Annotated in this window: 41 protein-coding genes (1 of these 41 running past the window's edge); 23 read left to right on the top strand and 18 right to left on the bottom strand. The window is 61.7% G+C overall.

The window, feature by feature from the left end; translation table 11 throughout:
• The 6 genes from aroB to ACF8GF_RS12405 form a co-directional block, all read left to right on the top strand.
• Positions 1-531: the 3' end of a 3-dehydroquinate synthase gene (aroB, locus tag ACF8GF_RS12430; protein ID WP_003249149.1), read on the top strand. The gene continues 567 nt to the left of window position 1, outside the view; the window shows 531 of its 1,098 coding nt (coding positions 568-1,098); its start codon lies off the left edge, out of view; its stop codon occupies positions 529-531.
• Between the two features lie 15 nt (positions 532-546).
• Complete coding sequence (locus tag ACF8GF_RS12425) at positions 547-2,121, top strand: SPOR domain-containing protein (protein ID WP_176684788.1); 1,575 nt, start codon at positions 547-549, stop codon at positions 2,119-2,121.
• 373 nt (positions 2,122-2,494) lie between these two features.
• Positions 2,495-6,940, top strand: a complete 4,446-nt coding sequence (gene gltB, locus ACF8GF_RS12420) for a glutamate synthase large subunit (RefSeq protein WP_176684789.1) — start codon at positions 2,495-2,497, stop codon at positions 6,938-6,940.
• Positions 6,941-7,064: 124 nt separating this feature from the next.
• Positions 7,065-8,483, top strand: a complete 1,419-nt coding sequence (locus ACF8GF_RS12415; protein WP_176684790.1) for an FAD-dependent oxidoreductase — start codon at positions 7,065-7,067, stop codon at positions 8,481-8,483.
• Between the two features lie 194 nt (positions 8,484-8,677).
• The gene (gene hemE, locus ACF8GF_RS12410) at positions 8,678-9,742 is read left to right on the top strand and encodes a uroporphyrinogen decarboxylase (RefSeq protein WP_014859121.1); all 1,065 of its coding nucleotides are present in this window, start codon (positions 8,678-8,680) and stop codon (positions 9,740-9,742) included.
• Positions 9,743-9,858: 116 nt separating this feature from the next.
• Complete coding sequence (locus ACF8GF_RS12405) at positions 9,859-10,206, top strand: YgiW/YdeI family stress tolerance OB fold protein (RefSeq protein ID WP_176684791.1); 348 nt, start codon at positions 9,859-9,861, stop codon at positions 10,204-10,206.
• Positions 10,207-10,273: 67 nt separating this feature from the next.
• Here the strand turns inward: ACF8GF_RS12405 and ACF8GF_RS12400 are convergent, their stop codons facing one another.
• The gene (locus tag ACF8GF_RS12400) at positions 10,274-11,461 is read right to left on the bottom strand and encodes an MFS transporter (RefSeq protein WP_245355316.1); all 1,188 of its coding nucleotides are present in this window, start codon (positions 11,459-11,461) and stop codon (positions 10,274-10,276) included.
• Between the two features lie 165 nt (positions 11,462-11,626).
• Here ACF8GF_RS12400 and ACF8GF_RS12395 point away from each other — a divergent pair, with 165 nt between their 5' ends.
• Both ACF8GF_RS12395 and ACF8GF_RS12390 read left to right on the top strand, forming a co-directional pair.
• Positions 11,627-12,526: a LysR family transcriptional regulator gene (locus ACF8GF_RS12395; RefSeq protein WP_176684793.1), complete on the top strand. Its 900-nt coding sequence runs from the start codon at positions 11,627-11,629 to the stop codon at positions 12,524-12,526.
• Positions 12,527-12,602: 76 nt separating this feature from the next.
• Positions 12,603-13,376: a ParA family protein gene (locus ACF8GF_RS12390; protein WP_176684794.1), complete on the top strand. Its 774-nt coding sequence runs from the start codon at positions 12,603-12,605 to the stop codon at positions 13,374-13,376.
• Here the strand turns inward: ACF8GF_RS12390 and trxC are convergent.
• The 7 genes from trxC to betI form a co-directional block, all read right to left on the bottom strand.
• A complete protein-coding gene (gene trxC / locus ACF8GF_RS12385; RefSeq protein WP_176684795.1) occupies positions 13,373-13,807 on the bottom strand; it encodes a thioredoxin TrxC in 435 nt (144 codons plus the stop codon). The two genes, ACF8GF_RS12390 and trxC, sit on opposite strands and share 4 nt — an antisense overlap.
• A gap of 48 nt (positions 13,808-13,855) precedes the next feature.
• Positions 13,856-15,316, bottom strand: coding sequence for a protein adenylyltransferase SelO (gene selO / locus ACF8GF_RS12380; protein ID WP_392487861.1), 1,461 nt, complete (start codon positions 15,314-15,316; stop codon positions 13,856-13,858).
• 179 nt (positions 15,317-15,495) lie between these two features.
• The gene (gene mscK / locus ACF8GF_RS12375) at positions 15,496-18,804 is read right to left on the bottom strand and encodes a mechanosensitive channel MscK (RefSeq protein WP_392487860.1); all 3,309 of its coding nucleotides are present in this window, start codon (positions 18,802-18,804) and stop codon (positions 15,496-15,498) included.
• A gap of 35 nt (positions 18,805-18,839) precedes the next feature.
• A complete protein-coding gene (locus ACF8GF_RS12370) occupies positions 18,840-20,582 on the bottom strand; it encodes a potassium/proton antiporter (RefSeq protein WP_021783701.1) in 1,743 nt (580 codons plus the stop codon).
• Between the two features lie 412 nt (positions 20,583-20,994).
• Positions 20,995-22,692, bottom strand: coding sequence for a choline dehydrogenase (betA, locus tag ACF8GF_RS12365; protein WP_176684798.1), 1,698 nt, complete (start codon positions 22,690-22,692; stop codon positions 20,995-20,997).
• Between the two features lie 77 nt (positions 22,693-22,769).
• On the bottom strand, positions 22,770-24,242 hold the full coding sequence (betB, locus tag ACF8GF_RS12360) for a betaine-aldehyde dehydrogenase (RefSeq protein ID WP_392487859.1): 1,473 nt from the start codon (positions 24,240-24,242) through the stop codon (positions 22,770-22,772).
• A 39-nt stretch (positions 24,243-24,281) separates the two neighbouring features.
• Positions 24,282-24,938 (bottom strand): transcriptional regulator BetI, encoded by a 657-nt coding sequence (gene betI, locus ACF8GF_RS12355; RefSeq protein WP_209969470.1) that lies wholly within the window; start codon positions 24,936-24,938, stop codon positions 24,282-24,284.
• 475 nt (positions 24,939-25,413) lie between these two features.
• On the opposite strand from betI, the gene ACF8GF_RS12350 reads away from it, so the two are divergent.
• Both ACF8GF_RS12350 and ACF8GF_RS12345 read left to right on the top strand, forming a co-directional pair.
• On the top strand, positions 25,414-27,417 hold the full coding sequence (locus tag ACF8GF_RS12350; protein ID WP_370844375.1) for a BCCT family transporter: 2,004 nt from the start codon (positions 25,414-25,416) through the stop codon (positions 27,415-27,417).
• A gap of 117 nt (positions 27,418-27,534) precedes the next feature.
• On the top strand, positions 27,535-32,220 hold the full coding sequence (locus ACF8GF_RS12345) for a dermonecrotic toxin domain-containing protein (protein WP_392487858.1): 4,686 nt from the start codon (positions 27,535-27,537) through the stop codon (positions 32,218-32,220).
• A gap of 44 nt (positions 32,221-32,264) precedes the next feature.
• Here ACF8GF_RS12345 and ACF8GF_RS12340 read toward each other — a convergent pair whose 3' ends face one another.
• The 4 genes from ACF8GF_RS12340 to gpmI form a co-directional block, all read right to left on the bottom strand.
• Complete coding sequence (locus ACF8GF_RS12340; RefSeq protein WP_176684803.1) at positions 32,265-33,032, bottom strand: divergent polysaccharide deacetylase family protein; 768 nt, start codon at positions 33,030-33,032, stop codon at positions 32,265-32,267.
• Between the two features lie 8 nt (positions 33,033-33,040).
• Complete coding sequence (locus tag ACF8GF_RS12335) at positions 33,041-34,357, bottom strand: S41 family peptidase (RefSeq protein ID WP_176684804.1); 1,317 nt, start codon at positions 34,355-34,357, stop codon at positions 33,041-33,043.
• A gap of 78 nt (positions 34,358-34,435) precedes the next feature.
• The gene (locus ACF8GF_RS12330; protein ID WP_392460887.1) at positions 34,436-35,743 is read right to left on the bottom strand and encodes a murein hydrolase activator EnvC family protein; all 1,308 of its coding nucleotides are present in this window, start codon (positions 35,741-35,743) and stop codon (positions 34,436-34,438) included.
• 141 nt (positions 35,744-35,884) lie between these two features.
• Complete coding sequence (gpmI, locus tag ACF8GF_RS12325; RefSeq protein WP_176684806.1) at positions 35,885-37,420, bottom strand: 2,3-bisphosphoglycerate-independent phosphoglycerate mutase; 1,536 nt, start codon at positions 37,418-37,420, stop codon at positions 35,885-35,887.
• A gap of 207 nt (positions 37,421-37,627) precedes the next feature.
• Between gpmI and ACF8GF_RS12320 the strand changes: the two genes are divergently transcribed.
• Genes ACF8GF_RS12320 through secB form a run of 3 tightly spaced genes read left to right on the top strand, consistent with a single transcriptional unit; the run spans position 37,628 to position 38,822 of the window.
• Positions 37,628-38,041, top strand: coding sequence for a rhodanese-like domain-containing protein (locus ACF8GF_RS12320; protein ID WP_176684807.1), 414 nt, complete (start codon positions 37,628-37,630; stop codon positions 38,039-38,041).
• A 1-nt stretch (position 38,042) separates the two neighbouring features.
• Positions 38,043-38,297 carry a glutaredoxin 3 gene (gene grxC / locus ACF8GF_RS12315; protein ID WP_003249204.1) on the top strand — a complete coding sequence of 85 codons (255 nt, stop codon included), beginning with the start codon at positions 38,043-38,045 and terminating at the stop codon, positions 38,295-38,297.
• Positions 38,298-38,336: 39 nt separating this feature from the next.
• Positions 38,337-38,822 (top strand): protein-export chaperone SecB, encoded by a 486-nt coding sequence (secB, locus tag ACF8GF_RS12310; protein WP_003249206.1) that lies wholly within the window; start codon positions 38,337-38,339, stop codon positions 38,820-38,822.
• A 154-nt stretch (positions 38,823-38,976) separates the two neighbouring features.
• Here the strand turns inward: secB and trmL are convergent, their stop codons facing one another.
• Entirely contained in the window at positions 38,977-39,438 is a 462-nt protein-coding gene (trmL, locus tag ACF8GF_RS12305; protein WP_003249209.1) for a tRNA (uridine(34)/cytosine(34)/5-carboxymethylaminomethyluridine(34)-2'-O)-methyltransferase TrmL, read from the bottom strand.
• Between trmL and ACF8GF_RS12300 the strand changes: the two genes are divergently transcribed.
• On the top strand, positions 39,437-39,874 hold the full coding sequence (locus tag ACF8GF_RS12300) for a hypothetical protein (protein ID WP_392487857.1): 438 nt from the start codon (positions 39,437-39,439) through the stop codon (positions 39,872-39,874). The two genes, trmL and ACF8GF_RS12300, sit on opposite strands and share 2 nt — an antisense overlap.
• A gap of 589 nt (positions 39,875-40,463) precedes the next feature.
• Here ACF8GF_RS12300 and ntrC read toward each other — a convergent pair.
• The 3 genes from ntrC to glnA form a co-directional block, all read right to left on the bottom strand.
• Positions 40,464-41,900 (bottom strand): nitrogen regulation protein NR(I), encoded by a 1,437-nt coding sequence (gene ntrC / locus ACF8GF_RS12295; protein WP_176684809.1) that lies wholly within the window; start codon positions 41,898-41,900, stop codon positions 40,464-40,466.
• Entirely contained in the window at positions 41,897-42,982 is a 1,086-nt protein-coding gene (gene glnL / locus ACF8GF_RS12290) for a nitrogen regulation protein NR(II) (protein ID WP_209969488.1), read from the bottom strand. The genes ntrC and glnL overlap by 4 nt, the downstream gene beginning before the upstream one ends.
• Before the next feature lie 365 nt (positions 42,983-43,347).
• Positions 43,348-44,754, bottom strand: a complete 1,407-nt coding sequence (gene glnA / locus ACF8GF_RS12285; RefSeq protein ID WP_021783715.1) for a type I glutamate--ammonia ligase — start codon at positions 44,752-44,754, stop codon at positions 43,348-43,350.
• 470 nt (positions 44,755-45,224) lie between these two features.
• On the opposite strand from glnA, the gene thiI reads away from it, so the two are divergent.
• Positions 45,225-46,679 carry a tRNA uracil 4-sulfurtransferase ThiI gene (gene thiI / locus ACF8GF_RS12280; protein ID WP_003249221.1) on the top strand — a complete coding sequence of 485 codons (1,455 nt, stop codon included), beginning with the start codon at positions 45,225-45,227 and terminating at the stop codon, positions 46,677-46,679.
• Between the two features lie 128 nt (positions 46,680-46,807).
• On the top strand, positions 46,808-48,628 hold the full coding sequence (gene typA, locus ACF8GF_RS12275) for a translational GTPase TypA (RefSeq protein WP_021783717.1): 1,821 nt from the start codon (positions 46,808-46,810) through the stop codon (positions 48,626-48,628).
• Between the two features lie 189 nt (positions 48,629-48,817).
• Here the strand turns inward: typA and ACF8GF_RS12270 are convergent, their stop codons facing one another.
• Positions 48,818-49,222 carry a YkgJ family cysteine cluster protein gene (locus tag ACF8GF_RS12270; RefSeq protein WP_049870388.1) on the bottom strand — a complete coding sequence of 135 codons (405 nt, stop codon included), beginning with the start codon at positions 49,220-49,222 and terminating at the stop codon, positions 48,818-48,820.
• A gap of 184 nt (positions 49,223-49,406) precedes the next feature.
• On the opposite strand from ACF8GF_RS12270, the gene ACF8GF_RS12265 reads away from it, so the two are divergent.
• The 5 genes from ACF8GF_RS12265 (at position 49,407) to ACF8GF_RS12245 (ending at position 54,755) form a co-directional block, all read left to right on the top strand.
• Positions 49,407-51,857, top strand: a complete 2,451-nt coding sequence (locus tag ACF8GF_RS12265; protein WP_176684812.1) for a glycogen/starch/alpha-glucan phosphorylase — start codon at positions 49,407-49,409, stop codon at positions 51,855-51,857.
• Positions 51,858-52,094: 237 nt separating this feature from the next.
• Positions 52,095-53,105, top strand: coding sequence for a class 1 fructose-bisphosphatase (locus ACF8GF_RS12260; RefSeq protein ID WP_176684813.1), 1,011 nt, complete (start codon positions 52,095-52,097; stop codon positions 53,103-53,105).
• Positions 53,106-53,108: 3 nt separating this feature from the next.
• A complete protein-coding gene (locus ACF8GF_RS12255; RefSeq protein ID WP_176684814.1) occupies positions 53,109-53,705 on the top strand; it encodes a DUF924 family protein in 597 nt (198 codons plus the stop codon).
• A gap of 226 nt (positions 53,706-53,931) precedes the next feature.
• Positions 53,932-54,186, top strand: a complete 255-nt coding sequence (gene bamE, locus ACF8GF_RS12250) for an outer membrane protein assembly factor BamE (protein ID WP_009681214.1) — start codon at positions 53,932-53,934, stop codon at positions 54,184-54,186.
• Positions 54,183-54,755 (top strand): lipocalin family protein, encoded by a 573-nt coding sequence (locus ACF8GF_RS12245; RefSeq protein WP_176684815.1) that lies wholly within the window; start codon positions 54,183-54,185, stop codon positions 54,753-54,755. Before bamE ends, ACF8GF_RS12245 begins: the two co-directional genes overlap by 4 nt.
• Positions 54,756-54,824: 69 nt before the next feature.
• Here the strand turns inward: ACF8GF_RS12245 and ACF8GF_RS12240 are convergent, their stop codons facing one another.
• Positions 54,825-56,189: a formimidoylglutamate deiminase gene (locus ACF8GF_RS12240; RefSeq protein WP_392487856.1), complete on the bottom strand. Its 1,365-nt coding sequence runs from the start codon at positions 56,187-56,189 to the stop codon at positions 54,825-54,827.
• A 144-nt stretch (positions 56,190-56,333) separates the two neighbouring features.
• Here ACF8GF_RS12240 and hutC point away from each other — a divergent pair, with 144 nt between their 5' ends.
• Both hutC and ACF8GF_RS12230 read left to right on the top strand, forming a co-directional pair.
• Positions 56,334-57,044 (top strand): histidine utilization repressor, encoded by a 711-nt coding sequence (gene hutC, locus ACF8GF_RS12235; protein WP_176684829.1) that lies wholly within the window; start codon positions 56,334-56,336, stop codon positions 57,042-57,044.
• The gene (locus tag ACF8GF_RS12230; RefSeq protein WP_176684817.1) at positions 57,041-57,613 is read left to right on the top strand and encodes a HutD family protein; all 573 of its coding nucleotides are present in this window, start codon (positions 57,041-57,043) and stop codon (positions 57,611-57,613) included. Before hutC ends, ACF8GF_RS12230 begins: the two co-directional genes overlap by 4 nt.
• Positions 57,614-57,671 lie beyond the last annotated feature (58 nt).

Raw genomic sequence — 57,671 nt, 5'->3', positions numbered from 1 at the left:
TGCGACAAGCCGTTCCTCGCCTGGCTCGAAGACAATATGCAGGCACTGCGTGCCCTCGATTCGGCAGCCCTGACCGAGGCCATCCGCCGTTCTTGCGCGGCCAAGGCTGCAGTGGTGGGGGCCGACGAGCGCGAGTCTGGCGTACGGGCCACGCTGAACCTGGGGCATACCTTTGGGCATGCTATCGAAACCCATATGGGCTATGGCGTGTGGCTGCACGGCGAAGCCGTGGCGGCGGGCACAGTGATGGCTCTGGAAATGTCCATGCGCCTTGGCTGGATCGATCAGGCTGAGCGCGATCGTGGGATCCGCCTGTTGCAGGACGCAGGTTTGCCGGTGGTGCCACCACAGGAAATGACCCCGGCGCATTTCATGGAGCACATGGCGGTCGACAAGAAGGTGCTCGACGGCCGTTTGCGTCTGGTGCTGCTGCGCCAGATGGGCGAGGCCGTGGTGACCGACGACTATTCGAAAGAGATTCTCCAGGCCACGCTGTCGGCGGATTACCGCGCGATCGTGGCCCAGCTTTGAGGTTGTGACAGCGCAATGACAAGTTTGCATGCCGATGAGGCCTTTCTCGACCATTACCAGTTGAGCCATGATCCGTTCGCGCCCCGCGTACCTGGCTTCAAGTTCTTCCCGGCCCAGCGCAAGCCCGTGCTTGGCCAACTGCACCACCTGGCGCGCTATAGCCAGTTGATGCTGGTGGTCAGTGGCCCATTGGGCAGCGGCAAGTCGCTGCTGCGCCAGGCCCTGGTGGCCAGTACCAACAAGCAGGCTGTGCAAAGTGTGGTGGTGTCAGCCCGCAGCGCCAGCGATGCCTCCAGTATGCTCGCGCAGGTCGCGCAGGAGTTGGGTGTCGCCCAGCCCGAGGTGCAGGCGATCCTGTCGAAGGTGGTGCAACTGGCACTGACCGGGCAGGAAGTGTATTTGCTGGTGGACGATGCGGAACAACTCGACGAGTCTGCACTCCAAGCGTTGCTGGAATTGGCGGCGGGGGTACCTGAAGGGCGTCCGCACGTGTTTCTGTTCGGTGAGCCATCGCTGATTGCCGGGCTGGACGAGCTCAATGTCGAGGAAGAGCGGTTCCACATCATCGAGCTTGCGCCCTACAGTGAAGAAGAAACCCGCGAGTATCTGGAGCAGCGCCTGGAAGGGGCAGGCCGGGGCATCGAGGTGTTCAGCCGTGAACAGATCGCCGATATCCATGAAAACTCCGACGGCTGGCCTGGCAACATCAATCAGGTCGCCCGTGACACTTTGATCGAAACCATGATCGCCAGCCGCTCGACGGCCAAGCGACCAACCATGGGGTTCAAGATGCCTACAAAACATGTACTCGCGTTGTCCGCTGTGGTCGTGGTTGCCGTTGCGGCCGCGGTATTGATGCCCAAGAAAGGCGACAAGGCCCCTGCCGAAGCGCCGGCCGCCCAAGCCCAGTTGCCGCTGGGCGATGGCAAGCAGGGCGCTGCCATCGAGTTCTCTGGCTCTTCCCAGCCAATGCCGCTGCCTCTGGTTGGCCAGTCGCAGCCGGTGATGCGCGAACCGCTGGCCCAAGCCGCAGGCATGGGCGAGGGTGAAGAGGGAAGCCCGGCTGGCGACACCGCGCTGCAGCCTGGCAACCCGCCACCTACCGTGACCACCATCGCCCCGCCACAAGGTGTGCCGGCTGGCCCGGCGCCTGCCCAGTCGGTTGCGCCTGCGCCGAAACCTGTCGCAACCCAGCCCGTCAAGCCGGTTGCACCTGTAAAGCCAGCACCAGCGCCGACCCAGGTCGCCGTGGCCAAGCCGGCCCCCAAAGCTGCCGAAAAACCAGCCGCCGCTAGCGCTGGTAATGGTGGCTGGTATGTCGGGCAGAAGCCTGGCAACTATGTGGTGCAGATCCTCGGAACCAGCTCCGAAGCGTCGGCCCAGGCTTACGTCAAGGCCCAGGGTGGCGACTATCGCTACTTCAAGAAAACCCTGCAGGGCAAGCCCCTGTACGTCGTGACTTACGGCAGTTTCGCCAACCGTGACGCAGCGGTTGCGGCAATCAAGAACTTGCCAGCGAAGGTCCAGGCTGGTAAACCTTGGCCACGTACCGTCGCCAGCGTCCAACAAGAGCTGGCCGCGGCCCGCTGATACCTTCCGGGCGGCATCACCCCGCCGCCCAGTAGCTAAGCGAATTCTAGCTTTCGACTAGCCTGCTGCGCCCGAGCGCGGCAGGCTTTTCTGTCCCGGACTGCCGGCCACAAGCCCCTAGTTGCAGTCATGGCTGAAACGCTTCAGACTCGAGTCAAGCCGCTATCACGGCGCATGGCGCAAAAACATTCAAAATTGCGACATAAATTTTCAATGCCGAGACATGAAAATTTGTGGGCATCGCTGTCGCTGTGCAACAATGGTTTTCCATGACCACCGCAAAAAAGCTGGCGTTTGATCGGCGTGGATGGTAAGTGGTTGTTAAAAAAGAGATTTACCTCCGTTGAGAGGTGAACCTGGTGAGAATGTGTCTATGAAAACAGGTCTGTACCATCCCGAAGAATTCAAGGACAACTGTGGTTTTGGCCTGATCGCCCATATGACGGGCGTGCCGAGCCACCACCTTCTGCAAACTGCCATGCAGGCGTTGACGTGCATGACCCACCGCGGCGGCATCAATGCCGACGGCAAGACCGGTGACGGTTGCGGTCTGCTCATGCAGAAGCCCGATCAGTTCCTGCGAGCCGTGGCCCAGGAGCACTTCGCTGTCGAGCTGCCCAAGCAGTACGCCGTCGGCATGGTGTTCTTCAACCAGGACCCGGTCAAAGCCGAAGCTGCCCGCGCCAACATGGACCGCGAGATCCTCGCCGCCGGCCTGAAACTGGTCGGCTGGCGCAAGGTGCCGATCGACACCAGCGTACTCGGCCGCCTGGCCCTGGAGCGCCTGCCGCAGATCGAGCAGGTGTTCATTGGCGGTGAAGGCCTGAGCGATCAGGAATTCGCCATCAAGCTGTTTAGCGCCCGTCGTCGTTCGTCGGTGGCCAACGCCCATGACGCCGACCACTACATCTGCAGCTTCTCGCACAAGACCATCATCTACAAAGGCCTGATGATGCCGCGCGATCTCGCGGCGTTTTACCCAGACCTGGGTGACGAGCGCCTGCAAACCGCGATCTGCGTGTTCCACCAGCGCTTCTCCACCAACACCCTGCCGAAATGGCCGCTGGCGCAGCCGTTCCGCTTCCTCGCCCACAACGGCGAGATCAACACCATCACCGGCAACCGTAACTGGGCCGTGGCTCGTCGCACCAAGTTCGCCAACGACCAGATCCCCGACCTCGAAGAGCTCGGCCCGCTGGTCAACCGCGTCGGTTCCGACTCGTCGAGCATGGACAACATGCTGGAGCTGATGGTTACCGGTGGCATCGACCTGTTCCGCGGCGTGCGCATGCTGGTACCGCCAGCATGGCAGAACGTCGAGACCATGGACGCCGACCTGCGCGCCTTCTACGAATACAACTCCATGCACATGGAGCCGTGGGATGGTCCGGCCGGTATCGTCATGACCGAAGGCCGCCACGCGGTGTGCCTGCTCGACCGTAACGGTCTGCGCCCGGCGCGCTGGGTGACCACCACCAATGGCTACATCACCATCGCCTCGGAAATCGGCGTATGGGGCTATCAGCCTGAGGAAGTGCTGGCCAAGGGCCGTGTCGGCCCGGGCCAGATCCTTGCCGTGGACACCGAAACCGGCCAGATTCTCGACACCGACGCCATCGACAACCGCCTGAAGTCGCGGCACCCATACAAGCGCTGGTTGCGTCAGCACGCTACGCGTATCCAGGCGACACTGACCGACGACCAGGGCGTGGCCAGCTACGACGCTGACCAGCTCAAGCAATACATGAAGATGTTCCAGGTTACCTTCGAAGAGCGTGACCAGGTGCTGCGCCCGTTGGGTGAGCAGGGCCAGGAAGCCGTTGGTTCGATGGGTGACGACACGCCGATGGCCGTGCTGTCGCAGCGCGTGCGTTCGCCGTACGACTTCTTCCGCCAGCAGTTCGCTCAGGTGACCAACCCGCCGATCGACCCGCTGCGCGAAGCGATCGTGATGTCGCTGGAAATCTGCCTGGGTGCCGAGCGCAACATCTTCCAGGAGTCCCCGGAGCACGCTTCGCGGGTAATCCTAAGCTCGCCGGTCATCTCGCCTGCCAAGTGGCGTTCGCTGATGAACCTGGAGCGCGAAGGCTTCGACCGCCAGCTGATCGACCTCAACTATGAGCAGAGCGTCGGCCTGGAAGCGGCCATCCGCAACATTGCCGACCAGGCCGAAGAAGCTGTGCGTGGGGGCAAGACCCAGCTGGTGCTGAGCGACCGTTATATCGCCCCGGGCAAGCTGCCGGTGCACGCGTCGCTGGCCGTTGGTGCCGTGCATCACCGCCTGACCGAACAGGGTCTGCGTTGCGACAGCAACATCCTGGTGGAAACCGCTACCGCCCGTGATCCGCATCACTTCGCCGTGCTGCTGGGCTTCGGTGCCTCGGCCGTTTACCCGTACCTGGCGTATGAAGTACTGGCTGACCTGATCCGTACCGGCGAAGTGCTGGGCGACCTGGACGAAGTGTTCAAGTACTACCGCAAGGGTATTTCCAAGGGCCTGCTGAAGATCCTGTCGAAGATGGGGATCTCCACCATCGCCTCGTACCGCGGTGCACAGCTGTTCGAAGCCATCGGCCTGGCCGAGGAAGTGGTGGGCCTGAGCTTCAAGGGCGTGTCCAGCCGCATCAAGGGTGCGCGCTTCGAAGACCTGGAAAACGACCAGAAGCTGCTGGCGGCCGAAGCCTGGAGCGCGCGCAAGCCGATCCAGCAAGGTGGCCTGCTGAAGTTCGTCCACGGTGGCGAATACCACGCCTACAACCCGGACGTGGTCAACACCCTGCAAGCGGCCGTGCAGCAGGGCGACTACGCCAAGTTCAAGGAATACACCACGCTGGTGGACCAGCGCCCGGTGTCGATGATCCGTGACTTGCTCAAAGTGAAGGTGGCCGACCAGCCGCTGGCGCTGGAGCAGATCGAGCCGCTGGAGGCGATTCTCAAGCGCTTTGACTCGGCGGGGATCTCGCTGGGTGCACTGTCGCCGGAAGCTCACGAAGCGCTGGCCGAGGCCATGAACCGCCTGGGCGCCCGCTCCAACTCTGGTGAAGGCGGCGAAGACCCGTCGCGCTATGGCACCATCAAGAGTTCGAAGATCAAGCAGGTGGCCACCGGCCGTTTTGGTGTGACTCCGGAGTACCTGGTCAACGCCGAAGTGCTGCAGATCAAGGTTGCCCAGGGCGCCAAGCCCGGTGAGGGCGGCCAGTTGCCGGGCGGAAAGGTCAACGGCCTGATCGCCAAGCTGCGTTATGCGGTGCCTGGCGTGACCCTGATCTCGCCACCTCCACACCACGACATCTACTCGATCGAAGATCTGGCCCAGCTAATCTACGACCTCAAACAGGTCAACCCGCAGGCGCTGGTATCGGTCAAGCTGGTAGCCGAAGCGGGCGTGGGCACCATCGCCGCTGGTGTGGCCAAGGCCTATGCCGACCTGATTACCATCTCCGGTTACGACGGTGGTACCGGTGCTTCGCCGCTGACCTCGATCAAGTATGCCGGCGCCCCTTGGGAGCTGGGCCTGGCGGAAACCCACCAGACCCTGCGCGGCAACGACCTGCGCGGCAAGGTGCGGGTGCAGACCGACGGCGGCCTGAAAACCGGCCTGGACGTGATCAAGGCGGCCATCCTCGGTGCCGAAAGCTTCGGCTTTGGTACCGCGCCAATGATTGCCCTGGGCTGCAAGTACCTGCGCATCTGCCACCTGAACAACTGCGCCACCGGCGTGGCCACCCAGAACGACAAGCTGCGCAAGGACCACTACATCGGCACCGTCGACATGGTGATCAATTTCTTCACCTTCGTCGCCGAAGAAACCCGCGAGTGGTTGGCCAAGCTGGGCGTGCGCAGCCTTGGCGAGCTGATCGGCCGTACCGACCTGCTCGATGTGCTGCCAGGTGACACCGAACGCCAGCAGTACCTGGACCTGTCGCCGCTGCTGGGCAGCTCGCACATTCCGGCGGACAAACCGCAGTTCTGCGAGGTCGACAAGAACCCGCCGTTCGACCTGGGCGAGTTGGCCGAGAAGATGGTTGATATGGCCATGCCGGCCATCCGAGACCAGGCGGGCGGCGAGTTCAGCCTCGACATCTGCAACTGCGACCGCTCCATTGGTGCGCGTGTGTCGGGCGAAATCGCCCGTCTGCACGGCAACCAGGGCATGGCCGCGGCGCCGATCACCTTCCGCTTCAAGGGTACTGCGGGCCAGAGCTTTGGCGTGTGGAACGCCGGTGGACTGAACCTGCACCTGGAAGGCGACGCCAACGATTACGTCGGCAAAGGCATGACCGGTGGCAAGGTCACCATCGTGCCGCCAGCCGGCAGCCCGTTCGAAACCCAGCACAGCGCCATCGTCGGCAACACCTGCCTGTACGGTGCCACTGGCGGCAAGTTGTTTGCCGCAGGTACTGCGGGCGAGCGCTTCGCTGTTCGTAACTCCGGCGCCCATGCTGTTGTCGAGGGCACTGGCGATCACTGCTGTGAATACATGACCGGTGGCTTTGTCTGCATTCTGGGCAAGACCGGTTACAACTTCGGTTCTGGCATGACTGGCGGCTTTGCCTACGTGCTCGACATGGACAATAGCTTCGTCGACAAGCTCAACCACGAGCTGGTGGAAATCCAGCGTATCAGTGGCGAAGCGATGGAGGCCTACCGTAGCCACCTGGCGCGTGTCCTTGCCGAGTATGTGGATGAGACCGGCAGCGAGTGGGGGCGTGAGCTCTCGGAGAACCTGGACGACTACGTGCGGCGCTTCTGGCTGGTCAAGCCGAAGGCAGCCAACCTGAAGCAACTGCTGTCCAGCACCCGTGCCAACCCGCAGTAAAAACAGCTGCAAGTGGCAAGCCCCGAGCTGCAAGTAAATGGCAGTTCGAGGTTTGCCCGGCTTAAGTGATCGTCTTGCGGCTTGCAGCTTGTAGCTTGCAGCTGCTGTAAAGAGGTTTTGAAAAATGGCTGAACGTCTGAACAACGACTTCCAGTTCATCGAAGTGGGCCGAAAGGACCCGAAAAAAAAGCTGCTGCGCCAGCGCAAGAAGGAGTTCGTGGAAATCTACGAACCGTTCAAGCCGCAGCAGTCCGTAGAGCAGGCGCACCGCTGCCTGGGCTGCGGTAATCCGTATTGCGAGTGGAAGTGCCCGGTACACAACTTCATCCCCAACTGGTTGAAGCTGGTCTCCGAAGGCAACATCCTGGCCGCGGCGGAGCTGTCGCACCAGACCAACACCCTGCCGGAAGTATGCGGCCGTGTTTGCCCGCAAGACCGCCTGTGCGAAGGGGCCTGTACCCTGAACGACGGCTTCGGCGCGGTGACCATCGGCTCGGTGGAGAAGTACATCACCGACACCGCCTTCGCCATGGGCTGGCGTCCGGACATGTCCAAGGTCAAGCCAACCGGCAAACGCGTCGCCATCATCGGCGCCGGCCCGGCGGGCCTGGGCTGCGCCGACGTGCTGGTGCGCGCTGGGGTAACCCCGGTGGTGTTCGACAAGAACCCGGAAATCGGCGGCCTGCTGACCTTTGGCATCCCCGAGTTCAAGCTGGAAAAGACCGTGCTCAGCAACCGCCGCGAAGTCTTCACCGGCATGGGCATCGAGTTCCGCCTGAACACCGAGGTGGGCAAGGACGTGACCATGGAACAGCTGCTCGCCGAGTACGATGCAGTGTTCATGGGCATGGGTACCTACACCTACATGAAGGGCGGCTTCCCGGGCGAGGACCTGCCGGGCGTGCATGACGCACTGGACTTCCTGATCGCCAACGTCAACCGCAACCTGGGCTTCGAGAAGTCGCCGGAAGACTTCGTCGACATGCAGGGTAAGAAAGTGGTGGTGCTGGGCGGTGGTGACACCGCGATGGACTGCAACCGTACCTCGATCCGTCAGGGCGCCAAGGCGGTGACCTGTGCTTATCGTCGTGACGAAGCCAACATGCCGGGTTCGCGCAAAGAGGTGAAGAACGCCAAGGAAGAGGGCGTGAAGTTCCTCTACAACCGCCAACCCATTGCCATTGTGGGTGAGGACAGGGTCGAAGGCGTCAAAGTGGTCGAGACCCGCCTGGGCGAGCCTGATGCCCGTGGCCGCCGCAGCCCTGAGCCCATTCCGGGCTCCGAAGAGATCCTGCCGGCAGATGCCGTGGTGATCGCTTTCGGCTTCCGCCCGAGCCCCGCGCCGTGGTTTGAGCAGCATGGTATTCAGTTGGACAGCCAGGGCCGTGTGGTTGCCCCGGAGAAGGGCCAGTTCAAGCATCAGACCAGCAACCCGAAAGTGTTTGCCGGTGGCGACATGGTGCGTGGTTCGGACCTGGTGGTGACTGCGATCTTCGAAGGGCGTACGGCCGCCGAGGGTATCCTCGACTACCTAGAAGTCTGATTGGCGACCTATTCGCGGGCATGCCCGCTCCCGCAGGTTTAAGCGCAGAACCTGTGGGAGCGGGCATGCCCGCGAAGCTTTTGTATACAAAAACGCTTGATCTGTGGCATCCAATAGACAAAACACATGGCCATGGCCGTGCCTTTTGCGCTGGTGTCTGAGAAAATGCCCGCACTATTTTTCCGGATGCCGACATGACTGCCCTGAAGAACGATCGTTTCCTGCGTGCTCTGCTCAAGCAACCCGTAGACGTCACCCCGGTGTGGATGATGCGCCAGGCCGGCCGCTACCTGCCGGAGTACCGCGCCAGCCGCGCCAAGGCCGGTGACTTCATGAGCCTGTGCATGAACCCGCAGTTCGCCTGCGAGGTCACCCTGCAGCCGCTGGACCGCTACCCGCTGGACGCGGCGATCCTGTTCTCGGACATCCTCACCATTCCCGATGCCATGGGCCTGGGTCTGTACTTCGAAACCGGCGAAGGCCCGCGTTTCAAGAAGGTCATCAGCACCCCCGCCGACATCGAAGCGCTGCCAGTCCCGGACCCACAGAAAGACCTTGGCTACGTGATGGACGCGGTCAGCACCATTCGCCGTGAGCTCAATGGTCGTGTGCCGCTGATCGGCTTCTCCGGCAGCCCGTGGACCCTGGCCACTTACATGGTCGAAGGCGGCTCGTCGAAAGACTTCCGCAAGACCAAGGCCATGGCCTACGACAACCCGCAAGCCCTGCACCTGCTGCTGGACAAGCTGGCCCAGTCGGTCACCAGCTACCTTAACGGCCAGATCCTGGCCGGCGCCCAGGCCGTGCAGATCTTCGACACCTGGGGCGGCAACCTGTCGGCGGCGGCCTACCAGGAGTTCTCACTGGCCTACATGCGCAAGATCGTCAGCGGTCTGATCCGCGAGCACGAGGGGCGCAAGGTGCCGGTGATCCTGTTCACCAAGAATGGCGGCTTGTGGCTGGAAAGCATCGCCGACGCAGGTGCCGACGCGCTGGGCCTGGACTGGACCTGCGAGATCGGCGATGCCCGTCGCCGCGTGGGTGACAAAGTAGCCTTGCAAGGCAACATGGACCCGACCGTGTTGTACGCCAAGCCCGAGGCCATCCGCAAGGAGGTGGCGCGCATCCTGGCCAGTTATGGCCACGGCACCGGCCATGTATTCAACCTCGGCCACGGCATCACACCGGAAGTTGACCCGGAACATGCGGGTGCATTCATCAACGCCGTGCACGAACTGTCTGCGCAGTACCACCAGTGACTTGATGCACTGCACAGTAAACCCGGCTTCGATGCCGGGTTTTTTGTACGTTAAGTTTGAATTCAGCGATCGTCTCTAATCTGGTCCCATCGAAACCGAAACAGGACCCGATTATCATGAAAATCCGTTATCTCGCCCTCATCTTCGCTCCCTTGTTCAGCACTGGCGCATTTGCCGCTGGCTACACCGGCCCTGGCGCCCAGTCGGTAACCACTGTTGCCGCCGCCAATGACGCTGCCGATGACACCCCGGTTGTACTGCAGGGGTTCGTGACCAAGAAGATCAACAACGACGACAAGTACGAGTTCAAGGACAACACCGGCACCATCACTGTCGAGATCGACGATGAGGACCTGCCGCCGACGCCGTTCAACGACAAGACCAAGGTGAAGCTGACCGGTGAGGTGGAAAAGCACCTGATGAGCCGGGAAGTGGATGTGGATATTGTCGAGATCATCAACTGATCTGATGGCCTCTTCGTGGGCACGCCCGCTCCCGCAGGTTGTGGGCGCGGGCGTGCCCACGAATGCATCACACCGTTTTGGGTGGTAGCTTGCTCAAGTGCAACGCCACCAGCAATGCCGCCGCCAGCAAGCTGCCAATGAACAGCCCGATCCCGTTCCAGCCCCACTGGTGCCAGAACACTCCGCCCGCCGTACCGGCCACGCTGGAGCCGGCGTAGTAGCAGAACAGGTATAGCGACGACGCCTGTCCCTTGGCCTTCAGCGCCCGGCGGCCGATCCAGCTGCTGGCCACCGAGTGCGCACCAAAGAAGCCGAAGGTGAACACCAGCATGCCCACGATCACCATCACCAGTGGACTGGCCAGTGTCATCAGCAAGCCACTCGCCATTACCACGATGCTGGCCCAGAACACCTTGCGCCGGCCCAGTTTGTCCGCCAGGGCGCCGACCTGTGCCGAACTGTAGATGCCTGACAGGTAGACCACCGACAGCAAGCCGACCAGTGCCTGGTTCATGTGGTAGGGCTCGGCCAGCAGGCGGTAGCCGATGTAGTTGAACAAGGTGACGAAGGCGCCCATCAGCAGAAAGGCTTCAAGGAACAGCCAGGGCAGGCCGGCGTCCTTGAAGTGCATGACAAAACCGTCCAGCAGGCTGCGCGGGTTCATCGTCTGTGCGCGAAAATTGCGTGACTCCGGCAGCACCTTCCAGAACACCAGCGCAGCCACCAGGGCCAGGCCGCCAATGGTCAGCATCGCCGTGTGCCAGCTGACGAAGTCGATCAATACGCCCGTGATGAGCCGCCCGCTCATGCCGCCAATCGCGTTGCCGCCGATGTACAGGCCCATGGCCAGGCCAATGTGCTGCGGGTGGATCTCTTCGCTCAGGTAGGTCATCGCCACTGCTGCCAGGCCGCTCAGCGACAGGCCGACCAAGGCGCGGGTGGCCAGTACCAGCTCCCAGCTGGGCATCACGGCGCTGGCCAAGGTGGACAGGGCGGCGCAGACCAGCGCGAACACCATCACGGGCTTGCGTCCGATGCGGTCAGAAATGGGGCCGGTGATCAGCAGGCCGAACGCCAGCATGGCGGTGGACACCGACAGCACCAGGCTGCTCTGTGCCGCGTTGATGGCAAACTCACTGGATAGCAGAGGCATCATCGGCTGTACGCAGTACAGCAAGGCGAAGGTGGCGAACCCGCCGCTGAACAAGGCCAGCACGGTTTTCATGAAGGCGGGTGTGCCTTTTTCGATCCACATTTCGCTCAGGATGGCAGGCTTTGGCTCAAGGAGGAGGGGGGCTACTGCAGTTTTCACGGGAGGGTACCTCTGGCGCAATGAAAAAAGCATATAGCTGCCTAACGATTAGATCCAATATATTGTTCGACCTATTTGAGACGTCTGGCGACTTATTTGGAGCGGATCATGGAACTGCGTCATCTGCGTTACTTCATTGCTGTGGCCGAAGAGCTGCACTTTGGCCGCGCCGCCCAGCAGTTGGGTATTTCCCAGCCGCCCTTGAGCCAGCAGATCCAGGCTCTGGAGCAGGAGCTAGGGGCCCGGCTGTTCGAGCGTACCAACCGTCGTGTCGAACTGAGCGAGGCCGGTCGATTGTTCCTCGAGGAAGCGCGCCAGGTATTGGCGCAGGTTGAGAAGGCTGCGGATGTAGCCCGGCGTGCGCAGTTGGGCGAGCTGGGGGAGATGAAAATCGGTTTCACCTCCTCGGCCCCGTTCACCTCGAAAATCCCCAAGGCCATTCATGCCTTCCGTCAGCGCTTTCCGGCGGTGCACTTGAACCTCAAGGAAATGAGCAGCCGTGACGTTGCCGAAGGGGTATTCGACGAGTCCATCGAGGTGGGGTTGATGCGGCCGATGCCGCTGCCGGAGGGGTTAGTGGCCACCGAGTTGTTCCGAGAACCGTTGGTGGCGGTGATCAATGCCTCGCATCCGCTGGCCGAAGGCACTGAGCAAGGCGTCTACATGGCGGCGTTGGCCCCTGAGCCCTTCGTGTTCTTCCCGCGCAGTTATGGCAGCGGTTTGCATGCACAATTGCTGAGCCTGGCGCGGCATGCGGGTTTCAGCCCCCATTTTGCGCAAGAGGCAGGTGAAGCGATGACCATCATCGGTCTGGTCTCGGCGGGGCTGGGGGTGTCGGTGTTGCCGGCTTCGTTCCAGCGCATGCGCATAGAAGGGGTGGTGTACCGTACCTTGCTCGATGAAGAGGCGATGACGGCGGTGTGGCTGGTGCAGCGCGAGCGCGGTCATTCGGTGATGGCCAAGGCATTTACCGAGTTGTTGACAGGACAGGTGGTCGGTCAGGCGTGATGCCGGTCAAATGGCACTGGTCATTGCCCCCATGCCGCCACATACTCGGGCATTCGTTGATACACGGAGGTCAAGCATGCGGCGCGTGGTGTTCAATCAAAAAGGTGGCGTAGGCAAGTCGAGCATTGCCTGCAACCTGGCGGCGGTCAGTGCCAATGAAGGTTACCGGACCTTGTTGATCGACCTGGATGCCCAGGCGAACTCGACCCAATACCTCACCGGCCTGACCGGCGAGGACATCCCCATGGGCATTGCCGATTTCTTCAAGCAAAGCCTTTCCAGCGGGCCGTTCAGCAAGAAGAACAAGGTCGATATCTACGAAACCCCGTTCGACAACCTGCATGTGGTCACCGCCACTGCCGAGCTGGCCGACCTGCAGCCGAAGCTGGAGGCCAAGCACAAGATCAACAAGCTGCGTAAGCTGCTCGACGCACTGGACGAGGATTACGAGCGGATCTATATCGATACCCCGCCGGCACTGAACTTCTACGCAGTTTCTGCGCTGATCGCTGCTGATCGCGTGCTGATCCCCTTTGACTGCGACAGCTTCTCTCGCCAGGCCTTGTATGGCCTGTTGGCCGAGATCGAAGACCTCAAGGAAGACCACAACGAAGACCTGATGGTCGAAGGCATCGTGGTCAACCAGTTCCAGTCACGTGCCAGCCTGCCACAGCAGATGCTCGACGAACTGCTGGCCGAAGGGTTGCCGGTGCTGCCGGTGTACTTGGGCAGTTCGGTGAAAATGCGCGAATCGCATCACGCCAGCCTGCCGCTGATTCACCTGGAACCGCGGCACAAGCTGACTCAGCAGTTTGTCGAGTTGCATTCGCTGCTTGAAGAGAACGCTTAAACCCCGTGGCTACGCAGCCACTCCAGCAATGACTGGAGTGGAAACGCCCCGGCTTGGCGGCTAATTTCGCGGCCGTTCTTGAACAGCAGCAGGCTGGGGATCGAGCGTATGCCCAGTTGCCCTGCGAGGTTACGGTTGGCTTCGCTGTCGAGCTTGGCCAGGCGGCAGCGGCCAGCAAGTTGCCGAGCGGTCTCTTCGAAGGTGGGGGCGAATGACTTGCACGGGCCGCACCAGTCGGCCCAGATGTCGACCAGCAGCGGCAGGTCGCCTTTGATCTGGCTGGCGTAGCTGGCTTCAGTCAGTTCGAAGGGGGTGCTCAACAGCACATCCTTTTTGCAGCGACCGCATTTCGGCGCATCGCCCAGGCGCTCGGCGGGCAGGCGGTTGAGGCCGTTGCAGTGGGGGCAGGGGATTACCAGTGGGTCGGTCATTTCATCTCCGGTGTTGGGTTCACGGTTTCCTTGTGGGAGCGGTGCTAATCAGGAAGAGCAGCTGATTTCCAGGTGTTTGCCCCACTCTGGCGGTCGCTCGGCGTAGGCCTGCATCCCGGGCTGCTCCTCAAAAGGTCTGGCCAGGACTTGGTGCAGCCGTCGAACTTCACTGTAATCCCCCGCCTCGGCCGCTTCGATGGCTTTCTGCGCCAGGTAGTTGCGCAGCACGTACAGCGGGTTCACCGCATGCATCCGCTCACGGCGGCCTTCGGCATTGCCGGGTTCACGCCCACAGCGGGCCAGGTAGTCTGCGCCCCAGGCATCGAAACCGGCCAGGTCGATAAAGTCATCACGCACTACCTGCAGTGCCTCAGCCACCGGCTGCTCACCCAGTTTGCGGAAGAACAGGTTGTAGTCCACGCCACCGCGTTGCATGCACTGCAGCAGGCGCTCGACCAGCCCCATGTCGTCATCTTCGGCCGTGGTCAGCCCCAGGCGCCGGCGCATCAGGTCCAGGTAATGGGCCTGGTACAGCGGCAGGAACAGGCCCAACGCTTCCTTCAGCGGCTCAACTTCGATCACGGTGGTCAGTGCCTGGGCCAGCGCGCTGAGGTTCCAGTGGGCGATGGGCACCTGGTTGGCGTAGCTGTAGCGGCCACGGTCGTCGGAGTGGTTGCAGATGAAGTTGGCATCGAAGTCGTCCAGAAACGCGTACGGGCCGAAGTCGAAGGTGATGCCGAGGATCGACATGTTGTCGGTGTTCATCACGCCGTGGCAGAAGCCATACGCCTGCCAGCGGGCGATCAGTTCGGCATTGCGCTCGACGATGGTGCGGAACATGGCCAGGTAGGGCTGCTCGGCGTCACTGCATTCGGGATAGTGTTGTTCGAGCACGTGGTCGATCAACACGCGCTGCTGCTCGGGCTGCTTGGTGTAGTAGAAGTACTCGAAATGGCCGAAACGCACATGGCTCTGCGCCAGACGCGTCAGCATGGCCGCGCTTTCACGGGTTTCGCGCCACACCGGGGTGCTGGAACCGATCACGCACAGCGCCCGGCTGGTGGCGATGCCCAGGGCGTGCAAGGCTTCGGAAGCGAGGAACTCGCGGATCGACGAGCGCAGCACAGCGCGCCCATCACCCATACGGGAGTAGGGGGTCTGGCCGGCGCCCTTGAGGTGCAGGTCCCAGTGTTCGCCAGCGTCGTTGAGCACTTCGGCCAGCAGCAGGCCACGGCCGTCGCCCAGACGTGGGTTGTACGAGCCGAACTGGTGGCCGGAATAAACCATCGCCCGAGGGTCGGCCTCTTCCCACAGCTTGTGGCCGCTGAACAGCTCGGCGAACACCGGCAGTTCGGCCTGGGCGGGGTCGAGGTCGAGCAAGGCCATGGCCGACTCGCTCGCTACCACCAGGCGCGGGTCTGCAATGGGTTCGGGCAGCACCTGGGTGGAGAACGCATCGCCCAGACGGGCGAAGCGGTTGTCGAAGGTGAGTTGGTCGAGGGCTTTCACGGGACTGCTCCTTGGAATCGGTGCCAATGGGGCCACTTGGCGGCCCTTCGCGGCTGCCCCCCTACAAAGAACATGCAGCGCCTGAAAGCAGTGCGGTCCCTGTGTAGGAGCGGGTTCACCCGCGAACGAGGGCGAAGCCCTCGCAGCCATTTTGCACACAATAAAGTATTCGAGCCTATTCAGGCCGAAGCAGTGCCATCCGATTTCGGCTGTTCCATCGGAATCAATTGCTGCTTGCCGCCCTTCGCGTCCATCAAGAATACCTCTACCTGGCGCACCGAGATCTTGATGTTGTGGACCTTGAACTCGCGGTTGATGTAGCGGTTGATCTCGTCCAGTGTCGGGTTGCGGTCGCCCAGGTCACGGACGTGCATGCGCAGTTCGTGGTCCAGCGAGCTTTCGCCGAAGTTGAGGAAGTACACGATCGGTTCCGGGTCCTTGAGCACGCGTGGGTTCTCATGCGCGCCTTTGAGCAGCAGGTCACGCACCAGGTCGAGGTCTGAGCCATAGTCGATGCCCAGCTTCAGTGTCACCCGGGTGACCGTATCGGTCAGCGACCAGTTGATCAGTTGGCCAGTGATGAAGGTCTTGTTGGGGACGATGATGTCCTTGCGGTCGAAGTCGGTGATGGTGGTGGCACGGATGCGGATCTTGCTTACCGTGCCCGACAGGTTGCCGATGGTGATGGTGTCGCCAATCCGTACCGGGCGCTCGAACAGGATCATGATGCCGGAGATGAAGTTGGCGAAGATTTCCTGCATGCCGAAGCCCAGGCCTACTGACAGCGCGGCCACCAGCCATTGCAGCTTGTCCCAGCTCACCCCGAGGGTCGACAGGGTACTGACGATGCCGATGCCGACGATGGTGTACGACAGCAACGTAGTAGTGGCGTAGGCACTGCCTTGGGCGAGGTTCAGGCGTGACAGCACCAGTACTTCCAGCAGGCCTGGCAAGTTGCCGGCCAGGGCGAAGGTGATGCCGACGATCACCAGTGCGCCGAGCAGGTCGCCGAGGCTGATCGGTACCATGCTGGCGGCGGCGCCGGTGCCGCTGGTGTATTCGTAGAGGACGAAGTTGTTGAGGTAGGCGAACACCGAGATCAGGTCGGCCCATACCCAGTACAGGCCGGCGATGAAGCCGCCGAGCAGGGCCAGGCGGATCAGGCGCAGCGACTGCTGGTTGACCTGTTCGATATCCAGTGTTGGCTCTTCGGTGATGACTTCGCCATCCAGGCCTTCCTTGGCCGCTGCACGCTTGGTCAACGCACGCTGGTAGGCCAGGCGTCGTGCAGCCACCGACAGGCCGCGCACGAAGGCGGCTTCGATCACCAACCAGAACAGCAGCAGGTACAGGGTGTAGATGAGTCGGTCGGTAAGCTTCAGTGCCGTGTAGTAGTAGCCGAAGCACACGGCGACGAACAGGGCGATGGGCAGGGCGGTGAATGCTACGCCCACGGCCCTGCGGAACAGCGAGGTGTCACGGTGTGCCGGGCTGCTGAGCAGCAGGCGACTGAGTAGCCAGGCCATCAGCGCATAGCAGGTCAGTACCACGCCGATGCCCAACACGTCGTCTGCCAGTGCCGAAGGCTGGTGCTCGGCCACCGCCACCACGCCGACCAGTGCCAGCACCACGGTGCCCAAGCGGCGAACCCAGCCGCGCAGGAACTCGACCTGTGGTTTGTGCCAGCGGAAGTGGACTTCCGCCACGCCACCGGGAGCGAGGATGCGATAGGCGGTGTAGAACACCAGCCAGGCCTGGGCCAGCTGCCAGAGTGCGGCGCCCAGGTTGGCGTTCTGCCCACGGGCGTCGATCTGCAGGGCATAGCTGCACAGCGCCAGGCCAAGGCTGACCGGCATCGCCAGCAGAATGTTGATAAGGATTGCCTGGGGCGTGTGCCATTGGCTGTCTCGGCGGAAGTGGCCGATATCCTGGTGCACTTTGCCTAACCGTTGGTAAAGGTATTTGCGCCGCCACAGCAGCGCACCGATCACCAGTAGCAGTGGCAGGAACAGCAGCGGGCGCTGGCTCAGGCCATCGGCCAGCTCTTTCAGGCCGGAACCCCACGGCAGTTTGGCGACTTGGTCGGCCAGGCGCTCTGGCACGTATTGCAGCCAGTCCCAGTCCAGCGGCTTGTTGCTGGGGATCCAGAACATTTGCTCGTCGAGGGTGGTGCGTAGGCTCTGCGCAGTGCCCAGCAGCTGCTTCTGGTTGAGTTGCAGGGTGATCGATTCGTTGAGCAGCGCCGACAGTTCGCGGCTCAGCCGCTCCAGCAGGTCGCTGCGGGTGATGGCTACATCCAGCAGGGCCTTGCGCAGCTGCGGGGTCACATCTTCCTGCGGTTGCGCCGCCAGCAGCTTGTCGACGTAGGTGACCGGGCTGCTCATCTGCTCGCGTTGCTGGTTGACTTCGAACTGGTACAGGCGGGTGTCGGCGATCTGGTCGGCCAGGTCGCGGTCGACCTTCAGGTGCGGCAAGGTCTGTTTCTGCTTATAAAGGATCTTCGACAGTAGCAGGCTTCCCTTGAGCACGTTGATCTGCTCGTCAAGCGCCTGGTCGGCCTGGGTCAGGCTGTCGAGCTGCTGCTTGGTGCGCAGGTTCTGCTGGGTCAATTCGTTGAGGCGATCGGTGCTTTTGAGCAGGTAGTCGGAAAGCTTGAGGTTGATCGCGCTCTCAGTGGCCAGCAGGCTGCTGCCGCCGGCCTTCTGAGCCTCGATCGACTGCTGGGTGACGGCTTCCTGGGACTGGGCCAGGCGTTTGTCGTTGATCAGCGTCTGCAGGTCCTGGATTTCCTGCTCCAGGCGCGCAGCACGCTCGACCAGCAGGTCATGACGCGCATTGCCGAGGTCTTGCAGCACGCTGTTGCCGGCCAGCTCCTGGCGGCGCAGCAGGGTCAACGCGTTGAGCGAGGCCAGCTCGGCGTTGAGCTGGTTGCGTTGGTCGGCATTGATGGATTTGCCGCCGTCCTTGCCGGTTTTGAGGATGTTGTTGATCTGCTGGCTGCGGGTCTGGCTGCTGCTGATCTCGGCCTGGGCGCGTTCGGGGCGGGTTTGCGAGTTGATGATCAGGCTGTTGGCTTCAGACAGCGCCTTTTGCAGTTCGCCCTGCTGCGTGTTGCGTTCGCTGAGCATCTGTTCAAGCTGTGGCACGGTGAGGTTGGCGTAGCGCTGGGCCACCGGTTGTGCCTTGGTTTCCTTGAGCCTGGCCAACTCCTTCTGGCTGTCACTGGTCTCTTTGGGGGCACTGCTCAACTGCTGCTTCAGTGCAGCAAGCTTCTTCTCGCTATCTTCCTTGGCAGCAAGCAGGCTCAACGTTTGTTCGAGCACCTGCTGCAGCGCCTTCTGGTCTGCCTCGGGCAGCTTGCGCTCGGCGATCTTGTCGAGGCTGTTCTGGATGCTGGCGGTGGTCGGGGCTTCTGCCGCAGTAGCCGCAAAAGAAAGGGACAGGCACAACCCGAGCAGGGCTGTGCGAAGGTACACGCGCAGGGACATAGGCAGGCTACTTGTGGATCCGGCTGAAACGAAGTTTAGAGGAACAATCCTGGTCCGGGTCGCGTTCCTTCGGGGAATCTGACGCCTACTTTCTGGATCTTGTTCCCGTCCATGGTTGCCACGGTCCAGATCGTGCCATGCCATTCGACCTGGTCCCCTACTACTGGAGCGCCTCCGACCTTCTGTCGGATGAACTGCGCCAGCGGCATTTTCGCGTCGAGGCCATCGAGTTTCAGGCCGTACAACGCCGCCACTGCACCCAGTTCGGCATCGCCTTCGAGCACGAAGTCGCCGAAGAAACGCAGGTCCAGGCCACGTTGCGGCGCCTGGCTGAACAGTTTGCCCAAGGCAGGCAGGTTGTGCTCGTGGCCGATCACGCAGAGCATGTCGCCAACTTCCAGCACGGTGCTGCCCGACGGGTGCAGCAGTTGCTCGCCACGGAACAGCGCGGCAATCCGCGTGCCTTCGGGCATTTTCAGTTCGCGCAGGGCGGCACCGATGCACCATTTTTCTGCGCCCAGACGGTAGACGAACATTTCCCACTCGCTGGTGATGTGCACCTCAAGGGCGGAACGGGAGATCGGCGCCGGGTCTGGCGGTACCGTCACCTTCAACAGCTTGGCCATCCACGGCAGGCTGGTGCCTTGCACCAGCAGCGATACCAGCACGATGAAGAAGGCCAGGTTGAAGAACAGTTGGGCGTCTGGCAGGCCCGCCATCAGCGGGAACACCGCCAGAATGATCGGTACCGCACCGCGCAGGCCGACCCACGAAATGAAGCCCTTTTCACGGCCGTGGAAAGCCTTGAACGGCAGCAGGGCAGCAACCACCGACAGTGGCCGCGCCACCAGGATCATCCACAGCGCCAGGCCCAGTGCTGGCAGGGCGATGGGCAGCAGGTCGTGCGGCGTGACCAGCAACCCCAGCACCAGGAACATGCCGATCTGGGCCAGCCAGGCCATGCCGTCGAGCATATGCAGGATGCCATGGCGGCTACGGATCGGCCTGTTGCCCAGCACCAGGCCGCACAGGTATACGGCGAGGAAGCCGCTACCATGCAGGGCGTTGGTCAGCGAAAACACCACGAGGCCGCCGGCCACTACCAGAATGGGGTACAGGCCGCCGGCCAGATTGATGCGGTTGACCAGTTGCAGCATCAGCCAGCCGCCGCCCAGGCCAACCAGCGCGCCGATACCGAACTCACGCAGCACGTGGCCCAGCAGGCTCCAATGCAGGCCGGTCTCGCCGCTGGCGATCATGTCGATCAAGGTGACCGTGAGAAACACCGCCATTGGGTCGTTGCTGCCCGACTCGATCTCGAGGGTAGCAGAAACCCGTTCGTTCAGGCCTTTGCCGCCGAGCAGCGAGAACACTGCAGCGGCGTCGGTGGAGCCGACGATGGCGCCGATCAGCAGGCCCTGGATCAGGCTGAGCTGGAACAGCCAGGCGGCAACCAGGCCGGTGAGGGCGGTGGTGATCATTACCCCGACCGTGGCCAGCGACAGCGCCGGCCAAAGCGCTACGCGAAAGCTTGCTACCCGCGTGCGCAGGCCGCCGTCAAGCAGGATGACGGCCAGTGCCAGGTTGCCCACCAGGTAGGCGGTTGGGTAATTGTTGAAGATGATGCCGCCACCATCGACACCGGCGAGCATGCCGACGGCGAGGATGATGACCAGAATAGGGATACCCAGGCGCGACGACAGCGAGCTGACCAGGATACTTGCACCCACCAGCAATGCGCCGATCAGGAACAGGCTGTTGATGGTGCTTGCATCCAAAGGCAGGTACTCCGAGACAGCGAGGGGGAGGGACTTGGTAGCGCATTTTTCAGCAAAAGCTAGCAGGTCGCGTGCCAATCGATTCTAACCTGAGGCCGACGCAGGCTGTAAAGCGCTACCGCATCGTCGTTGCGGCGTGCGGCTGTAATGTTCGCCCACTGTCAGGCAGCTGAGTAACATGAATGGCAAAGAAACCATTTTCCTCGCCTAGGTGGCTCAGTGCCTGCTCGGGCAATTTCCTGATTTGCACAATCTGGCGCGCCGGGCGGCGGGCCATGTGCTTCGCCACCATGCCACCGCGACAGCGGGGCGAGAGCGGCTGGTCAGGCAGATCAGTGGCAGGGAAGCTTTCTTTGCGCTGCCCGCCTGAGCAAACGTGAAAGGGGCCGCTGTGCGGCCCCTGATCAAGGCCTCAGCCCTGCTTCACTTCACGCATCGGCTTGCCTTTCACTGGTGCATCCCCTGCCACGTAGTACTTGGCGGTGCTGCGCGGCAGTGGCTTGCGACCACGGATCTTGTCCGAAATCTTCTCGGCAATCATGATCGTGGTGGCGTTGAGGTTACCGGTGATGATCAGTGGCATGATCGAGGCATCGACCACGCGCAGGCCCTGCATGCCATGCACGCGGCCTTCGCCATCGACCACGGCCATGTCGTCGGTGCCCATCTTGCACGAGCAGGATGGGTGGAAGGCGGTTTCGGCGTGCTCGCGGATGAACTTGTCCAGCTGCTCGTCGGTTTGCACGTCGGGGCCCGGGCTGATTTCGCGGCCACGGTATGGGTCCAGCGCTGGCTGGGCCATGATTTCACGGGTCAGGCGGATGCCGTCACGGAATTCCTGCCAGTCCTGCTCGGTGGACATGTAGTTGAACAGGATGCTCGGGTGCTGGCGTGGGTCTTTCGACTTGGCCTGGATGCGGCCACGGGCAGGCGAGCGCATGGAGCCCATGTGCGCCTGGAAGCCATGTTCCTTCACACCATTGGAGCCGTTGTAGTTAATCGCAACCGGCAGGAAGTGGTACTGGATGTTCGGCCACTTGAATTCAGGGCGGGTACGAATGAAACCACCGGCCTCGAACTGGTTGCTGGCGCCGATGCCGGTGCCATTGAACAACCACTCGGCACCGATGGCCGGCTGGTTCCACCACAGCAGCGATGGGTACAGCGATACCGGCTGGGTGCAGGCGTACTGCAGGTACAGTTCCAGGTGGTCCTGAAGGTTTTCACCAACGCCCGGCAGGTCGTGCACAACCGGGATGTCGAGGCTTTCCAGCAGGGCGCGCGGGCCGACGCCGGAGCGCTGCAGCAGCTGCGGCGAAGCGATGGCGCCAGAGCTGACGATCACTTCCTTGCGGGCGCGGGCTTCAACGCGCTCTTCGCTGTCGCCGACCAGGTAGGTCACGCCTACGGCGCGCTTGCCGTCGAACAGCACGCGGTCGCTCAGGGCGTGGGTGACGATGGTCAGGTTCGGGCGTTTCTTGGCTTGGTCAAGGTAGCCACGGGCGGTGCTGGAGCGGCGGCCATTCTTGGTCACCGAACGGTCCATCGGGCCGAAGCCTTCCTGCTGGTAGCCGTTGAGGTCTTCGGTGCGCGGGTAACCGGCTTGCACGCCAGCTTCAACCATGGCGTGGAACAGCGGGTTGTTGCCGGCCTTTGGCGTAGCAACGCTGACCGGGCCGTCACCGCCGTGGTAGTCGTTAGGGCCGATGTCACGGGTTTCGGCTTTGCGGAAGTACGGCAGGCAGTCGAGGTAGGTCCAGTCTTCCAGGCCTGGCAGTTCTGCCCAGCCGTCGAAGTCCATGGCGTTGCCGCGGATGTAGCACATGCCGTTGATCAGCGACGAGCCACCCAGGCCCTTGCCACGGCCACATTCCATGCGGCGGCCGTCCATGTGCGGCTCTGGGTCGGTCTCGTAAGCCCAGTTGTAGCGGCGGCCTTGCAGCGGGAAGGCCAGGGCGGCTGGCATCTGGGTGCGGAAGTCGAAGCGGTAGTCGGGGCCACCGGCTTCCAGCAGCAAGACGGTGACGCCGGCGTCTTCGGTCAGGCGGGTCGCCAGGGTGTTACCGGCCGAGCCGGCACCGACGATGATGTAATCGAATTCTTGGGACATGAAAGTACCCTCGTGTTGGCGGTGATCGGGGAGCGGGTACGCCCGTGCGCGGTGGCACGGGCGTGGCTAGACAGGGTTCAGAAAACCGAGGTGTAGCCGCCCAACTCGACCTGGACCGACTTGATGCGAGTGTATTGAGCCAGCGAGCTGACGCCGTTTTCACGGCCGACGCCCGACTGCTTGTAGCCACCTACCGGCATTTCGGCCGGCGATTCACCCCAGGCGTTGATCCAGCAGATACCGGCTTCGAGCTTGTGGATGATGCGGTGGGCGCGGGTGATGTCGTTGGTGCAGACGCCGGCGGCCAGGCCGTAGTCGGTGTCGTTGGCACGGCGGATCACTTCTTCTTCGGTTTCGTAGGTGAGAATGCTCATCACCGGGCCGAAGATCTCTTCCTTGACGATGGTCATGTCGTCGGTGCAGTCGGTGAACACGGTCGGGGCAACGAAGGCACCTTTGGCGAAGTCACCGGCAGTCAGACGCTCGCCGCCGCACAGGACGCGGGCACCTTCTTCCTTGCCTTTGGCGATGTAGCCCAGCACGCTTTCCATGTGCTGGAAGCTGACCAGCGGGCCGAAGTTGGTGTTTTCGTCTTCCGGGTTGCCAGCGCGGATGCGGGCAACGCGCTCGGCGATCTTGGCTTCGAAGGCCGCCTTCATTTCAGCTGGGATGAATACGCGGGTACCGTTGGTGCACACCTGGCCCGAGCTGTAGAAGTTGGCCATCATGGCGATGTCAGCGGCCTTGTCCAGATCGGCGTCGGCACAGATGATCAGTGGCGATTTGCCGCCCAGTTCCATGGTCACTTCCTTCAGCGAAGAGCTGGAGGCGCTGGCCATGACTTTCTTGCCGGTGGTGGTGCCGCCGGTGAACGACACTTTTTCGATGCGCGGGTGCTCGGTCAGCCAGGTGCCGACTTCGCGGCCGCTACCGGTCAGAACGTTGAACACGCCGTTTGGCAGGCCGGCTTCGGTGTAGATCTCGGCCAGTTTCAGAGTGGTCAGCGAGGTGACTTCCGACGGTTTGAAGATCATCGCGTTACCAGCGGCCAGGGCCGGGGCAGATTTCCACAGGGCGATCTGGATCGGGTAGTTCCAGGCACCGATGCCCACAGTCACGCCCAGCGGCTCGCGGCGGGTGTAGACGAAGGACGATTCGCGCAGCGGAATCTGCTCGCCCTCGATGGCCGGGACCAGGCCTGCGTAGTATTCCAGCACGTCGGCGCCGGTGACGATGTCGACGTAGCGGGTTTCGGAGTAAGACTTGCCGGTGTCCAGGGTTTCCAGCATGGCCAGCTCGTCGTTGCGCTCGCGCAGGATGTCGACGGCGCGGCGCAGGATGCGCGAACGCTGCATGGCGGTCATCGCGGCCCAGATCTTCTGGCCACGCTCGGCGCTTTCCACGGCCTTCTCGACGTCTGCCTCGGTAGCACGCTGTACGTGGGCGAGGACTTCGCCAGTGGCCGGGTTGATGGCTTCGAAAGTGGCATCGCTGCCAGCGTCGACGTAAGCGCCATCAATGTAGAGTTTTTGCGTTCCGAAACGGGCCATAGTGTCCTCGCAAGTGCAGTGTGTGGTTTGGCTTGCGCGTCATGCTCCTGCCGGGTTGGCAAGGGCCCTGCGCGCATGGTCAGCAGCCTGGTCGTTTGTGCCCAGGGTGTGCTGCTTGGCCAGTTGTAGTTCCATGTATTCGTAAGCAATCCGTACCGCCTGGTCGGTGTCGAATGCATCACCCGACAGGGCGCCACGCAGCCACAAACCGTCGATCAGGGCTGCCAGACCGCGGGCTGCCTTGCGCGCATGGTAGAGCGGCAGGACGCGGCGGAACTGGCAGCACAGGTTGGAATACAAGCGGTGGTCGTTGATCCGCTGCAACCTGTGCAAATCGGGCTGGTGCATGCTGGAAGCCCAGAAGGCCAACCAGGTTTTCATTGCCGGGCCGTTTACCTGGCTGGCATCGAAGTTGCCCTCGATGATCACTTTCAGGTGAGCGCGCGGGCTGTCGTCTTTCAGGGCCTGGCGACGTGCTCTGACGCCTTCGTTGAGCATGCTCATGATGTAACCCATCGTCGCTGCGATCAGGCCGTTCTTGTCCCGAAAGTAGTGACTGATGATGCCGTTCGACACACCGGCCAAACGGGCAATCAGCGCAATGCTGGCGTCCCCCAGTCCGACCTGATCGACCGCCTGCAAGGTGGCTTCGATCAACTGCTGGCGCCGGATGGGTTGCATACCGACCTTGGGCATCTTGCTATCTCCTCAGGCCTGCGAGCAGACGACAGGCGGCTGACTCGGCGAAGGCCAGTCTATTTTGTTTTGATTGAACGTTCAATCAATAAAGAATAAGCTCTGCGACAATTTGTGCCATTGACAGTTTTTCAGGCGGTCGAGAAGGCACGGATTGACACCCCAGGAAATCGTGTAACCCCCGGAATACAAGGCGTTGACGGGCGTGAGCGATGCGAAATGCAGATTCTGCCGTACGGTCATTGGTCCTGCGGCAGGCCCTTGGAGCGGGCGGGGTGCTCTGTGACGAATGCGCGCACCTCCGTTGAGGCGTGGCATTTTCAGCAGGCCACCTGTCTGTTTTTGGCAACGTATCGATTCGGGATCACGGTTTCCAGGGTTCTTTTATAACACCTGATGCAGTGGGGATATTCCACCAATTGCTCGGGAAAGACTGATTAGCCTCCACAGCCGCACTGCCCGGAGCATTCGTGCAATGAGTTCTGCCTCACTTATCAAGCCCCCCGCCGAGAGGGTACGGGTCAACCGCGTGGTGTTCTTCACCTCCGCGCTGATGATCCTTGTTCTGACTGCCTTGCTGATCGCTGCACCCGAAACTGCCGGCCAAGTGCTGGGCGTGGCCCAGAAGTGGCTGACGCGTACCTTTGGCTGGTACTACATGCTGGTCATCTGCGGATACCTGCTGTTCGTCGTCTACCTGGCTTTCTCCGACTACGGCAGCCTCAAGCTGGGTGGCAAGGACGACCAGCCGGACTTCAGCTATGGCGCCTGGGCCGGCATGCTGTTCTCGTCCGGTATCGGTATTTCGCTGCTGTACTTCGGCGCTTCCGAGCCGCTGGACCACTATTTCAATCCCCCGGAAGGCACACCGGCCAGCCTCGAGGCCGCTCGCCAGGGCTTGCAGCTGACCTTCCTGCACTGGGGCCTGCACGGCTGGGCGATCTATGCCCTGGTCGGCCTGGCCGTGGGTTACTTCGCTTACCGCCACAACCAGCCGCTGGCACTGCGCTCGGCGCTGTACCCGCTGGTGGGCGAGCGTTGGGTCAAGGGTGCTGCCGGCAATGCCGTCGACATCTTCGGCATGTTCGTCACCCTGCTTGGCCTGGTGACCAACCTGGGTATCGGCTCGATGCAGGTCTCTTCGGGCCTGGAATACCTGTTCGGCATGGACCACAGCAAGACCAACCTGCTGGTGGTGATTCTGGTCATGGCCGGTGTGGCCACCGTGGCTGCGGTCTCGGGTGTGGAAAACGGCATTCGTCGCCTGTCCAACCTGAACATCGTGCTGTTCAGCGGCCTGCTGATTTTCGTATTGCTGGGCGGCGAAACCCTGCACCTGCTCAATGGCCTCGTGCAGAACGTCGGTGACTACCTCAACGGCATCGTGCTGAAAACCTTCGACCTTTATGTGTATGAAGGCGAAGCCGGCAAGTCCGAGCGCTGGTTGGGTCTGTGGACCGTGTTCTACTGGGCCTGGTGGATCTCCTGGGGCCCGTTCGTCGGCATGTTCATTGCGCGTATCTCCAAGGGCCGTACCGTGCGCCAGTTGGTCATGGGCGTGCTGCTGATTCCGCTGGGCTTCACCCTGGCCTGGCTGTCGATCTTCGGCAATACCGCACTGGACCTGGTGATCAACCAGGGCGCTGTGGAACTGGGCAAGACTGCGCTGGAACAGCCGTCGATGTCGATCTACCAACTGCTGGAATACTTCCCGGCGGCCAAGATCGTGATTGGTGTGGCGGTGTTCGTCGGTTTCGTGCTGTTCCTCACCCCGGCCGACTCCGGCGCGGTGATGATGGCCAACCTGTCGTGCAAAGGCGGCAAGGTCGACGAAGACGCCCCGCACTGGATGGTGGTGTTCTGGTCCGTGGTGATCACCCTGGTGACCATCGGCCTGCTGTTTGCCGGTAACTTCGAGGCCATGCAGACCATGGTCGTGCTGGCGGGCCTGCCGTTCTCGGTGGTGCTGGTGCTGTTCATGTTCGGCCTGTACAAGGCCATGAAGCAGGACGTGGTGATCGAGCAGGAGCGCGCCGAACTGGCCGCCCGCGGCCGTCGCGGCTTCAGCGAGCGCCTGACCCAGCTGGAACTGCAGCCGACCCAGGCCGTGGTGCAGCGTTTCATGGACAAGCAGGTCAGCCCGGCGTTGAAAGAAGCCGCTGCACAGCTGCAGACGTTGGGCTTCGAGGTGGAAACCCGCGTTGGCCAGTCGCGCAACCTGATGGGCTTGCGGGTGATGATGGAAGAAGGCAACCCGTTCGTCTATGAGGTGAGCCTTGACGGCTATATGGCCGCGCCGAGCGAGGCGCCGGTCGAGGGTGAGCCTGAACTGCGCCAGCGCTTCTACCGCGCCGAGGTCTACCTGCATGACGGCAGTCAGGAATACGACCTGATGGGCTTTGCCCCAGACCAGATCGTGCGTGATGTGCTCGACCAGTTCGAGAGCCATCGCCAGGTGCTTGGCCGCGTCTATAGCTGACTGCCCGGCAGGTCGCCGCACCGCCAGGTGCCGCGGCCTGCCAGCAGTAATATGTAGCACCTCTTTCGATAACATCTCCAGGACGCTTTGTGGTTCATTCCATAACGAGTCCTGGTCATGCCCGCCACTCACGCGCACAACCTCAAACACGCAGTCGCCGCCCAGTTCGCCAGCCGTCCCACGCTCCGCCAGGTCGCAGGGGAACAGGTCATGAAGGTGATCCTGGAGCACTATCCTCTGGTTGGCGTGCATCGCCCTGAGATGACCTCGGCTGCACCGCTGTACCTGATGTCCATGCATCCGGATGGCGTCTGGCACCCTCAGCCGCTGGTGGATGTGGTGCTGCAGGCCCTGCTTGCGGCTAAACCACTGGACCTCGCCCCAGCGGGTGACTACCGCCTTAGCCTGAACCCGCCCCGGCGCTTTTTCGCCATCGAGTCGAGCCTCGAAACTGCCGAGGGCGATTTGATCGAGCCCGCGCGCCTGACCGATGGCCTCAACGCATTGCTGCCGATGCTGCTATGGCACTTCCAGCAAGCGCAGATCGACTATTGGAACGGCGACGCCACGATCGACCGCGACCTGTGGTTGCAGCAGTTGTTGCGCGCCAACCTGCTCGATGGCCTGAAAGACGAAGCGCTGGACGACGAACAGCGCAAGCTTCTGCGTGACCTGATGATGGGCAACCGCACCGGGCTCGATGTGCAGCTGGTGCGGGTAGCGTTACGTCAGGGCGAAGACACTTTCCATGAGCTGTTGCCCGGCTTGCTGATTACCGCCTCCAGTGAAGTTCGCGAACTGACACTCTGGTGTTCTCCCGAAGGCCTGGTCCGCAGTTTCGACGCCCAGACTTCATTCGGCGCGGCGTTGCAAATACAGATGGCTGGACGTTACCGGTTTGATGAGTTGAGCTGGCAAGGCCTGACTGTGGAGGGCGACGCTTTCGCCCTGTACAGCGCCCTGTTGCTGGAAATCTTGCTCGAACGCTTGGCCCGCCTGCGCTGGAGTGCGATCGACAGCGTCGACCAACTGGAGCATTACTGCCATTTGGCCTGCGAGCCCGCGTCCTTTTTTACCGAGTTCAGTGACCAGGGCACCGGTGGGCTGGGCCTGGCGCTTCCCAAGGGCCTGTCGCGAGCCGATACGGATAGCCAGACCGCCTATCTGCAAGCCATGCTCGACTTGTCGCTACTGCAACAGCACAGCCCAGCCCAGGGCATTCGGGACGGTCTGCCGGACTTGCACACCTATGCGGCGACGCGCCTGCGCGAGGAGATGCTGCATGACCACCCGGTAGACGCCAATTACTTCCCTGACGACCTTATCCTCACTGTCGAGACCTTTGTCAGTGACGGTCACGGGCTGGGCTTCGGCCAGAAGACCGGTGAAAAGAAGCTGACCTTGACGCAACTGGCGATCGGCCGCCTGGATGCCACCGCAGGAGGGGTGGTGACACATATCGCGCACCGGGAAAACCAGCTGATCATGAAGTGGATGACTATTGATTACGTCCGTGAGCTGGTGCAGCGAGTCGACATCGGCGGCACGTATCCACGTCATGTACAGTCGATGCTCGATCGCTCGGCGAGCCGCGCCGAACACATCTCGGCATTTGCCATACGCTGGCGTATTACCCTGATGTTCGATGCCGCGCGGGCGCGGGCAGTCAAGCGGCTCGACAAGTTCGCCTACGGCGCCCTGGCAGAATTCTGCCGTAGTGGCCAGGAAGGTGCAGCGGCTGTGCGCATTGCGGCGCTTGCGTTCAAACGCTCGCCGACATCAGAGAGGGTCGATGTGGCGCATGGTTTCTACGTGATCGAACTCATCGAGTTGGGTGCTCATCTGTTGTATTGCCCGCTGTACACCGACAAGGCACTGATTCAGTTCGACAGCGCTCAGGCACTGTTGGATGCGATCAGCCGCCCGGGGGCGTTGCAGGACAACGTGCTGCTTTGGATCGAGCAAGCTCAGCGCGGGGTCTACGACAATGGTGGCTTCCGGGAGCCGCACCTGCCCCAATGGCTGCCCGACCCTTACACACTCCCGGAGAAACCGCAGCCTGTTCAGTTGGCGCTGCAATTCTGGGCGCAGGACGTGGATCGGCAGATGTTCGAAGCCAAGGGCCGGATGTTGCTGGAGCTGGCGGATCGCAGCGCCATGAGTAACAGCGAGGTGCGCTGGCGGCTGGTCACGGCATTTTCCTGGGAGCTGCTGAATGTTGTGTTTCCGGTGTTACCGGGGCCGCTCACCTCGGTTGCCTGGCTTTACATCGGCATGAGCAGCCTGATCAACGATGTGCAGGGGCTGGCCAGCCCGCATCTCGACGAGCGAATCCAGGCGATGGTCGATGTGCTGAACAACACCTTGCTGGCGCTGATACACCTGCAGACGCCGAAACTGGCAGCGCCGGCCGTTTCTGGTGACCTGCCGCCATCGCTGCTCCAGGGGCCACCTCCAGGCAATGGGGTCGAGTTGGCGAACCTTTCCACAGCAACGCGGGAGCCCAGTACCTCGGTCGACAGGCTGCAGGCGATGGCCAACACCCAGCTCGACTTTTCCTGGCGTGGGGCTGGGGGGCTCAACGGCCTGTCAAGTGCCCAGCGCGGCCAAATGCGGGCGTTGGCGACCAGCGTTTCGCTGGCGGGGCGTGAACCGCAGACGCAGGGCGTGGCTGCTGGCCTGGTGCGGATTGGGGATGATTTCTATGTGTCTCTGGACGGTGATGTCTACCGAGTCAGTCTTGATAACGCAGCGTTTCGCATCATCGGTCCGGACGGCACGGTTGGGCCATACCTGATGCGCGACGGCAATGTCTGGCACCTCAATAATTCGCGATTGTACGGTGGCAATGATCGCTCCGGCGAGTTGGCCCGCGAGCGACTGCGCAAGAAACTAAGCGGGCCGATCGCCAAGGCTCAGGCCGAGATAGAGCGGCTTCTCTTGGCCGCGGAGGCTGCCACGAAGGATTTCAACGCGTTGAGCGAGCAGATTGTCGGTTTGCGTGATCCGGTAAAAAAAGTCGAGGACCGGCTGCAAAAGGCGTCACCAACCGACCCGGGCGAACGTGCGCAATTCGAGCAGGCTACCGAGTTGTTCAAGCGCAAACTCCAGCAGTTGCACGAGCAGACGAATGCGCTGCGCACCCGGCGCCTGGCGTTGAACGACAGACTGTTTCAGGGGTATCTCGAGGCTGAACGCAACATTATCTACGTGCTCGACAAGGCGAGCGCCTCGACGCAGGGCGGCAGCGTGAGAGATCAACGGATACTCTTGGGCCAGGTCCGCAAGAACCTGATCAGCTTTGGCATGTTCTTCATTGATGAACTCCTGGCCTTGGGTGGGTTCAGGGAATATGACCAACTCACCAATGCGCTCAATGTCGCACCGCCAGAGAAACAGGCCGAGTTGTATGCCAGGTTCCGGACGATGTTGGAAAAGTTGCTTGAAGAGCAGCCCAGGATCATCAATGTCTCCAGCCAGCTGGATCGCCTGTTGGCCATCACCGATATCGACATGCAAGTGCCTTACGTCAATACCACGCTGACCGTTTCGAGCATTATCGAGAGCCGCAAGACGACCACGATCAACATCCGGTTTTTCCAGGCCATGGGCCTGGTCGAGCTGGCCCTGCAGTGGCACAAAGGCACGCCTACCCAGCACTACATGATTTTCCGCCATGCGCTCGCCAGTCAGCGTTTGCGGGTGGCCGCACAAACGCATCATCTGCTGATGTTCTGTGACTTGCCTGTCGCCGAACGAATTGAGGTGCTGCAAAGTGCGTGGGACGAATACCTCGCGGCGATTCTCAACGCCGAACGGATCAAGACACTCGGCAGCAAGCTCATCGATGTCCAGCGCCTTGAGGCTTACAAGCAACAGATGGTGGAGCTGAAAACCATAGCCGGTGAGGCGTTGGTCGAGGCCATGCGCGAGCAGGCGGACGGGCAGGTTCGTGGCACACGTCGTGCGGTCTATTCACGAAAGAGCCTGCAGGTGGCCCATACGCGGGCTGGTCAGATAGTCATTGGCAGCGAATCGGTGGTCGACGGGCAGGCGGTGCTGCAAGTTGTAGCGGCTTTCAACAAGAGCGCGCTGCATCGCTTCCAGAAGCAGGGAAACACCTGGGTTGAAGAGGTAGCCGCGGGCGAACCGGAACAGCCGTTGCGGACTTCTACCCCGGAGTCCGAAAGGAACAACCGGGAACTGGCCGAGGCCATGCTGGCACAGAATGAAAATGTCATCGCTCAAGCCAGAGCCCTGGTTGCCAAGGATGCTGACGACATGGGCCTGATGTCGATGCTGGACGGCCAGATCAACGAAGTGGCCGAGCTGCGTGAACAGCTCAGCGATGCCAACGCAGAGCACGCACTGCTGGCGGGCATGGACGATGCGCTGATTCAGTTGCGCCAGGCCCGCCGCGACTGTTTGGTAGCGCTTTACAGCAAGACGCGCTACCCAGGTTCCAGAGGGCTGAATTTTCTCCATCAGCAGGGGTTGCTCGCCGTGGAATATGTCGGGCCTCGGCAGGTGGTCTCCGATGGCTATCTGGACGAGTACCGGATCAGCCTGTTGCGGGCTCCCGGCGAGGCCAAGGGTAGACCCTTGTGGGCCGCGCATTTCCACTTTGCCGACTCGCAGGCGGCGCCGACGGCGTTTGGCAAAGGCCATCTCAAGCTGTGGAGCCAGCGCAAGATGGGGTATCGCGAGCAAATGAAGGCGGCGAGCGAGGGGCAGGTACTGAGCATTTATCGGGGTAACCTGACCTACGCACAGGCCAGGGATGTCATTCCGTTCAACCTCTGAACATTCGCCCGGGTGGCCCAGCGGTTGCCCGTGATCAGCAAATGCTAGCGATTGCTGTAACGGCCATGCTTACCGTGTGCAGGCATGGCCTGGTTGCCACGTGTGGCGATCATCTGTTGCAGCGTGACCAGTTCGATACCCAACTGCTTGAGCCGGGGAATTTGACTTTCCAGCACCGCGAGCGTCTGCGGGTATGGGTGGCCGATCAACACCGCGGAGCCTTGCTTGCGGGCCAGCGCGATACCCTGTTGCAGCTGAGCGTCGATGGCTTCCAGTGTGCGCACGTCATCCAGAAATACATCCCGCGACACATGCGCCACATCGTGTGCTTGAGCCTCGGCCGCGGCGACCGTGGCGGCACTGGTGCGGCTGTCGACGAAGAACAGTTGGCGCCGCTGCAGCTCGCCCATCAACCACGCCATGGGTTCACGCTGTGCGGTCATGCGGCTGCCCATGTGGTTGTTGATGCCGGCGGCGTAGGGCACCTTGACCAATGCTGCGTCCAGGCGCCGCGCCAGCTCTTCGATGGCGATGCCCGGGTGCCAGGCATAGGGGCCGGTGGCCGGGTCCATGGGCATGTGCAGGATCACCGTCTTGCCGGCCTTGTGCGCCTGGCGGGCAAAGTCGGTGGCATGCGGGGTGTCGGGCATGATCGCCATGGTTACCGGCCCGGGCAGGGCCAGGGTACGGCTGTCACGCTCGGTGCTCTGGCCCAGGTCGTCGATGATGATGCTCATGTAGGCCTTGTTGGCCGGCGCCGCTTGCGCGATTCCGGCCATCAGGCAAAACAACAGACACAGCAGATAACGCATAGGGTGGCTCAGTCGCCCTTGGTGATGTTCAGGCCCTTGAGCAGGCTCAGTGCCTGGCTCAGCTGGAAGTCGTCATCCTGCGGGCGTTCCTTGCGCTTGCTGCTGCCCGTCGGGCGGTCGGCGCCGCCGTTGCCGTTGCCCAGGTGGCCCTGCAGGTCGGCTTCCTTGAAGTTTTCGGTGTCGGCCTCGGCGGTGAGCTTGGCCTGGCGCACTTCGATGTCCGGGACGATGCCCTGGGCCTGGATCGAACGGCCGTTGGGGGTGTAGTAGAGCGCAGTGGTGAGCTTCAGGGCGCGGTCGTTGGCCAGTGGCAGCACGGTCTGCACCGAGCCTTTGCCGAAGCTGTCGGTACCCATCAGTACGGCGCGCTTCTGGTCCTGCAGGGCGCCAGCGACAATTTCCGATGCCGATGCACTGCCACCGTTGATCAGCACCACCAACGGCACGCCTTCGCTGGCATTGGCCGGGTTGGCCGAGAAACGCAGCTCGGAGTTGGCGATGCGGCCCTTGGTGTAGACGATCAGGCCTTTGGTCAGGAAGTGGTCGGCCACTTCCACCGCCGACTGCAGCACGCCGCCTGGGTTGTTGCGCAGGTCCAGCACTACCCCGCGCAGCTTCTTGCCGTTGTCCTTGCGCAGCTTGGCCAGCGCCTTGCCCACTTCGTCACCGGTCTTGACCTGGAACTGGGTGATACGGATGTAGCCGTAATCGTTCTCCAGTAGCTGGCTCTTCACGCTCTTGACCTGAATGACCGCACGGGTCAGGTTCACGTCAAACGGGGTGCCACCGTCGCGCACCAAGGTCAGGGTGATTTTCTCGCCGACCTTGCCGCGCATCTTGTCGACCGCTTCGGTCATGGTCTGGCCGCGGGTCGGGGCGCCGTTGATCTTGACGATCAGGTCACCAGCCTGCACGCCGGCCCGCGAGGCCGGGGTGTCGTCGATTGGCGAGACCACCTTGATGAAGCCGTCTTCCTGGCCTACTTCAATGCCCAGCCCGCCGAACTCGCCGCTGGTGCTTTCCTGCAGTTCCTGGAAGTCCTCGGGGCCAAGATAGGCCGAGTGCGGGTCAAGGTTGCTAAGCATGCCCTTGATGGCGTTTTCCAGCAGGGTCTTGTCGTCTACCGGTTCGACATAGGCGGCCTTGATACGGTCCAGGACCTCGGCGAAGGTGCGCAGTTCTTCCAGCGGCAGTGGCGCCTTGGCGGTCACCTCGGTGGCTGGCACTGCGGCGGCCTTGGCCGGCTCTGCGGCGGTGGCCAGGGGCGCGCCTACCGCCAGGGCGATGGACAGGGCCAGCTGGGTGAGACGAGGCGAGTGCAGCATGTCGAACGAACTCCTGATCCTGTAAGCGCTCCCTGGGGAGCATCGGCGCAGCACTCAGGCTGCGCCGTAGAAATGTGACTAGCCTCGGCACCACTGCGAAGGGTCGGTAGGGCGGCCCTGCTGGCGGATAGCGAAGTACAAGCCTGCAGCTTCCTGGCCACCGCTGTTGCCCACGGTGGAAATGGCTTCACCGGCCTTGACGATATCACCGGCATTCTTGAGCAGGCTCTGGTTGTGGCCGTACAGGCTCAGGTAACCGTTGCCATGGTCGAGAATGACCAGAAGCCCGGCGCCGCGCAACCAGTCCGCGAAAACCACGCGCCCGCCGTGCACGGCGCGTACCTGAGTGCCCGGGGTGGCGCTGATCATCACTCCGTCCCATTTGGCACGGGCGTCGCTGCCGCGGGCATCGCCGAAACGAGCCAGCAGTCGACCATTGACTGGCCATGGAAGTTTGCCCCGCGCAGCAGAAAATGCGCCGCCGTAGTTCGCACCATCGCTGGAAACCATCGGCCCGAGGGTGGTGCGGGCCTTTTTCGGCGGCTCCGCTGGCTCACGGGCCTGGTCGCGGGCAGCGGCGGCGGCCAGCGCTGCCTGCTTGCGGCGTTTTTCCGCTTCCTGCTGCGCCAGCAGGGCCTTCTTGCGCGCTTCTTCAGCTTCACGGGCCTGGCGGGCGAGGGTTTCCTCGATGGTCTTCAGGACCTTGGCCAGGTCGGCCTGGTCCTGTTCGCGCGCTTGTAGCTTTTGACCGCGGTCCTTTACATCGCTGTTGAGCTTGGCCAATACCTGCTGGCGCTTGGCGCGCTCGGTTTCCAGCGCCTGGCGGCGGCTGTCGAGGTCCGCGCGCTGGGCCAGCAGCTGTTGCTGCTGGCTGGAAATTTCCTGTTCGACGTTGGCCAGTTGGCGCAAGGTCTCGTTGAAGGTGCGCAATTGCTCCAGGCGCGCCTTGCTCAGGTAGTCGTAATAGGTGAGGGTGCGGGCGAATTTCTCGGGGTTCTGCTGGTTGAGCAGCAGCTTGAGGTATTCCTCGCGACCGTTGTTCTGGTAGGCCGAACGGGCCTGGATGGCGATCAGTCGTTGTTGTTCAACGCGGGCGCTCTGGAGTTTTTTTTTCTCGGTATCAAGGCGCTCCAGCTCGCCTTCAGTCTTTTTTAGTTCTTGCTGCAGGGCCTCCACCTGCTTTTCGAGGTTGCCGATGTCGGTTTCGGTGGTTTTGAGGTCCTTTTGCACACCGGCCTTTTCTTCCTGGAGCTTGCTCAGCGTTTTCTTGAGCTCGGCAATGTCCTGGCGGGTGGCATCCAGTTGCTGCTGGGTCTGCGCGCGCTCATCGGCGAAGGCCGGGCTGAGCAGGCAAGACAAGGCTAGGAGGATCAGGGCGCGAAGCATGGGGTTTGGCGTACCAAGGATGGAGACTGGCCTAGTATGCCCGCGTGGGCAGGCAAAAAAAACGCCTCGCTGCGGATGCAGGGGGGCGTTTGTCTGGAATTCATGGGCAATTGGGGCTGCAAGGCAGCCCCTCGTTGCCATTCAGGCGTCGACCAGAATCGAAGTACCGGTCATTTCCACCGGCTTTTCCAGCCCCAGCAGCTTCAGCATGGTCGGTGCCACGTCGGCCAGCACGCCGCCCTCACGCACTTTCACGTTGCGCTTGCCAACATAGATGAACGGTACCGGCTCGGTAGTGTGTGCAGTATGCGCCTGGCCGGTGCACTCGTCCTCCATCTGCTCGACGTTGCCGTGGTCGGCGGTGATCAGCGCCTCGCCGCCGACCTTGTCCAGCGCGTCGACAATGCGGCCTACGCAGGTATCCAGCGCTTCGACGGCCTTGACTGCCGCTTCGAACACGCCGGTGTGGCCGACCATGTCACCGTTGGCGTAGTTGACCACGATGACGTCGAAGCGCTGCTGTTCGATGGCTTCGACGATGCGATCGGTCACCTCTGGTGCGCTCATTTCCGGTTGCAGGTCATAGGTGGCGACCTTCGGCGACGGGATCAGGATGCGTTCTTCGCCTTCGAACGGCTCTTCGCGGCCACCAGAGAAGAAGAAGGTGACGTGGGCATATTTCTCGGTTTCGGCGATGCGCAGCTGGGTCTTGCCGTTTTTCGCCAGGTATTCGCCCAGCACGTTGTTGAGGCTGGATGGCGCAAAGGCTGCTGGTGCCGGGATCTTCGCCGAATACTGGGTCAGGCCGATGTACGCCGCCATCTTTGGCAGGCGCGCACGGGCGAATTCCGTGAAGTCTGGCTCTACAAATGCACGCGACAGTTCGCGAGCACGGTCGGCGCGGAAGTTCATGAAGATCACGGCATCGCCATCTTCGACCTTGACGGCTTCGCCGATGCGCGTGGCCTTGACGAATTCGTCGCTCTCGTCGCGGGCGTAAGCTGCTTCAAGGCCTGCTTGGGCCGTGTCAGCGGTGTACTCGGCAGCGCTGTCGACGATCAGGTTGTAGGCGGCGCTGACACGGTCCCAGCGGTTGTCGCGGTCCATGGCGTAGTAGCGGCCGATCAGGCTGGCGATGCGGCCCTTGCCCAGCTTGGCGAAGGTGGCATCGAGCAGTTCGATGGACGACTGCGCGCTGCGTGGCGGGGTGTCGCGGCCATCGAGGAAGGCATGCAGGTAGATCTTTTCGGCGCCACGCTGGGCGGCCAATTCGGCCATGGCCACCAAGTGGTCCTGGTGGCTGTGTACGCCACCATCGGACAGCAGGCCGAGAATGTGCACGGCCTTGCCAGCACTGGCTGCCTTGTCCACAGCACCGGTCAGCACCGGGTTTTCGAAGAACTCGCCGTCGCGGATGGCCTTGGTCACCCGGGTGAAGTCCTGATAGACGACACGACCTGCGCCGAGGTTCATATGACCGACTTCGGAGTTGCCCATCTGCCCGTCCGGCAGGCCGACATCCATGCCCGAGCCGGAAATAAGGCCATGCGGCTGGGTGGCGCACAGGCGGTCATAGACCGGTTTATTGGCGGCAAAGATGGCATTGTGTTCGGGGATATCGCTATGGCCGAAGCCATCCAGGATAATCAGGACCAGGGGTTTGGGCGTGCTCGTCATCAATCAAACTCACGGTTGTTCAAAGATGATAAAGACACGCATTTTAGGGCAAATACGCCACCCGCGGCGAATATTCGTCCCATTCCACCGACCGGCGCACCTGTGCTAGCAACATGAAGGTGGTTTTGTGGCCGGCCCGTCGGGCTTTGGTGGCACCAAGGGGCTGTGTATACTGGCCGGCATTTTCAATCGCCTGGAACACCGCTGATGGTTGCTCACCTGATTCAATTCGCGACAGATCACTACATCCTGGTTGCGATCTTCCTCATTTTGCTGGTCCTGCTGCTTATCAATGAAATCCGTCGTGGTGGCCAGAGCCTGACTAACGGCCAACTGACAGCCATGGTCAATGCCGAGAAGGCCCTGGTGATCGACATTCGCCCGGCCAAGGAATACTCCGCTGGTCATATCGTCGGTGCGGTGAACATCCCGCAGGACAAACTGGCCAACCGCATGACCGAGTTGGGCAAACATAAAGAGAAGACCCTGATTGTCGTCGACGCGATGGGCCAGCAGTCCGGCACTATTTGCCGCGAGCTGCTCAAAGCTGGTTACAACGCCGCCAAACTGAGCGGTGGCGTTTCCAGCTGGAAAGCCGATAACCTGCCCCTGGTGAAGTGATATGAAGCCTGTCATCGTCTATTCCAGCGACTACTGCCCCTACTGCATGCGCGCCAAGTACCTGCTCGAGAGCAAGGGCGTGGCCTTCGAGGAAATCAAGGTCGACGGCAAGCCGCAGGTTCGCGCCGAGATGAGTCAGAAAGCCGGCCGTACGTCGGTGCCGCAGATCTGGATCGGCAGCACCCATGTCGGTGGATGCGATGACCTCTATGCCCTGGAGCGCGCCGGCAAGCTCGACGCGCTGCTGGCGGCCTGATTTGCACTGCATTCAAAAACATTAGGATAAGGATCTGACATGACTGACCAACAGACCAACGGCGCTGCTGCAGAAGACAACAGCCCTCAGTTCTCCCTGCAACGCATCTATGTGCGCGACCTGTCGTTCGAGGCCCCGAAAAGCCCGCAGATCTTCCGTCAGACCTGGGAGCCAAGTGTTGCCCTGGACCTGAACACCAAGCAGAAATCCCTGGAAGGCGACTTCCACGAGGTCGTGCTGACCCTGTCGGTTACCGTCAAGAACGGTGACGAAGTGGCTTTCATTGCTGAAGTGCAGCAGGCCGGTATCTTCCTGATCGCCAACCTCGATGCGCCTTCGATGAGCCACACCCTGGGTGCGTTCTGCCCTAACATCCTGTTCCCTTATGCCCGTGAGGCCCTGGATAGCCTGGTGACTCGCGGTTCGTTCCCGGCGCTGATGCTGTCGCCTGTCAACTTCGACGCCCTGTACGCGCAAGAAATGCAGCGTATGCAGGAAGCGGGTGAAGCGCCTACTGTGCAGTAATAACTGCCGGTATCAAGAAAGCGCCTCTCGGGGCGCTTTTTTTTGCCTGTGCGGGCCTCTTCGCGGGTAAACCCGCTGCTACAGGCGATCGCGCAGTTCCCTCGACCTGTGTAGGAGCGGGTTTACCCGCGAAAAGGCCGGCACAGGCGACACATCAGCTCCCGGCAAACCCGTTCTGCCGCCACGCCTCATACACCGTCACCGCCACGGTATTGGACAGGTTCAGGCTACGGCACCCCGGCCGCATCGGCAGGCGCAGGCGGTGTTCGGCCGGCAGGCTGTCCAGCACCTCGGCCGGCAGCCCGCGGCTCTCCGGCCCGAACAGGAAGGCGTCGCCCGGCTGGAAGGCCACTTCGTGGAACGGGTGCGAGCCCTTGGTGGTAAAGGCGAACAACCGTGGGTTGCCAAGGCTTTCCAGGCATCCGGCCAAGCTCTCGTGACGCTTGAGCGTGGCATACTCGTGGTAGTCCAGCCCTGCGCGGCGCAGGCGCTTGTCATCCAGTTCGAAGCTGATGGGTTCGATCAGGTGCAGGGCGCAGCCGCTGTTGGCACATAGACGAATGATGTTGCCGGTATTCGGCGGAATTTCTGGTTGAAAAAGGATGACGTGAAACATGCACGGCTCCAAGCGTGAAGATGACGGGCATTCTACTCCTGAACCGGACGTGCGTTCGAAGGCCTTCCCACGGGTGATGCTGTCGTTGGCGATCGTCGGCTTGATGGTGGGGCTGATGATCGGTCGCCTGACTACGCCCGACGAGCGTGAGTTGCAACAGGTGCAGGTGATACAGGATGGCCTGGAGCTTTGGTTCAACGAAGAGCCCAAGCTGCATGGCGAGAACGTGGAAGGGACGGTGGCGTTGCTGTTCCAGGCCCAGGGCAAGGCTCAGCAAGGGCAGCTTAGCCTGCAAGGCAAGCCGGTGAGCTGGCGGGTACAGCACACCAAGGAAGGTTTGTTGCTGACGGTGGTGGCCGCGCGCCCCCTGCACGGCGAATGGGCCGGTGCAGAGGACGCTGGGCGCTGGCGGGTGCAAGTGAAACTGCACGAATAAAAGAGGGGATATCCCGGCCTGCCTGTACCAGGGTCCCCAAAAGGGGTACTGCGTATAAAGGGGGGATGTCCCGGCCTGCCTGTACCGAGGTCCCCAAAACGGGCGGTGCTGCGTATAAAAGAGGGGTTCACCCGGCCTGCCTGTACCAGGGCCCCCGAAACTGTAGATGTATTGCTTATTGCAGGGGGCGTGCCAGTTTTGCAAAAGCCGTGAATACTGGGCTTTGCGGGTGATTTGGCCGGATTTTAAGGGTATTTGTGCCTTCGAGAGGTGCAGCCGGCACAGGAACGGTGCATTCAGACGGCTGAAATGGCTGGGGCCGCTTTGCGCCCCATCGCGACACAAGGCCGCTCCCACAGGATCGTGGTAGGAGCGGGTTTACCCGCGAATACGATGGTGGCGGCAATGGTGAGCGGCAGGTGGAGATTGGCCAGCAGGCCCGGCCTCTTCGCGGGTGAACCCGCTCCTACGACGACCCCGATGTGTGTCCATCGCATCAGCCTTGGGGCAGAGGTGATCCCGTGGGAGCGGCCTTGTGTCGCGATGGGCTGCAAAGCAGCCCCAGCAATCTAGAAGGCTAATTCAGAGCTCAGTGGTCATCACCTTCCTCATCATCCCCACCAGCCACATTCATCCCCAATTCCTTGATCTTGCGCGTCAGGGTGTTACGCCCCCAGCCCAGCAACAGCGCGGCATCCCGCCGGCGTCCGGCGGTGTGCTTGAGTGCCGTCTCGATCATGATCCGTTCAAAGCTCGGCACTGCGCTGTCCAGCAGGTTGGTCTGCCCGCGCGCCAAGGCCTGGTCGGCCCACTGGCGCAGGGCCTGCTCCCAGTTGGTTACCGGCGCGGCGTCTTGTGGCAGGTTCAGCAGTTCTGGCGGCAGGTCACCGATCAGCACTTCGCGGCTGGAGGCCATCACGGTAATCCAGCGGCAAGTGTTCTCCATCTGCCGCACGTTGCCCGGCCATGGCAGGTTGCGGATGAACTCTTCAGTCTCCGGCTTGAGGATCTTCGGCTCGACTGCCAACTCCTGGGCGGCCCGGGCAAGGAAGTGGCGGGCGAGGGCGGGGATATCTTCGCGGCGGTCGGCCAGGCGCGGAATGTGGATACGGATGACATTAAGACGGTGGAACAAGTCTTCACGGAACTTGCCGGCCTGCACCAGTGATTCCAGGTTCTGGTGGGTGGCGGCGATGATGCGCACGTCGACCTTGACTGGCACGTGGCCGCCCACGCGGTAGAACTCGCCGTCGGCCAGCACGCGCAGCAGGCGGGTCTGGGTGTCGGCGGGCATGTCCCCGATTTCGTCGAGGAACAGCGTGCCGCCATCGGCCTGCTCGAAACGGCCCCGACGCAAGTTGGCAGCACCTGTGAAGGCGCCTTTCTCATGGCCGAACAGCTCCGACTCCATCAGATCCTTGGGGATGGCGGCCATGTTCAGGGCAATGAACGGCGATGCTGCGCGCGGGCTGTGTCGGTGCAGGGCGTGGGCCACCAGTTCTTTGCCGGTGCCGGACTCGCCGTTGATCAGCACGGTGATGTTGGAGTGGCTGAGGCGGCCGATGGCACGGAACACCTCCTGCATCGCCGGGGCTTCGCCAATGATTTCCGGGGTGCGCGCCAGGTTCTGTGGCACATCCAGGCCTTGCTGCTCCTGGGCGTGCTGGTTGGCGCGCTTGACCAGCGATACCGCTTCGTCGACATCGAATGGCTTGGGCAGGTACTCGAAGGCACCGCCCTGGTACGAGGCCACGGCGCTGTCCAGGTCGGAGTGGGCGGTCATGATGATGACCGGCAGGCGCGGGTGCTGCTCGCGGATCTGCGCCAGCAGGTCGAGGCCGCTGGTGCCAGGCATGCGGATGTCGGAAATGATCACGTCGGGTTGCTGGCGTGCCAAGCGCCCCATGACACCATCTGCGCTGTCGAAGCTCTGGGTGGTCATGCCTTCCTGTTGCAGGGCTTTTTCCAGGACCCAGCGGATGGAGCGATCATCGTCGACGATCCAGACGGTTTCACTTCGGCTCATGAGGCGGTGGCTCCTTGTTCCAGAGGCAGGTAAATCGAGAAGGCGGTATGGCCTGCGTGGCTTTCACACTCGATCAGGCCCTGGTGCTGGCTGATGATGTTCTGGGTAATGGCCAGGCCCAGCCCGGTACCGTCCGGGCGACCACTGACCATGGGATAGAAGAGGGTGTCTTGCAGTTCCGGCGGGATGCCCGGGCCGTTGTCGATGATCTCTACCCGCGCTACCAGGCGGTGACGCACGTGGCCGATGGTGAACTGGCGCAGGGCGCGGCTGCGCAAGGTAATGCGACCCAGGCGCAGCTCATTCTGCGCGCTGATCGCCTGCATGGCGTTGCGCACGATGTTGAGTACGGCCTGAATCATCTGCTCTCGGTCGATCAGCACGTCCGGCAGGCTCGGGTCGTAATCGCGCACCAAAGTGATGCACCCCTGGCTTTCGGCATCGACCAGGCTGCACACCCGCTCCAGCACTTCGTGAATATTGGTCATGGCCAGCGACGGCAGCTTGTTCGAGCCGAGCATGCGGTCGACCAGGTTACGCAAACGGTCAGCCTCTTCGATGATTACATTGGTGTAATCGCGCAGCCCTTCCTCGGGCAGTTCGCGGGCCAGTAGCTGGGCCGCTCCGCGGATGCCGCCAAGGGGGTTCTTGATTTCGTGGGCCAGGCCGCGTACCAGCATCTTGGTGGTTTCCTGCTTGCTCAGTTGAGCCTCTTCCTTGGTGATGCGCAGCAGCCGGTCCCGCGGATGCACTTCGAGCAACAGCAGGGTCTGGCCTTGATGCAGTATCGGCGTTACCGCGTAGTCGACAGTGATGGTCTGCCCGGTCAGCGATGTAAGCTGCGCTTCACGCTTGGTGAACGGGTGCGCCTGCTCGACCGCCTGGCGCAGCGAGCTGAGCGCCTCGGTCGATTCGGTGAACAGTTCGCTGATGAACTGCCCATGGCTGCGCTGGCCACTGACGGCCAGTAGCATTTCTGCGGCCGGATTCATGTACTCCAGGCGCAGCTCGGCGTTGAGCAGCAACGTGGCAGTGGTCAGGTTGTCCAGAAGCAGACGGTGCTGTGCATCGCTGATGGTCATAAGGCGTCGTTGACCTCTTTTGGCGCTTGCCTGGCACTGTTATGGCCAGGGCCGGACGCGGGGTGGATCCACTGATGCGAGACTCTTGATAAGAAAATGCAAGAAACAAACCAAAGCGCCGAAAAGAAGCGGAATTTGCCGAGAAAGGCCTGAAACTGCGCAAATTCGGACCAGAAAGTCTTGGTGAAACGTTTAATTTGAACCAGATTGGGGAGCAAATGAGGGCATGGTGTGAATTAGTGCACCAAGATAGAGCATAGCGTGACAGGCGGGGTTGCAGTGCTTCTGCTTGGTGCGCAGAAACGAAAACGGCCTCCCGGAGGAGGCCGTTGTGATCAGGTCATCGGCGCGGGGCGCCAATCAGATCAGCAGCTGTAGTACAGCTCGTATTCCAGCGGGTGCACGAAGGTGCGGACCTTGATTTCTTCTTCGCTCTTCAGCTCGATGAAGGCATCGATGAAGTCGTCGGAGAACACGCCGCCCTTGGTCAGGAACGCACGGCCTTTATCCAGCTCTTCCAGAGCTTCTTTCAGGCTGCCGCACACTTGCGGGATGTTCTTGGCTTCTTCTGGCGGCAGGTCGTACAGGTTCTTGTCGGCCGCGTCGCCTGGGTGGATCTTGTTCTGGATGCCGTCCAGGCCAGCCATCAGCAGGGCCGCGAAGGCCAGGTACGGGTTGGCCGATGGGTCCGGGAAGCGTGCTTCGATACGGCGGGCTTTCGGGCTGCCAACGTAAGGAATACGGATCGAGGCGGAGCGGTTGCGAGCCGAGTAGGCCAGCATTACCGGGGCTTCGAAGCCTGGAACCAGACGCTTGTAGGAGTTGGTCGACGGGTTGGTGAAGCCGTTCAGGGCCTTACCGTGCTTGATGATACCGCCGATGAAGTACAGGGCGGTGTCGGACAGGCCGGCATAGCCTTCACCCGAGAAGGTGTTCTTGCCGTCTTTCCAGATCGACATGTGCACGTGCATGCCCGAGCCGTTGTCGCCATACAGTGGCTTCGGCATGAAGGTGGCGGTACGGCCGTAAGCGTCGGCAACGTTGTGCACGACGTATTTCAGCGCCTGTACTTCGTCAGCCTTCTTCACCAGGGTGTTGAACTTGACGCCGATTTCGTTCTGGCCGGCAGTCGCCACTTCGTGGTGGTGAACTTCAACGGTCTGGCCCATTTCTTCCAGAGCGTTGCACATGGCAGTACGGATTTCGTGGTCGTGGTCGAACGGCGGAACCGGGAAGTAGCCACCTTTCACGCCTGGACGGTGGCCTTTGTTACCGCCTTCCACGTCAGCGCCGGTCATCCACGAGCCCTGCTCGGAGAAGATCTTGAACATCGAGCCGGAGATGTCCGACTGGAACTTCACTTCGTCGAAGATGAAGAACTCAGGCTCTGGGCCGGCGAATACGGTGTCACCGATGCCGGTGCTCTTCAGGTACTCTTCGGCGCGCTTGGCGATTGCACGTGGGTCACGATCGTAGCCCTGCATGCTCGACGGGTCGACGATGTCGCAGGTAATGATCAGGGTTGGCTCTTCGGTGAACGGATCCAGAACGGCGGTTTCGTCAACCGGCATCAGGATCATGTCGGAGGCTTCGATGCCTTTCCAGCCAGCGATGGAGGAACCGTCGAACATCTTGCCGACTTCGAAGAAGTCTTCGTCCAGCGCATCACGCGACGGCATGGTCACGTGGTGCTGAGTGCCTTTGGTGTCCGTGAAACGCAGATCAATCCACTTGACGTCATGATCTTTGATGAGTTGAACCGACTTCGACATGTTGTCCTCCGGATGGTCTAGAGCGCGGTGGGCCGCTGCCCTGGAAAAAGGGTGTTGCCGGGCGCGGATAGTCGGCCAAGCTTACCTGCCTCACAAGGGAGCAAATTGCATGCCAGTGCCCGAAAATGGCGAGGCTGGGATAAAAGGGGGCGTTTGCGGGCATTTGGCGTTGGGGTGGCGGGCAAAAGTGCACCCTTACGATGCGTTTTTTGATCATCTCGCACCAATAGGGTGCGTGGCATGAGTGGTGTGCCAGCTTCCAGGGTCTCTTCGCGGGTAAACCCGCTCCTACGGGCTTTGCACTGCTTGTAGGCGCGGGCGCACCCGCGAAAGGGCCGGAACAGGCACTGCAAAACCCGCTCTCTGCATTTATCTCAAAGCTTCTGATCAAAAGTTGGTCAAATCCTGAGCAATTTCCGATATAATTCGCGCCCCTCATTTTCGGCAGGCCCTGCGCGCGCTGTTAACCAATGAAACTTATCGTCAAAGTCTTCCCAGAAATCACCATCAAAAGCCGGCCGGTGCGCAAGCGCTTCATCCGCCAGCTTGGCAAGAACATCCGCAACGTGCTCAAGGATCTCGACCCTGAGCTCGCGGTCGATGGTGTCTGGGACAATCTCGAAGTGGTTACCCGCGTCGAAGACGAAAAAGTCCAGCGCGAGATGATCGAGCGCCTCACCTGCACGCCGGGTATCACCCACTTCCTGCAGGTCGAGGAATACCCGCTGGGTGACTTCGACGACATCGTCGCCAAGTGCAAGCACCACTTCGGCCACCTGCTGGCCGGCAAGCACTTCGCCGTGCGCTGCAAGCGCGGTGGCCACCATGACTTCACCTCGATGGACGTCGACCGTTACGTCGGCAGCCAGCTGCGCCAGCAGTGTGGCGCAGCCGGGATCGAGCTGAAGAAGCCTGAAGTGCTGGTGCGCATCGAAATCCGCGACCAGCGCCTGTACGTGATCCACAACCAGCACAACGGCATCGGCGGTTATCCGCTGGGCGCCCTGGAGCAGACCCTGGTGCTGATGTCCGGTGGTTTCGACTCCACCGTTGCGGCCTACCAGATGATGCGCCGCGGCCTGATGACCCACTTCTGCTTCTTCAACCTCGGCGGCCGTGCCCACGAGCTGGGCGTGATGGAAGTGGCCCACTACCTGTGGAAGAAGTACGGCAGCAGCCAGCGTGTACTGTTCATCAGCGTGCCGTTCGAAGAAGTGGTTGGCGAAATCCTCAACAAGGTCGACAACAGCTACATGGGCGTGACCCTCAAGCGCATGATGCTGCGCGGCGCCGCCCATATGGCCGACCGCCTGCAGATCGACGCGCTGGTGACCGGCGAAGCGATTTCCCAGGTGTCCAGCCAGACCTTGCCGAACCTGTCGATCATCGACTCGGCCACCGACAAGCTGGTGCTGCGCCCGCTGCTGGCCAGCCACAAGCAGGACATCATCGACCAGGCCACCGAAATCGGCACCGCGGACTTTGCCAAGCACATGCCGGAATACTGCGGCGTGATCTCGGTAAACCCGACTACCCATGCCAAGCGTCACCGCATGGAGCACGAAGAAAAGCAGTTCGACATGGCCGTGCTGGAGCGCGCTCTTGAGCGCGCCAAGTTCATTTCCATCGACCATGTGATCGATGAGCTGGGCAAGGACATCGAAATCGAGGAAGTGGCCGAGGCGCTGCCTGGCCAGATCGTCATCGACATTCGCCACCCCGATGCCCAGGAAGACGAACCACTGGTGCTGGAAGGTATCGAGGTCCAGGCCATGCCGTTCTACGCCATCAACAGCAAGTTCAAGCACCTGGACCCTACGCGCCAGTACTTGCTGTATTGCGACAAGGGTGTGATGAGCCGTTTGCACGCACACCACCTGCTCAGTGAGGGACATGCCAATGTGCGTGTTTATCGTCCGACATAAGATGCCGGGGCTGTATGGCGGCAGTATTCGCCATCGCCCTCCCGACCGCCGGGCCCGCTGAGCCTTAAACAGTACATATTGGCCGCCTACACTGGGCGGCAACCGAATCCTCTGATCGAGATACACTTGTGATCGAAAATCTGCGTAACATCGCCATCATCGCCCACGTTGACCATGGTAAAACCACTCTGGTCGACAAACTCCTGCGTCAGTCCGGCACTCTGGAGCGTAACGAGCTCAACGACGAGCGCGTCATGGACTCCAACGACCAGGAAAAAGAGCGCGGTATTACCATTCTGGCGAAAAACACCGCCATCAACTGGAACGGCTACCACATCAACATCGTCGACACCCCCGGCCACGCCGACTTCGGTGGCGAGGTTGAGCGTGTAATGTCGATGGTCGACTCCGTGCTGCTGCTGGTCGACGCCCAGGACGGCCCGATGCCGCAAACCCGCTTCGTGACCAAGAAGGCCTTCGAAGCCGGCCTGAAGCCAATCGTCGTGATCAACAAGGTTGACCGCCCAGGCGCGCGTCCTGACTGGGTTCTGGACCAGATCTTCGACCTGTTCGACAACCTCGGTGCCACCGACGAACAGCTGGACTTCAAAGTGGTCTACGCCTCGGCCCTGAACGGCATTGCCGGCCTGGACCACACCGCCATGGGCGAAGACATGACCGCGCTGTACCAGTCGATCATCGACAACGTACCGGCTCCGTCTGTTGACCGCGAAGGCCCGTTCCAGATGCAGATCTCCGCACTGGACTACAACAGCTTCCTCGGCGTTATCGGTGTTGGCCGCATCGCCCGTGGTCGTGTCAAGCCGAACACCCCGGTTGTCGCCATCGACACCAACGGCAAGAAGCGTAACGGCCGTATCCTGAAGCTGATGGGGCACCACGGTCTGCACCGCGTTGACGTCGAAGAAGCCCAGGCTGGCGATATCGTCTGCATCAGCGGTTTCGATGAGCTGTTCATCTCCGACACCCTGTGCGCCCCGGATGCGGTAGAAGCGATGAAGCCGCTGACCGTTGACGAGCCGACCGTTTCGATGACCTTCCAGGTCAACGACTCGCCGTTCTGCGGTAAAGAAGGCAAGTTCGTCACCAGCCGTAACATCAAGGACCGTCTGGACAAGGAACTGCTGTACAACGTTGCCCTGCGCGTTCAGGAAACCGACTCCCCTGACAAGTTCAAGGTATCGGGCCGTGGTGAGCTGCACCTGTCGGTGCTGATCGAAACCATGCGTCGTGAAGGCTTCGAAATGGCCGTGGGCCGTCCTGAAGTGATCATCCGCGAAGTCGACGGCGTCAAGCAGGAGCCGTTCGAGAACGTCACCATCGACATCCCTGAAGAATCCCAGGGCAAGGTCATGGAAGAAATGGGTCTGCGTAAAGGCGACCTGACCAACATGGTTCCGGATGGCAAGGGCCGTGTTCGTCTGGAGTACAACATTCCAGCCCGTGGTCTGATCGGTTTCCGTAACCAGTTCCTGACCCTGACCAACGGTGCAGGCATCCTGACCTCGATCTTCGATCGCTACGACACCATGAAGTCGGGCCAGATGTCCGGCCGCCTCAACGGCGTACTGGTTTCGGTCGAGACCGGCAAGGCACTGACCTACTCGCTGGAAACCCTGCAGGCTCGCGGCAAGCTGTTCGTTGAGCACGGCCAGGAGATCTACAACGGTCAGATCATCGGCCTGAACAGCCGTGACAACGACCTGGGCGTGAACCCGACCAAAGGCAAGAAGCTCGACAACATGCGTGCTTCGGGCAAAGACGAAGTCATCGCCCTGGTGCCGCCAGTTCGCCACACCCTCGAGCAGGCCCTGGAGTTCATCCAGGACGACGAGCTGTGCGAAGTGACTCCTAAGTCGATCCGTCTGCGCAAGAAGATCCTGGACGAAGGCGAGCGTACCCGCGCAGCCAAGAAAGCCAAGAACTGAGTTAGCTCAGGCTGAATGAAAACGCCCCCGGTCGAAAGGCCGGGGGCGTTTTAGTTTGTCTGGGTTTTTTGTGCTGGTGGTACCGGCCTCTTCGCGGGTAAACCCGCTCAGGATTTCCACAAAGGTCAAGACCTCCACAGTACCTGTAGGAGCGGGTTTACCCGCGAAGAGGCCGGTGCAGGCAATAGATCAGCGCCCAACCACTTTGGGCTTGTAAGCACAATACCCCGGCCGCGGCCCGACCTTGGGGTGGTTGCGGCAGGTATCCGGGCGCTTGTCATAAATGGTGCACAGGCGGCTTTTACGATCCAGGTACATGCAGTCGTCGTTGCTCATCCGGGTCAGGGTGAAGATGCCCGACTTCTGGTTGAAGCGCTCGATGATGCCTTCTTTTTGCAGGCGTTTGGCCACGTTCTTGGGTGGTTCGTCTTTTTCGAACTCGTCGACCACGCCGATACGGATCAGATCCTTGATCTTCACCTCTACCGGCAGGGTGCAGCAGGTCGAATGGCAGCCGTGGCACATGTGGCTGGCGTAGCGCTGCCAAGTCTCCAGGCGGTCGACTTCGGCGGCGGCGATCAGGGTCGTTTTCATCTTTATAAGGTGGATCACGGTCTTGGGGCGCGCGATGATACCGGAATTGTTCAATTTATGAACAACCTTTTGCCGGAATCGCAGAGTGGGCATGAAAACTGCGAACCGTAACTGTCGCTCCCTGTCGAAGGGTCTAGTCTCATCACTCTCCCTCCGCTTTCGTCAACTTGCCCGAGGATGCCGCATGTCCCAGGAACCCAAAGCACGTGACGCCGAAGTCGCGGATTTTCGCGCCGCTGTACTGAACAAGCTGACCTACGCGGTCGGCAAGGACCCCGAGCATGCCTTCGACCATGACTGGTTCGAGGCCATTGCCCTGGCTGCGCGCGATCACATGGTCGACCACTGGATGGATCACACCCGGCAGGCCTATCGGCGTAGCCAGAAACGGGTCTACTACCTTTCCCTGGAGTTTCTCATCGGCCGCTTGCTGTACGACAGCCTGAGCAACCTGGGCCTGCTGGACATCGCGCGCGATGCGCTGGAGGGGCTGGATGTGGACCTCGAGCGCATTCGCCTGCTCGAGCCGGATGCTGCGCTGGGCAATGGCGGCCTTGGCCGTCTGGCGGCGTGCTTCATGGAGAGCATGTCTACCTTGGGTATCGCTGCCCATGGCTACGGCATCCGCTACGAGCATGGGTTGTTCCGTCAGGCCGTGGTCGATGGCTGGCAGCAGGAACAGACCGAAAACTGGCTGGATTTCGGCAACCCCTGGGAGTTCGAGCGCGCCGAGGTGATCTACCCGATCAGCTTTGGCGGCAGTGTCGAAACGGTGCACGATGCAAGCGGTGCCCAGCGCCAGGTATGGTGGCCTGGCGAGACGGTGCGGGCGGTAGCCTACGACACGCCGGTGGTCGGCTGGCGCGGATCCAGCGTCAACACCCTGCGCCTGTGGCGTGCCCGTGCGCTGGAAGAGTTGCACCTGGAGCGCTTCAACGCCGGTGACCACTTGGGGGCGGTGGCTGAAGTGGCGCGTGCCGAGAGCATTTCGCGGGTACTCTACCCGGCCGACAGTACCGAGGCTGGTCAGGAGCTGCGCCTTCGCCAGGAGTACTTTTTCGTCTCGGCTTCGCTGCAGGACTTGCTGCGGCGCCACCTGAACATGCACAAGGACCTGCTCAACCTGCCCGATGCAGCGGCCATCCAGCTAAACGACACCCACCCTTCGATTGCGGTGGCGGAGTTGATGCGGTTGCTGGTGGACCAGCACGAAGTGCCTTGGGAAAAGGCCTGGGAGCTGACCGTCGGCACGCTCGCCTACACCAACCACACCCTGTTGCCAGAAGCCCTGGAAACCTGGCCGGTAGCGCTGATGGAGCGCATGTTGCCGCGGCACATGCAGATCATCTACCTGATCAATGCCTACCATATCGATGCGTTGCGGGCCAAAGGCCTGCACGATTTCGACGTGCTGCGCGCGGTTTCGCTGATCGAGGAGGACAACGGCCGACGGGTGCGCATGGGCAACCTGGCGTTTCTTGGCTCGCACAGCGTCAACGGCGTGTCGGCGCTGCACAGCAAGTTGATGAAGAGCACGGTATTCTCCGAGCTGCACAAGCTCTACCCGAAACGGATCAACAACAAGACCAACGGCATTACCTTCCGCCGCTGGTTGTACCAGTCCAACCCCCAGTTGACCGAGATGCTGGTCGAGGCGCTTGGGCCGGAACTCAAGGACGACCCGCAGACACGTCTGGCGGGCCTGGTGCCGTTCGCCGACAAAGCCGGTTTCCGCAAGCAGTTCGCTGCCCAGCGGCTGCACAGCAAGCGTGCCCTGGCCAGCATCATTCAGGATCGCATCGGTGTCACGGTCAACCCCGAGGCGCTATTCGATGTTCAGGTCAAACGCATTCACGAATACAAGCGCCAGTTGCTCAACCTGCTGCACACCGTTGCACTGTATCAGGCCATACGCAATGACCCTGGCACCAACTGGGTGCCGCGGGTGAAGATCTTCGCTGGCAAGGCTGCGGCCAGTTACCACCAGGCCAAACTGATCATCAAGCTGGCCAACGACATCGCCCGGGTGGTGAACAACGACCCGACGGTGCGCGGCCTGCTGAAAGTGGTGTTCCTGCCCAACTATAACGTCAGCCTGGCCGAGAGCATCATCCCGGCGGCGGACCTTTCCGAGCAGATATCCACTGCGGGCTACGAAGCTTCCGGTACCAGCAACATGAAGTTCGGCCTCAATGGTGCACTGACCATCGGCACCCTGGATGGCGCCAATGTGGAGATGTGCGAACAGGTGGGGGCTGACAACATGTTCATCTTTGGCCTGACCGCGCAGCAGGTTGAAACGCGCAAGCGTGCCGGTGACTTTGGTGCCAACGCCGCCATAGCCGCTTCCAACCGTTTGAGCGATGTGTTGCAGGCTATTCGCAGTGGTGTGTTCTCGCCCGACGATCCCTCTCGTTACACCGGGTTGATCGACGGCCTGGTGGCCTACGACCGCTTCCTGGTGTGCGCCGATTTCGATGCCTACTGGGATGCCCAGCGGCGGGTCGAGGATCTGTGGCACACGCCGCAGGAGTGGTGGCGCAAGGCGGTGCTCAATACCGCGCGGATGGGCTGGTTCTCGTCGGATCGGACTATCCGTGAGTATGCGACCGAGATCTGGAAGGCGCTGGATTGAGGTAGGCCTGTGCTGGCTTGTTCGCGGGTAGATCCGCTTCCTGCAGGGCTTTCATCAACCAGGGAGCGCGCGTGCCCGCGAATGGCCCCACAACCAGACCACCGGCCTGGCGCGCGCTGAACTACCGACCTATTGTGCCGTCTGAGAGCCGTGGCGAGTCTCATCACTCGCTAGCCCGTCACTCTCCCTGTAAACTGCGGGGGTTTTTCATCCCCCCCAATCCGTTCGGAGCCATACATGTCCCGCGTTACCCTGAGTCGCTATCTGATTGAGCAGACCCGCAGCAACAATACCCCTGCCGATCTGCGCTTCCTGATCGAAGTGGTAGCGCGTGCGTGCAAGGAAATCAGCCATCACGTGTCCAAGGGCGCCCTCGGTGGTGTGCTGGGCAGCATGGGCACTGAAAACGTGCAGGGCGAGGTCCAGAAGAAACTGGACGTGATTTCCAACGATATCCTGCTGGAAGCCAACGAGTGGGGCGGCCACCTGGCTGGCATGGCTTCCGAAGAAATGGACAACGCCTACCAGATCCCGGGCAGGTACCCGAAAGGCGCCTACCTGCTGGTCTTCGACCCGCTGGACGGTTCGTCGAACATCGATGTCAACGTGTCGGTCGGTACCATCTTCTCGGTTCTGCGTTGCCCTAACCAGTACCTGAGCCAGAACGAAAGCCTCAACGAAGAAGCGTTCCTGCAGCCAGGTACCGAGCAGGTTGCTGCCGGTTACGCCATCTACGGCCCGCAAACCATGCTGGTCCTGACCCTGGGCAATGGCGTCAAGGGCTTCACCCTGGATCGCGAACTGGGCAGCTTCGTGCTGACTCACGAAAACATCCGCGTACCGGAAACCACTGCCGAGTTCGCCATCAACATGTCCAACCAGCGCCACTGGGAAGCCCCGGTACAGCGCTATGTGGGCGAACTGCTGGCAGGCGAGACCGGCCCGCTGAAGAAGAACTACAACATGCGCTGGATCGCCTCGATGGTGGCCGACGTGCACCGCATCCTGACCCGTGGCGGCCTGTTCATGTACCCACGTGACGCCCGCGAACCAAGCAAGCCGGGCAAGCTGCGCCTGATGTACGAAGCCAACCCGATGTCGTTCATCATCGAACAGGCCGGCGGCGCTTCCACCAACGGTTACGATCGCATCCTCGACATCAAGCCAGAAAGCCTGCACCAGCGCGTGTCGGTGATTCTCGGCTCGAAGGAAGAGGTCGAGCGCGTCACCGCCTACCACAAGGAGTAAGTCATGCTCGCACCTTGGCAGCCGTTGCTGGAGTGGTGGTTCGGTTGGGGCACCAGTGCCCAGGCCGTGGCTGACGAGAAGAGCACGCTGTGGTTCGGCAAGCATCACGATGCCGACGCCTATGCGCTGTTTGGCGATCTCGTCGAGCACGCCCTGGCGGGTGGGCTCGAGGAGTGGCAGCAAAGTCCGCAGGGCTGGCTGGGCCTGCTGATTTTGCTGGACCAACTGCCACGCATGATCTACCGCGACACGCCGCGTGCCTTCGAGGGCGACCGGCGTGCCCAGGTGGTGGCCATGCAGGGCCTGCAGAAGGGCTGGGACTACCAGCTGCTGCCGATCCAGCGGGTGTTCGTGCTGCTGGTGCTGGAGCATGCCGAAGTGCTGGACTGGCAGAACCTGTGCGTGGAACGCTATCAAATGCTGCTGGACGAACAGCCCGAGGCCAACCGCCGGCTGTTCGAAGGCTTCCTCGACTATGCCGAGCAGCACCAGCGGGTAATTGCCCGGTTCGGGCGTTTCCCGCACCGCAACCTGGTGCTGGAGCGGCCGAGTACCAGTGAAGAGATGGACTTTTTGCTGGAGCCTGGGTCCAGGTTCTAACGCCCAGGAGGCCTGCTGTGCAGGCCATCGCGACGCAAGGCCGCTCCAACAGGGGCGGCCTTTTTATTGGGCGTATGACTAATGCTTTGTGATTAATCGCACAGTAGTGGCCATCCGACCAATGGTGTAGGGGCAAGGGGGGTGGGGCAGGGAACCTGGGAGGGATTTTCACGTCGAAGGTCACTGCAGGCCACTCGCCTGTATCATCTTTCAGGAGTGTCCCTTCATGTCGTTGCGTTCCCTCGCCCTGTTGTCGCTGTGCGTCGTTCTGACTGCCTGCAGCAAGATCAACCAGGAAAACTATTCCAAGATCAAGGCCGGTATGAGCAAGGCCGAGGTCGAGCAGTTGCTCGGCACGCCGACCGAGTGTTCTGGCGCGTTGGGCATGAGCAGCTGCACCTGGGGGGACGAGAAGAGCTTCATCAGCGTGCAGTACGCAGCTGACAAGGTGCTGATGTACTCCGGGCAGGGTCTCAAATGAGGCGTGCGTACCTGCTGATGGGGGTATGCCTGGCGTTGCTGCTGGGCGGTTGTGCAGGTTCCTCGCACGACCCGCTGGCACCGAAAACCGCCGGCCATGTCGACCTCAAGCGCTACCAGGGCAAATGGTACGAGCTGGCGCGCCTGCCCATGCGCTACCAGGAAGGCTGCGAGCAGTCCGAGGCGCATTACAACCTCAAGCCTGATGGCAGTTATGGCGTGCTCAACCGCTGCCGCACCATGGGTGATGAATGGCTGCGCGCCGAAGGGCATGCGAATATCCAGGAGCCGGGGCACACCGACAAGCTCTGGGTCGAGTTCGATAACTGGTTCACCAAGCTGGTGCCAGGCGTGGCGCGGGGTGAGTACTGGATTCTTTATGTGGACGACCACTACCGTACGGCCATCGTCGGCAGCCCGGACCGCAAATACCTGTGGATATTGTCGCGTACGCCGACGCTGCCTGCCTGGGAGCGCGAGAACCTGCTGTCCAGGGCGCGGCAGCAGGGGTATGACACCAGCCGCTTGATCTGGCGGGCGTCCGATCAGCAAATAGTAAAGATGCACTGAGTTTTTGGGGTTGCGTTGCAATCCTTCGCGGGCTTGCCCGCGAAGGGCTGCAACGCAGCCCCGGTACGCTCAGCCCAAAAGCTGGCGCAACACCTCGGCAAACGCCCGCCCGCTTTCTTTTTCTTGCGCATGCCGCCCCTGGCGGACCACCCACTGCCCATTCACCATCACATCGCGTACCTGGCGATCGCCGCCGGCAAACAGCCAGCGGTTGAGAATGGCGTCACCCTCCGCCATGGCGATGTACGGGTCCTGCCCATCGAGCACCAGCCAATCGGCGCGCTTGCCCACCGCCAGCTCGCCGACCGCCTGCCCCAGTGCCTGCGCACCACCGGCCAGCGCCGCGTCATACAGCGTGCGCCCGACCATCGGCTGGTCGCCGCGATACAGGCGGTTGCGCCGTTGATCCCGCAGGCGCTGACCATATTCCAGCCAACGCAGTTCCTCCACCACGCTTAACGACACATGGCTGTCCGAGCCAATACCCATGCGCCCGCCCTGTGCCAGGAAATCCACTGCCGGGAAAATCCCGTCGCCCAGGTTGGCTTCGGTGGTCAGGCACAACCCGGCCACCGCGCCGCTGCGGGCCATGGCAGTTACTTCGTCCGGTTCGGCATGGGTAGCGTGTACCAGGCACCAGCGGCGGTCCACGTCCACGTGCTTGTACAGCCACTGCAGCGGGCGCAGGCCGCTCCAGGCCAGGCAGTCGTCAACTTCCTTCTGTTGTTCGGCGATGTGGATATGCACCGGGCACTGCCTGTCGCTGGCCGCCAGCACTTCGGCGATCTGCCCAGGTGTTACCGCCCTTAGCGAGTGGAAGCACAGGCCCAGGTGCTGCGCGGGTTGCGCGGCCAGCAGCGGGGCGAGTTGCGCTTGCAACTGCAGGTACTGTTCAGTGGAGTTGATGAAGCGCCGCTGCCCGTCGTTCGGCGCCTGGCCGCCAAAGCCTGCATGGCTGTACAGCACCGGCAGCAAGGTCAGGCCAATGCCGCTATCGGCCGCGGCTGCGCTGATGCGGAGCGACAGCTCGGCCGGGTCGGCGTAGGGCTTGCCGGCCTGGTCGTGGTGCACGTAATGGAATTCGGCCACCGAGGTGTAGCCGGCCTTGAGCATCTCGATGTACAACTGGCGGGCGATGACCTGAAGCTGCTGTGGGCTGATCTGCCCGACCAGGCGATACATCAGCTCGCGCCAGGTCCAGAAACTGTCGTTGGGGTTGCCGGCAACTTCCGCCAGGCCTGCCATGGCGCGCTGAAAGGCATGCGAGTGCAGGTTGGGCATGCCGGGCAGCAGCGGGCCGGCCAGGCGCTCGGTGCCTTCGACCGAAGCGCCTGGCTCGATGCTGGCCACATGGCCATCGCTGGCGACCTCGATACGCACATGGCTGGCCCAGCCCGTAGGTAGCAGGGCGCGTTCGGCGAAGTAGGCAGACATCGGTGGAATCCTGTTATTGTTAACTTGTATATACATATACAGGCGTTTGCCTGCCGGGTAAACTGCGGCAAGCTACCGCTCATTTCATTTGCACAAGGATCCATCGCCGTGCCGACACCTCCTGTCTCCGCGCTGGTTGCCCAGATGGGCGAGGGCCCGGCGCCGCTCTACGCCCGGGTCAAACAGATGATCATCCAGCAGATCGACAACGGCAGCTGGCCACCGCATCACCGGGTACCCTCCGAGAGCGAGCTGGTCAACGAGCTGGGCTTCAGCCGCATGACCATCAACCGCGCCCTGCGTGAACTCACCGCCGAAGGCCTGCTGGTGCGCATGCAGGGGGTCGGCACCTTCGTGGCCGAGCCCAAGGGCCGTTCGGCGCTGTTCGAGGTCAACAACATCGCTGACGAAATCGCCGCCCGTGGCCACCAGCATAGCTGCCAGGTGATCACGCTTGCCGAGGAAGCGGCCGGCTCCGAACGGGCGTTGGCCCTGGACATGCGTGAAGGTCAGCGGGTGTTCCATTCGCTGATCGTGCATTTCGAGAATGGCGTGCCGGTGCAGATCGAGGACCGTTACGTCAACGCGGCCATCGCCCCCGACTACCTCAAGCAGGACTTTACTCGGCAGACGCCTTACGCCTACCTGTCCCAGGTGGCGCCGTTGACCGAAGGCGAGCACGTGGTCGAGGCGATCCTGGCCGAGCCGGAAGAATGCCGCCTGTTGCAGATCGAGCAGGGCGAGCCTTGCCTGCTGATTCGTCGTCGCACCTGGTCCGGTCGTCAGCCGGTGACCGCTGCACGGCTGATCCACCCCGGTTCCCGTCATCGCCTGGAAGGACGTTTCAGCAAATGAGTCAGCTGCAGTTGATGCGTGCGCACGATTACCCGCGCATGCCGTGGAAGAACGGTGGCGGTTTCACCGAAGAGATTACCCGCGACAGTGGCGAGGGCCTGGACGGTTTTGGCTGGCGTCTGTCGATTGCCGATATCGAGGAGTCGGGCGGCTTTTCCGCCTTCGTCGGTTACCAACGGATCATCACCGTGCTGCAGGGCGACGGCATGCGGCTGCTGGTCGACGGCCAGGCCAGCCGGCCATTGCTGGCGTTCGATGCGTTTGCCTTCAGCGGCGAGAACCAGGTCAGCTGCAAGTTGCTGGGCGGGCCGATCCGCGATTTCAATCTGATCTATTCGCCGCAGCGATATCGGGCGCGGTTGCAGTGGCTGGATGGCACCAGCCGGGTGTACAGCTCGGCGTCGACGGTGTTGTTGTTTGCTGCCAGCAGCCTGGTCGAAGTCACTATTTCCGGGCGCGAGACGCAGCGGTTGGGGTTGTTCGACTGCTTGCGGCTGGATGGCAATGACGAATTGCTTGGGCTGGAGGTTCAGGGGCGGTTCTGCCTGATTGAACTGATTGAGTGCTGAGGGTCTGGCTGTAGGTTTTTATCGCCTGTGAGATCGAGCGCCGCCAGGTGTCCGCCTC

It is taken from the genome of Pseudomonas sp. yb_5 (genome assembly GCF_043103865.1).
GTDB classification, from domain to species: Bacteria; Pseudomonadota; Gammaproteobacteria; order Pseudomonadales; family Pseudomonadaceae; genus Aquipseudomonas; species Aquipseudomonas putida_Y.
This window is presented reverse-complemented; position numbering and strand designations above follow the sequence as displayed.

Coding starts and splice junctions, on each gene's coding strand:
- ACF8GF_RS12425 (WP_176684788.1), top strand. CDS start 547: ATGACAAGTTTGCATGCCGATGAGGCCTTTCTCGACCATTACCAGTTG.
- thiI (WP_003249221.1), top strand. CDS start 45,225: ATGAAACTTATCGTCAAAGTCTTCCCAGAAATCACCATCAAAAGCCGG.
- hemE (WP_014859121.1), top strand. CDS start 8,678: ATGACTGCCCTGAAGAACGATCGTTTCCTGCGTGCTCTGCTCAAGCAA.
- ACF8GF_RS12260 (WP_176684813.1), top strand. CDS start 52,095: ATGTCCCGCGTTACCCTGAGTCGCTATCTGATTGAGCAGACCCGCAGC.
- trmL (WP_003249209.1), bottom strand. CDS start 39,438: ATGTTTCACGTCATCCTTTTTCAACCAGAAATTCCGCCGAATACCGGC.
- ACF8GF_RS12265 (WP_176684812.1), top strand. CDS start 49,407: ATGTCCCAGGAACCCAAAGCACGTGACGCCGAAGTCGCGGATTTTCGC.
- grxC (WP_003249204.1), top strand. CDS start 38,043: ATGAAGCCTGTCATCGTCTATTCCAGCGACTACTGCCCCTACTGCATG.
- glnA (WP_021783715.1), bottom strand. CDS start 44,754: ATGTCGAAGTCGGTTCAACTCATCAAAGATCATGACGTCAAGTGGATT.
- ACF8GF_RS12245 (WP_176684815.1), top strand. CDS start 54,183: ATGAGGCGTGCGTACCTGCTGATGGGGGTATGCCTGGCGTTGCTGCTG.
- gpmI (WP_176684806.1), bottom strand. CDS start 37,420: ATGACGAGCACGCCCAAACCCCTGGTCCTGATTATCCTGGATGGCTTC.
- bamE (WP_009681214.1), top strand. CDS start 53,932: ATGTCGTTGCGTTCCCTCGCCCTGTTGTCGCTGTGCGTCGTTCTGACT.
- ntrC (WP_176684809.1), bottom strand. CDS start 41,900: ATGAGCCGAAGTGAAACCGTCTGGATCGTCGACGATGATCGCTCCATC.
- ACF8GF_RS12335 (WP_176684804.1), bottom strand. CDS start 34,357: ATGCTGCACTCGCCTCGTCTCACCCAGCTGGCCCTGTCCATCGCCCTG.
- ACF8GF_RS12395 (WP_176684793.1), top strand. CDS start 11,627: ATGGAACTGCGTCATCTGCGTTACTTCATTGCTGTGGCCGAAGAGCTG.
- secB (WP_003249206.1), top strand. CDS start 38,337: ATGACTGACCAACAGACCAACGGCGCTGCTGCAGAAGACAACAGCCCT.
- ACF8GF_RS12300 (WP_392487857.1), top strand. CDS start 39,437: ATGCACGGCTCCAAGCGTGAAGATGACGGGCATTCTACTCCTGAACCG.
- betA (WP_176684798.1), bottom strand. CDS start 22,692: ATGTCCCAAGAATTCGATTACATCATCGTCGGTGCCGGCTCGGCCGGT.
- ACF8GF_RS12345 (WP_392487858.1), top strand. CDS start 27,535: ATGCCCGCCACTCACGCGCACAACCTCAAACACGCAGTCGCCGCCCAG.
- ACF8GF_RS12415 (WP_176684790.1), top strand. CDS start 7,065: ATGGCTGAACGTCTGAACAACGACTTCCAGTTCATCGAAGTGGGCCGA.
- ACF8GF_RS12390 (WP_176684794.1), top strand. CDS start 12,603: ATGCGGCGCGTGGTGTTCAATCAAAAAGGTGGCGTAGGCAAGTCGAGC.
- betB (WP_392487859.1), bottom strand. CDS start 24,242: ATGGCCCGTTTCGGAACGCAAAAACTCTACATTGATGGCGCTTACGTC.
- mscK (WP_392487860.1), bottom strand. CDS start 18,804: ATGTCCCTGCGCGTGTACCTTCGCACAGCCCTGCTCGGGTTGTGCCTG.
- hutC (WP_176684829.1), top strand. CDS start 56,334: ATGGGCGAGGGCCCGGCGCCGCTCTACGCCCGGGTCAAACAGATGATC.
- ACF8GF_RS12350 (WP_370844375.1), top strand. CDS start 25,414: ATGAGTTCTGCCTCACTTATCAAGCCCCCCGCCGAGAGGGTACGGGTC.
- ACF8GF_RS12405 (WP_176684791.1), top strand. CDS start 9,859: ATGAAAATCCGTTATCTCGCCCTCATCTTCGCTCCCTTGTTCAGCACT.
- glnL (WP_209969488.1), bottom strand. CDS start 42,982: ATGACCATCAGCGATGCACAGCACCGTCTGCTTCTGGACAACCTGACC.
- ACF8GF_RS12240 (WP_392487856.1), bottom strand. CDS start 56,189: ATGTCTGCCTACTTCGCCGAACGCGCCCTGCTACCTACGGGCTGGGCC.
- ACF8GF_RS12320 (WP_176684807.1), top strand. CDS start 37,628: ATGGTTGCTCACCTGATTCAATTCGCGACAGATCACTACATCCTGGTT.
- gltB (WP_176684789.1), top strand. CDS start 2,495: ATGAAAACAGGTCTGTACCATCCCGAAGAATTCAAGGACAACTGTGGT.
- ACF8GF_RS12340 (WP_176684803.1), bottom strand. CDS start 33,032: ATGCGTTATCTGCTGTGTCTGTTGTTTTGCCTGATGGCCGGAATCGCG.
- ACF8GF_RS12330 (WP_392460887.1), bottom strand. CDS start 35,743: ATGCTTCGCGCCCTGATCCTCCTAGCCTTGTCTTGCCTGCTCAGCCCG.
- ACF8GF_RS12230 (WP_176684817.1), top strand. CDS start 57,041: ATGAGTCAGCTGCAGTTGATGCGTGCGCACGATTACCCGCGCATGCCG.
- trxC (WP_176684795.1), bottom strand. CDS start 13,807: ATGACCGACCCACTGGTAATCCCCTGCCCCCACTGCAACGGCCTCAAC.
- betI (WP_209969470.1), bottom strand. CDS start 24,938: ATGCCCAAGGTCGGTATGCAACCCATCCGGCGCCAGCAGTTGATCGAA.
- ACF8GF_RS12270 (WP_049870388.1), bottom strand. CDS start 49,222: ATGAAAACGACCCTGATCGCCGCCGCCGAAGTCGACCGCCTGGAGACT.
- ACF8GF_RS12400 (WP_245355316.1), bottom strand. CDS start 11,461: ATGTGGATCGAAAAAGGCACACCCGCCTTCATGAAAACCGTGCTGGCC.
- ACF8GF_RS12255 (WP_176684814.1), top strand. CDS start 53,109: ATGCTCGCACCTTGGCAGCCGTTGCTGGAGTGGTGGTTCGGTTGGGGC.